General features: G+C 64.4%; 43 protein-coding genes, 1 tRNA gene and 2 pseudogenes (1 of these 46 cut by a window edge). 18 read left to right on the top strand and 28 right to left on the bottom strand.

Translation table 11 applies throughout. The features are described from left to right. From EN852_RS06130 to EN852_RS06115, 4 genes and pseudogenes are all read right to left on the bottom strand, one after another. Nucleotides 1–1,105 (bottom strand): annotated as a pseudogene (locus tag EN852_RS06130) (calcium-binding protein); its annotated part reaches 2,294 nt to the left of the window's first position; the annotation flags it as partial. Beyond that, on the bottom strand, nt 1,102–1,554 hold the full coding sequence (locus EN852_RS06125; protein WP_127875363.1) for a hypothetical protein: 453 nt from the start codon (nt 1,552–1,554) through the stop codon (nt 1,102–1,104). The pseudogene EN852_RS06130 and the gene EN852_RS06125, both read right to left, overlap by 4 nt. Nucleotides 1,555–1,751: 197 nt before the next feature. Beyond that, nucleotides 1,752–2,174, bottom strand: coding sequence for an AraC family transcriptional regulator (locus EN852_RS42175; protein ID WP_246694184.1), 423 nt, complete (start codon nt 2,172–2,174; stop codon nt 1,752–1,754). A 443-nt stretch (nt 2,175–2,617) separates the two neighbouring features. Next, nucleotides 2,618–4,141 carry a helicase HerA-like C-terminal domain-containing protein gene (locus tag EN852_RS06115; RefSeq protein WP_127867161.1) on the bottom strand — a complete coding sequence of 508 codons (1,524 nt, stop codon included), beginning with the start codon at nt 4,139–4,141 and terminating at the stop codon, nt 2,618–2,620. 273 nt (nt 4,142–4,414) lie between these two features. On the opposite strand from EN852_RS06115, the gene EN852_RS06110 reads away from it, so the two are divergent. From EN852_RS06110 to EN852_RS06100, 3 genes are read left to right on the top strand one after another with little or no spacing between them, the layout of a single operon-like run. Then, nucleotides 4,415–5,857 carry a methylmalonyl-CoA mutase subunit beta gene (locus EN852_RS06110; RefSeq protein ID WP_127875364.1) on the top strand — a complete coding sequence of 481 codons (1,443 nt, stop codon included), beginning with the start codon at nt 4,415–4,417 and terminating at the stop codon, nt 5,855–5,857. Beyond that, a complete protein-coding gene (scpA, locus tag EN852_RS06105) occupies nt 5,854–7,977 on the top strand; it encodes a methylmalonyl-CoA mutase (RefSeq protein WP_127875365.1) in 2,124 nt (707 codons plus the stop codon). Before EN852_RS06110 ends, scpA begins: the two co-directional genes overlap by 4 nt. 60 nt (nt 7,978–8,037) lie before the next feature. After that, entirely contained in the window at nt 8,038–8,280 is a 243-nt protein-coding gene (locus EN852_RS06100; RefSeq protein WP_127875366.1) for an AbrB/MazE/SpoVT family DNA-binding domain-containing protein, read from the top strand. Nucleotides 8,281–8,656: 376 nt separating this feature from the next. Here the strand turns inward: EN852_RS06100 and greA are convergent, their stop codons facing one another. Further along, a complete protein-coding gene (gene greA, locus EN852_RS06095; RefSeq protein ID WP_127875367.1) occupies nt 8,657–9,139 on the bottom strand; it encodes a transcription elongation factor GreA in 483 nt (160 codons plus the stop codon). Between the two features lie 106 nt (nt 9,140–9,245). Here greA and EN852_RS06090 point away from each other — a divergent pair, with 106 nt between their 5' ends. Continuing rightward, entirely contained in the window at nt 9,246–10,622 is a 1,377-nt protein-coding gene (locus tag EN852_RS06090) for a TIGR03808 family TAT-translocated repetitive protein (RefSeq protein WP_127875368.1), read from the top strand. On the opposite strand, the gene EN852_RS06085 is transcribed toward EN852_RS06090, so the two are convergent. From EN852_RS06085 to EN852_RS06075, 3 genes are all read right to left on the bottom strand, one after another. Then, the gene (locus EN852_RS06085; protein WP_127875369.1) at nt 10,619–11,431 is read right to left on the bottom strand and encodes a methyltransferase domain-containing protein; all 813 of its coding nucleotides are present in this window, start codon (nt 11,429–11,431) and stop codon (nt 10,619–10,621) included. The genes EN852_RS06090 and EN852_RS06085 overlap by 4 nt on opposite strands. 94 nt (nt 11,432–11,525) lie before the next feature. Further along, on the bottom strand, nt 11,526–12,527 hold the full coding sequence (locus EN852_RS06080) for an asparaginase (protein ID WP_127875370.1): 1,002 nt from the start codon (nt 12,525–12,527) through the stop codon (nt 11,526–11,528). A gap of 46 nt (nt 12,528–12,573) precedes the next feature. Next, the gene (locus EN852_RS06075) at nt 12,574–13,740 is read right to left on the bottom strand and encodes an acetyl-CoA acetyltransferase (protein ID WP_127875371.1); all 1,167 of its coding nucleotides are present in this window, start codon (nt 13,738–13,740) and stop codon (nt 12,574–12,576) included. Nucleotides 13,741–13,927: 187 nt separating this feature from the next. Between EN852_RS06075 and betI the strand changes: the two genes are divergently transcribed. The 6 genes and pseudogenes from betI (at nt 13,928) to EN852_RS06045 (ending at nt 20,990) form a co-directional block, all read left to right on the top strand. Next, nucleotides 13,928–14,518 carry a transcriptional regulator BetI gene (gene betI / locus EN852_RS06070; RefSeq protein WP_127875372.1) on the top strand — a complete coding sequence of 197 codons (591 nt, stop codon included), beginning with the start codon at nt 13,928–13,930 and terminating at the stop codon, nt 14,516–14,518. Further along, nucleotides 14,515–16,044: a choline-sulfatase gene (gene betC, locus EN852_RS06065; protein WP_127875373.1), complete on the top strand. Its 1,530-nt coding sequence runs from the start codon at nt 14,515–14,517 to the stop codon at nt 16,042–16,044. The genes betI and betC overlap by 4 nt, the downstream gene beginning before the upstream one ends. Further along, on the top strand, nt 16,041–17,045 hold the full coding sequence (locus EN852_RS06060) for a threonine/serine dehydratase (RefSeq protein ID WP_189545736.1): 1,005 nt from the start codon (nt 16,041–16,043) through the stop codon (nt 17,043–17,045). Before betC ends, EN852_RS06060 begins: the two co-directional genes overlap by 4 nt. Beyond that, nucleotides 17,038–18,690, top strand: coding sequence for a choline dehydrogenase (gene betA, locus EN852_RS06055; RefSeq protein ID WP_127875374.1), 1,653 nt, complete (start codon nt 17,038–17,040; stop codon nt 18,688–18,690). Before EN852_RS06060 ends, betA begins: the two co-directional genes overlap by 8 nt. A 49-nt stretch (nt 18,691–18,739) precedes the next feature. Further along, on the top strand, nt 18,740–20,203 hold the full coding sequence (gene betB, locus EN852_RS06050) for a betaine-aldehyde dehydrogenase (protein WP_127875375.1): 1,464 nt from the start codon (nt 18,740–18,742) through the stop codon (nt 20,201–20,203). Between the two features lie 92 nt (nt 20,204–20,295). Continuing rightward, a pseudogene (locus tag EN852_RS06045) lies at nt 20,296–20,990 on the top strand (YoaK family protein). 34 nt (nt 20,991–21,024) lie between these two features. Here EN852_RS06045 and EN852_RS06040 read toward each other — a convergent pair. After that, nucleotides 21,025–23,262, bottom strand: a complete 2,238-nt coding sequence (locus tag EN852_RS06040; protein WP_127875376.1) for an AGE family epimerase/isomerase — start codon at nt 23,260–23,262, stop codon at nt 21,025–21,027. A 202-nt stretch (nt 23,263–23,464) separates the two neighbouring features. On the opposite strand from EN852_RS06040, the gene EN852_RS06035 reads away from it, so the two are divergent. Beyond that, a tRNA-Pro gene (locus EN852_RS06035) sits at nt 23,465–23,541 on the top strand. 30 nt (nt 23,542–23,571) lie between these two features. Here the strand turns inward: EN852_RS06035 and EN852_RS06030 are convergent. Both EN852_RS06030 and EN852_RS06025 read right to left on the bottom strand, forming a co-directional pair. After that, complete coding sequence (locus EN852_RS06030; RefSeq protein ID WP_127875377.1) at nt 23,572–23,937, bottom strand: type II toxin-antitoxin system RelE/ParE family toxin; 366 nt, start codon at nt 23,935–23,937, stop codon at nt 23,572–23,574. 4 nt (nt 23,938–23,941) lie between these two features. Beyond that, nucleotides 23,942–24,235, bottom strand: a complete 294-nt coding sequence (locus tag EN852_RS06025; RefSeq protein WP_127875378.1) for a type II toxin-antitoxin system ParD family antitoxin — start codon at nt 24,233–24,235, stop codon at nt 23,942–23,944. 198 nt (nt 24,236–24,433) lie between these two features. Between EN852_RS06025 and EN852_RS06020 the strand changes: the two genes are divergently transcribed. Then, on the top strand, nt 24,434–24,769 hold the full coding sequence (locus EN852_RS06020; protein ID WP_127867147.1) for a hypothetical protein: 336 nt from the start codon (nt 24,434–24,436) through the stop codon (nt 24,767–24,769). A gap of 27 nt (nt 24,770–24,796) precedes the next feature. On the opposite strand, the gene EN852_RS06015 is transcribed toward EN852_RS06020, so the two are convergent. The 4 genes from EN852_RS06015 to EN852_RS06000 form a co-directional block, all read right to left on the bottom strand. Then, a complete protein-coding gene (locus EN852_RS06015) occupies nt 24,797–26,413 on the bottom strand; it encodes an ABC transporter ATP-binding protein (protein ID WP_127875379.1) in 1,617 nt (538 codons plus the stop codon). A 1-nt stretch (nt 26,414) separates the two neighbouring features. Next, complete coding sequence (locus tag EN852_RS06010) at nt 26,415–27,539, bottom strand: ABC transporter permease subunit (RefSeq protein ID WP_127867145.1); 1,125 nt, start codon at nt 27,537–27,539, stop codon at nt 26,415–26,417. Then, nucleotides 27,532–28,455 carry an ABC transporter permease subunit gene (locus EN852_RS06005; RefSeq protein ID WP_127867144.1) on the bottom strand — a complete coding sequence of 308 codons (924 nt, stop codon included), beginning with the start codon at nt 28,453–28,455 and terminating at the stop codon, nt 27,532–27,534. The genes EN852_RS06010 and EN852_RS06005 overlap by 8 nt, the downstream gene beginning before the upstream one ends. Nucleotides 28,456–28,633: 178 nt before the next feature. Further along, nucleotides 28,634–30,226: a peptide ABC transporter substrate-binding protein gene (locus tag EN852_RS06000; RefSeq protein WP_127867143.1), complete on the bottom strand. Its 1,593-nt coding sequence runs from the start codon at nt 30,224–30,226 to the stop codon at nt 28,634–28,636. Between the two features lie 376 nt (nt 30,227–30,602). Between EN852_RS06000 and EN852_RS05995 the strand changes: the two genes are divergently transcribed. Both EN852_RS05995 and EN852_RS05990 read left to right on the top strand, forming a co-directional pair. Next, nucleotides 30,603–30,968 (top strand): TadE/TadG family type IV pilus assembly protein, encoded by a 366-nt coding sequence (locus EN852_RS05995; protein WP_245519566.1) that lies wholly within the window; start codon nt 30,603–30,605, stop codon nt 30,966–30,968. 20 nt (nt 30,969–30,988) lie between these two features. Next, on the top strand, nt 30,989–32,731 hold the full coding sequence (locus tag EN852_RS05990) for a pilus assembly protein TadG-related protein (RefSeq protein ID WP_246694183.1): 1,743 nt from the start codon (nt 30,989–30,991) through the stop codon (nt 32,729–32,731). A gap of 7 nt (nt 32,732–32,738) precedes the next feature. Here EN852_RS05990 and EN852_RS05985 read toward each other — a convergent pair whose 3' ends face one another. From EN852_RS05985 to EN852_RS05940, 10 genes are all read right to left on the bottom strand, one after another. Beyond that, the gene (locus EN852_RS05985; RefSeq protein WP_189545735.1) at nt 32,739–34,397 is read right to left on the bottom strand and encodes an alpha-glucosidase family protein; all 1,659 of its coding nucleotides are present in this window, start codon (nt 34,395–34,397) and stop codon (nt 32,739–32,741) included. Next, nucleotides 34,394–36,394 (bottom strand): glycogen debranching protein GlgX, encoded by a 2,001-nt coding sequence (glgX, locus tag EN852_RS05980; protein WP_127875381.1) that lies wholly within the window; start codon nt 36,392–36,394, stop codon nt 34,394–34,396. Before glgX ends, EN852_RS05985 begins: the two co-directional genes overlap by 4 nt. A 367-nt stretch (nt 36,395–36,761) precedes the next feature. Beyond that, a complete protein-coding gene (locus tag EN852_RS05975) occupies nt 36,762–38,390 on the bottom strand; it encodes an alpha-D-glucose phosphate-specific phosphoglucomutase (RefSeq protein ID WP_127875382.1) in 1,629 nt (542 codons plus the stop codon). A gap of 3 nt (nt 38,391–38,393) precedes the next feature. After that, nucleotides 38,394–39,839 carry a glycogen synthase GlgA gene (gene glgA, locus EN852_RS05970; RefSeq protein ID WP_127875383.1) on the bottom strand — a complete coding sequence of 482 codons (1,446 nt, stop codon included), beginning with the start codon at nt 39,837–39,839 and terminating at the stop codon, nt 38,394–38,396. Nucleotides 39,840–39,948: 109 nt separating this feature from the next. Continuing rightward, nucleotides 39,949–41,214: a glucose-1-phosphate adenylyltransferase gene (glgC, locus tag EN852_RS05965; protein WP_112125821.1), complete on the bottom strand. Its 1,266-nt coding sequence runs from the start codon at nt 41,212–41,214 to the stop codon at nt 39,949–39,951. Between the two features lie 63 nt (nt 41,215–41,277). Continuing rightward, entirely contained in the window at nt 41,278–43,491 is a 2,214-nt protein-coding gene (gene glgB, locus EN852_RS05960) for a 1,4-alpha-glucan branching protein GlgB (protein WP_127875645.1), read from the bottom strand. Nucleotides 43,492–43,646: 155 nt separating this feature from the next. Next, complete coding sequence (locus EN852_RS05955) at nt 43,647–46,109, bottom strand: glycogen/starch/alpha-glucan phosphorylase (RefSeq protein ID WP_127875384.1); 2,463 nt, start codon at nt 46,107–46,109, stop codon at nt 43,647–43,649. Between the two features lie 138 nt (nt 46,110–46,247). After that, nucleotides 46,248–47,030, bottom strand: a complete 783-nt coding sequence (locus tag EN852_RS05950; protein WP_176480034.1) for an ATP-binding cassette domain-containing protein — start codon at nt 47,028–47,030, stop codon at nt 46,248–46,250. 2 nt (nt 47,031–47,032) lie between these two features. Then, on the bottom strand, nt 47,033–48,097 hold the full coding sequence (locus EN852_RS05945) for an ABC transporter permease (protein ID WP_127875385.1): 1,065 nt from the start codon (nt 48,095–48,097) through the stop codon (nt 47,033–47,035). A gap of 158 nt (nt 48,098–48,255) precedes the next feature. Then, nucleotides 48,256–49,233: a sugar ABC transporter substrate-binding protein gene (locus tag EN852_RS05940; RefSeq protein ID WP_189401805.1), complete on the bottom strand. Its 978-nt coding sequence runs from the start codon at nt 49,231–49,233 to the stop codon at nt 48,256–48,258. A 265-nt stretch (nt 49,234–49,498) separates the two neighbouring features. Between EN852_RS05940 and EN852_RS05935 the strand changes: the two genes are divergently transcribed. From EN852_RS05935 to EN852_RS05920, 4 genes are all read left to right on the top strand, one after another. After that, complete coding sequence (locus EN852_RS05935; RefSeq protein WP_127867135.1) at nt 49,499–50,722, top strand: ROK family transcriptional regulator; 1,224 nt, start codon at nt 49,499–49,501, stop codon at nt 50,720–50,722. 2 nt (nt 50,723–50,724) lie between these two features. Beyond that, nucleotides 50,725–51,171 carry an RbsD/FucU domain-containing protein gene (locus EN852_RS05930; RefSeq protein ID WP_127867134.1) on the top strand — a complete coding sequence of 149 codons (447 nt, stop codon included), beginning with the start codon at nt 50,725–50,727 and terminating at the stop codon, nt 51,169–51,171. Next, entirely contained in the window at nt 51,168–52,091 is a 924-nt protein-coding gene (locus tag EN852_RS05925; RefSeq protein ID WP_127875386.1) for a carbohydrate kinase, read from the top strand. The genes EN852_RS05930 and EN852_RS05925 overlap by 4 nt, the downstream gene beginning before the upstream one ends. A gap of 249 nt (nt 52,092–52,340) precedes the next feature. Then, a complete protein-coding gene (locus EN852_RS05920) occupies nt 52,341–53,483 on the top strand; it encodes a DegT/DnrJ/EryC1/StrS aminotransferase family protein (protein WP_127875387.1) in 1,143 nt (380 codons plus the stop codon). A 194-nt stretch (nt 53,484–53,677) separates the two neighbouring features. On the opposite strand, the gene cysQ is transcribed toward EN852_RS05920, so the two are convergent. Genes cysQ through cysD form a run of 3 tightly spaced genes read right to left on the bottom strand, consistent with a single transcriptional unit; the run spans nt 53,678 to nt 57,316 of the window. Next, a complete protein-coding gene (gene cysQ / locus EN852_RS05915) occupies nt 53,678–54,460 on the bottom strand; it encodes a 3'(2'),5'-bisphosphate nucleotidase CysQ (RefSeq protein WP_189545747.1) in 783 nt (260 codons plus the stop codon). Nucleotides 54,461–54,470: 10 nt separating this feature from the next. Beyond that, nucleotides 54,471–56,408, bottom strand: a complete 1,938-nt coding sequence (cysN, locus tag EN852_RS05910; RefSeq protein ID WP_145994137.1) for a sulfate adenylyltransferase subunit CysN — start codon at nt 56,406–56,408, stop codon at nt 54,471–54,473. 2 nt (nt 56,409–56,410) lie between these two features. Continuing rightward, nucleotides 56,411–57,316 carry a sulfate adenylyltransferase subunit CysD gene (gene cysD / locus EN852_RS05905; protein ID WP_246694182.1) on the bottom strand — a complete coding sequence of 302 codons (906 nt, stop codon included), beginning with the start codon at nt 57,314–57,316 and terminating at the stop codon, nt 56,411–56,413. Nucleotides 57,317–57,671 lie beyond the last annotated feature (355 nt).

Below are 57,671 nucleotides of genomic sequence, written 5' to 3'. Positions count from 1 at the left end.
AGGTCGTGCCCATGGCGATGGCGTCTTGCGCGCTCGCATTGGCTTGCTTGCCGATTGCCGTGCCGTCTACACCGTTCGCAGTGGCGCCCAGCCCCAGCGCGGTTGCGTTCGCGGCGGTCGCCGCGGCGTTGTTGCCGAGCGCAGTGGCTGACACGCCCGTGGCCTGGGATCCCGAGCCAGCCGCGACCGAACCTACTCCGCTCGATACAGCCTGGTTGCCCAGCGCCAATGCGAAATCCGCCGAAGCATTGGTGCTAGAGCCGAGCGCGGTCGAGTTTAGCCCTGTCGCGCTGGCCGATTTACCCACGGCGACGGCACTGTCCGCGCTGGCGACAGATGCCCAGCCCCCGGCAAACGAAAAGTTGCCGCTGGCCAAGGAACTGGTGCCGACGGCTGTGGAATTCCCTCCCGAAGCGACGGAGAATGTACCCAAGGCGTTGGCGCCGGCTCCGGTAGCTTTAGCGGTAACGCCGAGCGCCACCGAATTGACGCCGCTTGAGACCGTGCCTTGGCCCAGCGCCATCGCGCCGCCGGTGCCCGTGGCTTGTGCATTCAGGCCGATAGCCACCGAGTATTGGGCCGACGCAAGGGATGAACGTCCCATCGCGATGGCGTCGACCTGGGATGCCGTGACATCCGTGCCGATGGCGATGGCGCTCGTGGCAGTGGCACCTGTTCCGGGCGCTGTTCGCGAGCCAAGATAGATGGAGTTGATCTGGGAGGCGATCGTTCCAAAGCCGATCGCGACGGCATTCTGGCTGCCCGCGCTGGCATTGGTGCCCTCGGCTATCGAGTCGGCTCCGTTCTGCACGGCTCCGGATCCAAACGCGATACCGCGCACGCCGTTTGCCGTGCCGCCGCCACCGAAAACCTGTGCTGATGCCGGCGTGGCGATACCGCCCAACGCAATCGCACCCAGCGCCGCCGCCAGCGTCCCGCCGGCGCCCAGCGTGCCAAGCCCCAGACCCTTGCGGCGCATGCCGAGCACGCGGTGCGCGTTGCGCAGCGCGGCCGTCAGGCAGCGGCGCAACGCGCGGCTGTCGATGGCGCCGGAAACCCAGTTTCCAGCGAAGCGGCCAGTGGTTCGTCCTTGCCTGAAAGTCATTGCGACAATGCCTCCTGTGGTGGGTCGCGCTCGATGACGACAGGTTCCGCCGACCCTGCCGCCGAAGCGTGTCTGCTCGAAAATGGAATGACGTCAGCGCCGCGCGCGAGCAGCGCATGGCCCTGCTTCTCGCCGATCGCCTCGACGCGATCGAGCGTGTTCTCAAGCCAGGAATCGCCCTCTTCCGGAACGGCCCGGAGCGCCGCTGCGACGCGCTCCTTGGGAATTAGCCGCTCCAGATAGGACTGTACGGCCGCCAGATGGACGGCAGGCTCATCGCCGGCGTGGACCACTGCCGTGAGGCCGTAGAGATAGTGGGCGAGCAGGGCATCCTGCTTGGCCAAAGGCACGCCATTTCCATAGCGCTTTTCGAGCGTCCTTGCGGCCGACTCCAGCCAATAGCCGATCTCCTCGGAAAGGCTTCGGCGAATCGCCGCGTCGTCGCTCATGTCCCCTCGCAGCCAAATCAGAATCCGAAACAGCCGGAATTGCTTCAAGAGGTCATGTTTTTGAACTGAGGTATTCCAATAAATTGCTGTTCTGTCTAAAAATATCCAGTGAGAAGTCGGTAGTTAACAGTGAGTTACTCAAGCAATAACTTTAATTAGGAGGCATTCAACTTGCATACTGCTAATTTAGAATGATCTTATTTTTTCGATCGTGAGCCGCGCTGCCCCGTGCGCACCTGCTGAGGTGTCGCATGGCGATATTTCCTCATCATCGTGGTGAAGTGGCTCTGGCTCGAAAAGCCGGCCAGATCGGCAATGTCCGTGATCGACATGCGGCTGTCGGCAAGCAGCTTCTGGGCAAGGTCGAGGCGAAGGCCCAGAACATATTGATACGGCGACACGCCGAACGTCTTCGAAAAAGCGCGGGCGAAATGGTAAGGGGACAAGTCGCACACCGCCGCCATCTCGGCCAGCGACAGCTTGCGCGAGAAATTCTCCTTCAGGAATTGCTGGATTTGTTGGGTATGCCTTGCCGACAATCCGCCTTTCGCGTTCGGCAAGGGAGCCCTGTCGGAAGCGATCTCCGACAACAGGGCCGGTAAGTCATCGTCGCGCCGCAACCGGGCCTCCTGATGCTCAGCCTCCGCCCGTCTTGGCCCAACCTCAACACGTGTTTTCGGTTCCCCAGGCAAAACAAATCGTGATCAAGCGCATGGTTGGTAGAAGCCCTCGGATCCCGATCCGACGGCAACCATGCAACAGCCATGATTTGAGGCATCCGGTATTTCACGAAATTGCGGTTCGGCGAGGAAAAACGTCTCTCACGAAAACTTTAGATGAGGCTGATGCTATCTGCTTGTTCTCAAGTAAGATTTTTTCGTCGTGAGGTAACAAAAAGTAGCCTCTGACGGGTCAGGGCGCCATAAGCAATTCGCTTGGGAGGCGAGCGTCAGACCAATCGCCGGAATGCGGAAGCTGCCCGCCCACGACGGCGAGCATACCGCGGTAGGACGGTCGCGTGTTTGACCTGGCAGGCTGAGACGCGGACGCTCGCCGCGGCGCTCTAGCGCCCCCGCGCCAGGCTGCCGAGGATGCCGCGCACGATGGCGCGGCCGACGGAGGAGCCGACCGAGCGCACCACCGACTTGATGGCGGCTTCGGCCACCGTCTGGCGGTTGGAAGACCGCCGGTTGCCTGTTCCCAAAACATCGTCGAAGCCGGGAATGGTCCAGCGCGAGCCGCCGCTGTTCTGCTGCTGTGCCTGCGCCTCGGCGTCCTGCGCCTCCTTGGCTTTCTTCTGCAACATCTCGAAGGCCGATTCGCGATCGACAACCTGGTCGTACTGGCCGGCGACCGGGCTCTCGGCGATGATCTTGCGGCGCTCGTCGGGTGTGATCGGTCCGAGCCGCGATGACGGCGGCCGGATCAGCGTGCGCTGGACCATGGCCGGCACACCCTTGTCCTCCAGCATCGAGACCAGCGCCTCGCCGGTGGCGAGCTGGGTGATGGCCGTGGCGCAATCGAAATCGGGATTGGGCCGGAAGGTCTCGGCCGCGGTGCGCACCGCCTGCTGCTCGCGCGGGGTATAGGCGCGCAGCGCGTGCTGGACGCGGTTGCCGAGCTGGGCGAGCACCTTCTCCGGAATGTCGAGCGGATTCTGGGTGACGAAATAGACGCCGACGCCCTTGGAGCGGATGAGCCGCACCACCTGCTCGACGCGGTCGATCAGCACCTTCGGCGCGTCCTCGAACAAAAGATGCGCCTCGTCGAAGAAGAACACCAGTTTCGGCCTGTCGAGATCGCCGACCTCGGGCAGTTCCTCGAAGAGTTCCGACATCAGCCAGAGCAGGAAGGTGGCGTAAAGCCTGGGGTTCATCATCAGCTTGTCGGCGGCGAGCACGCCGATCGCGCCGCGGCCGTCGCGCGTGGTGCGCATGATGTCGGCGATACGCAGCGCCGGCTCGCCGAAGAAGTTCGCGGCACCCTGCTGCTCCAGCACCAGGAGCGTGCGCTGGATGGCGCCGACGGAGGGCTTGGTGACATTACCGTAGCGCGCGCTGAGCTCGTCGGCGCGCTCGGCGATGTTGGCGAGCAGCGCCTGCAGGTCCTTCAGATCGAGCAGCAGCAGGCCTTCCTCGTCGGCGATGCGGAAGGCGATGTTCATGATGCCTTCCTGCGCTTCGGTGAGGTTCATCAGCCGCGAGAGCAGCAACGGCCCCATCTCGGAGATGGTGGCGCGGATCGGATGGCCCTGCTCGCCGAACAGATCCCAGAAGATGACCGGGAATTCCTGGAACTGGTAGGGATCGAGCTTCACCTCGCCGGCGCGCTTGACCAGGAAATCCTTGGCCTCGCCCATCATGGATATACCGGAAAGGTCGCCCTTGATGTCGGCGCAGAAGACCGGCACGCCGGCATTCGAAAAGCCCTCGGCCAGGATTTGCAGGCTGACTGTCTTGCCTGTGCCCGTGGCGCCGGTGACGAGGCCGTGGCGGTTGCCGTAACGCAGCAGCAGCTCTTCGGCGCGCTGGTAGGAATCGTCGGGCTTGCGGCTGGCGCCGATGAAGATGCTGGTCTCGTCAGCCATATGTCCGGTCTCCGCAATCCGTTTGCGCTCAAAAGCCTTACCCGAGGTATAGTAACGCAAGCAGCAGGCGGCAATGGTCAGCATCGGGTTTGGGCCAGCATCGCGTTTGGGACCGGCCCGGAATTTGGCCATTGGCGCTTGCGGATTTTGCGCATGTTTGGCAATCGATTGGCTGGCCGCAAGAGAACCCGGGCGGATAACGCATTGTGATATCCGGTTCCCGACCTTAGATTGGCTGGACCGGCTGATGCGGCCGAGAAGCGAGGAGGAGTAATGGGCGCCGGCGCCTTGACAAGGGATGTCGACCTTCCGAACCCGGACGCCAGGCGTTGGCAGACGCTGGCGGAAAAGGCGCTTGCCGGCGGTTCCTTCGAGGAAAAGCTGGTCTCCCACACCGATGACGGCATCCGCATCGAGCCGCTCAGCCAGCGTTCGACGGCTGCAGAGCCGTTGCTGCGCACAAATCCGACCGCACCCTGGATCGTCAGCCAGCGTGTCGACGACCCGGACATTGCCCGGGCCAGCGCGCAAGCTCTGGAAGACATCGCCCAAGGCGCCACGGGCCTGTCGCTTGTGTTCGAGGGCGCGCCGAATGCCTTCGGCTACGGCCTGCCGCGCACCGCGGAAGCGTTGGAACAGGTGCTCGACGGCGTGCCGCTCAACCGCGTGCAGGTGCGCATCGACGTGCATCCCTGGAGCCGCGCGGTGGCCGACTGGCTGCTCGCCTTCCTGAGCAAACGCCGCTCCGATCCGACCAAGCTCAACCTCTCCTTCGGCATCGACCCGGCGGCGATCTTCGCAGGCACCGGGAGGCTGCGCACCTCGATCGAGGCGCTGCAGGAATCGATGCCGCAGTCGCTGGCGCATTTCTTCTCGATGGGCGTGCCGGGCGTGCTGCTGGAGGCCGACGGCCGCGTCTTCCACAATGCCGGTGCCACCGAGGCGCAGGAGCTCGGCACGATGATGGCCTCCGTCGTGTCCTATCTCAGGATGTTCGAGAAGGCGCGCCAGCCGCTGGTCTATGCAGCACCATATATTGGCTTCGCGCTCAGCGTCGATCAGGACCAGTTCGTGTCGATGGCCAAGGTGCGGGCTTTGCGCAAGCTCTGGGCGCGCATCCAGGAAGCCTGCTCGATCCCGGCCTCGACCGCCAGCATCCATGCCGAGACCTCCTACCGCATGATGACGATGGCCGACCCGGAGACCAACATCCTGCGCACGGCGATCGCGGCCTTCGCGGCGGCAACCGGCGGGGCCGATTCGATCTCGATCCTGCCGCACACGATCGCGCATGGATTGCCCACCGGCTTTGCCCGCCGCATCGCCCGCAACGCCCAGCTCATCATGGCCGAGGAGAGCCATCTCGGCCATGTCGCCGACCCCGCCAGCGGCTCGGGCGCGGTCGAGGCGCTGACGGACGATCTCTGCGCTGCTGCCTGGGAAGAATTCCAGCGCATCGAGGCCGAAGGCGGCGTGCTCGCCAGCCTGCAGCAGGGCTACATCCAGAACCGCGTGCAGACCGCCGCCGCCAAGCGCAACGGCGCCTACCGGTCGGGCGGACGCGGCATTGTCGGCACGACGCTTTACCGCGTCGGCAGGGAGCGCCCTGTCGAGACGCTGCCGCAAGAGCGGCGGCCGGCGCTGACGGAAGGCGTCGCGACCTGCGAGCCGCTGTTTCCCCTGCGCATCGACCAGTCGATCGGAGCCGGATCATGATCCCGGATTTCAGCCGGATCGGCTGGTCGGCGCCACGCCGCGCGCCGGTCGACCTCAAGGGCCAACGGATGACGCCGGAAGGCATCGCCGTAAAGCACCTCTACACGCAGGGCGACCTCAAGGGGCTCGCCAACCTCGACACCTATCCAGGCCTGCCGCCCTTCGTGCGCGGCCCCTACCCCACGATGTATGTCCAGCAGCCGTGGACGATCCGGCAATATGCCGGCTTCTCGACGGCGGAAGAATCCAACGCGTTCTACCGGCGCAATCTCGCGGCCGGCCAGAAAGGCCTGTCGGTCGCTTTCGACCTTGCCACGCATCGCGGCTATGACAGCGACCATCCGCGCGTCGCCGGCGATGTCGGCATGGCCGGCGTGGCGATCGATTCCATCCTCGACATGCGCCAGCTCTTCGACGGCATTCCGCTGGGCGAGATGACCGTGTCGATGACCATGAACGGCGCGGTGCTGCCGATCATGGCGCTGTACATCGTCGCGGCGGAGGAACAGGGCGTCGCGCAAAAGGATCTGGCCGGGACCATTCAGAACGACATTCTGAAGGAGTTCATGGTCCGCAACACCTACATCTATCCGCCGAAGCCATCGATGCGGATCGTGTCGGACATCTTCGCCTACACTTCGCATAACATGCCGAAGTTCAACTCGATCTCGATCTCCGGCTACCACATGCAGGAAGCCGGAGCGACGGCCGACCTCGAGCTTGCCTATACGATCGCAGACGGCATCGAATATGCGCGCGCCGGCGTCGCCGCAGGCCTCGAGATCGACCGCTTCGCGCCGCGGCTTTCGTTCTTCTGGGCGATCGGCATGAACTTCTTCATGGAGGTCGCCAAGCTCAGGGCCGCGCGGCTGCTCTGGTCGAGCCTGATGCAGAAGAACTTTGCGCCGAAGGACGAGCGCTCGCTGTCGCTGCGCACCCATTGCCAGACGTCGGGCTGGTCGCTGACGGCGCAGGACCCCTACAACAACATCACCCGTACGATGATCGAGGCGATGGCCGCCACGCAGGGGCACACCCAGTCGCTGCACACCAACTCCTTCGACGAGGCGATGGCGCTGCCGACCGACCATTCGGCGCGGATCGCCCGCAACACGCAGCTCATCCTACAGAAGGAATCCGGCACCACGCGCATGATCGACCCGTGGGGCGGCTCGGCCTATGTCGAGCGGCTGACGCATGATCTGGCGGCGCGCGCGCTCGCTCATATCGAGGAGGTCGAAAGCCTCGGCGGCATGGCGGCGGCGATCGAGAAAGGCATTCCGAAGCTGCGCATCGAAGAAGCCGCCGCGCGCACCCAGGCGCGTATCGATTCCGGCGAGCAAATTCTGGTCGGCGTTAACGCGCACCGGCCGCAGACGGATATCGAAGTCGATGTGTTGAAGATCGACAATGCCGAGGTCAAGGCCCGGCAATTGGCGAAGCTGCAGCGGCTGAAGGGCACGCGCGATGTGGCGGCCCTGGAAAACGCCCTGGCGGCGCTGACTCGCGCCGCCGAAAGCGGCGAGAACCTGCTCGAATTCGCGATCCGCGCGGCGCGCGCCAACGCCACGGTCGGCGAGATTTCTCTGGCGCTGGAAAAAGTGTTCGGCAGGCATACGGCTGCGGTGCAGACGATCTCCGGCGTCTACCGGGACGCGCTCGGCGACAATCCGGCGCTCGACCCGCTGCAGGAGAAGATCGAGGCGTTCGAGAAGAAATCCGGCGGCAAGCCGCGCATCCTGGTCGCCAAGATGGGCCAGGACGGCCATGACCGCGGCCAGAAGGTGATCGCCAGCGCCTTTGCCGATCTCGGCTTCGACGTCACCGTCGGGCCGATGTTCCAGACGCCGGACGAGATCGCAAAGCTTGCGGTGCAGCACGACGTCGACATCATCGGCGCGTCATCGCTCGCGGCCGGACACCTGACGCTGATCCCCGAACTCAGGGAGGCGCTTAAGAAGCTCGGCCATGGCGACGTGCTGATCGTCGCCGGCGGCGTCATCCCGCCACAGGACTATGATGCGGTGCTGGCAGCGGGCGCGGCGGAGATTTTTCCGCCGGGGACCGTCATCCCGGACGCAGCGAACCGGCTGATGGATCGGTTGCTGGCCGATCAGTGAGGGCTTGCTGATTTGGCTGAAAGGTTGTTCTATGGAAATAGATACAACCATGGCGCGATAATGTTCACGACAATCATCCACGGGCTTGAGGACGGATCTGGGACCTTGCTGCCGCCACGCGAATTGCTTGACAGCTTGGACCTTCAAGTTGGCGATGAGTTCCAGATCGTCGAAACCGACGACGGCCTCATTCTAAGGCCAATCCGCCATGACAACCATGAACGGCAAATGAACGCCGCTCGCGACGTCATGGACAAATACGAAGATGCGCTGCGCAAGCTTTCAACGTTGGCTAACGGCTAGTTCGTCGACACAGTGATTTTGAAGATTGCAGGCTTCAAGGGCAAGGCTATCAACATCCGCTGGGTAGTCAGCGCAGACGTTGGCGATGAGCTGGAGGCTTCTGAACCTCGTCATTCTAGGGCGGAGCAAGGAGCGCAGCGACGCGCGCAGACCCTAGAATCCATTCCGTTACCTGGACCGAAGTGTGCAACGGTGCAGAATTTCTGGACCGCCGCGGCGCTTCCAAGTCACGGCATGGATCCTCGGGTCTGCGCGCGTCGCTTCGCTCCTTGCTCCGCCCGTGGATGACGACCGCGATAGGCGTCTCGGCCAATCGCCAAGGCAGAGGAGCTGCAACGCACACCAACCAACCGGTCAAAACTTCTGTGTTGAGGAACTAGTTCTCAGCCTTGTCCGAGAGCTTGACGATCTCCCATTCCCTGCCGTTCACGGCGGCCACATCGCCGACCTTCTTGCCGAACAGCGCCACGGCCATCGGCGAGACATGGGAAATGCTGCCCTTCGACGGGTCGGCCTCGTCCTCGCCGACGATGCGCCAATGCACCTTCTTGCCGTCGTCGCCTTCCAGCGTGACGCCCATGCCGAAGCGGACCACGTCGCTGCCCGGCTCCGGCACCGAAAGCTCGGCGCTCTCGCGCCGCGCGGTCCAGTAGCGCAGGTCGCGTGAAACAACCGCGAGGCGCTCGCGATCGCCCTTCCTTTCGGCCTTGGCCATTATGTCGCGCAGATCAGCGAGATTCTCCTCGATCATGGCGAGACCACGCTCGGTCACAAGATTGCGATGCGTGCTGACCGGACGCTCGCCGACGCCGGCAATGGCGTTTTCGCTGTCTTCTTCGCGGGTAAAAGCTCTGCTCATACAATGAATTTAGGCTTGGCGAGGCGACTGCACAAGCGGCTTGCCGGTGAGTTCACCCTGGCACGATTCCTGCGATGGACGGGGCGAAACGCCAGGACCTGTGCCGATGTTGAACAGACGAACGCTGCTTGCCCAGGCCGCCGGCTTCGCCGTCGCCGGCGTCTGTGCCGGCAAGGCAGCGGCGAAATCGCTGCCCGGCATAGAGATGGCCGCGATGCGCGGCTCGATCGACGCCACCGAGATCGGCGTGCAGCCGGGCGCGGTCGACGACCAGAGCAAGGTTTTCGCCAAGATGCTGGCCGAGGCCAGCGACCGCGACCAGCCGGTGTTCCTGCCGCCCGGCACCTATGTCGTCTCGAACCTCAAGCTGCCTGCCCGCGTGCGCCTGTCGGGCGTGCCCGGCGCGACGCGCATCGTCTATGGCGGCAACGGCCATCTGATGATGGCCGAGCAGGCCGAGCATATCGAGCTCAGCGGCCTCGTCTTCGACGGCGCCAACCGCTGGCTGGCCGACTACACGCAAGGGCTGCTTGACCTGCGCCGCGTCGGCCATCTTGTCATCGACAATTGCCAAGTGACCGGAAGCGGCAAGAACGGGTTGGCGCTCGAACATGCCGCCGGCCGTGTCGGCCGCTCGGACATTTCGGGCGCGGCGGATGCCGGCATCTATTCGGTCGAGGCCGGCGGGCTGGAGATTTCCGGCAACAGCGTTTCCGATTGCGCCAATGGCGGCATCCTGGTGCATCGCTGGCAGGCGGCGGAGGACGGCACCATCGTCAGCGGCAACCGCGTCCAGAGGATCGGCGCGCGCAGCGGCGGCACCGGCCAGAACGGCAACGGCATCAACGCCTTCCGTGCCGGCAATGTGATCATCTCGGGCAATGTCGTCTCCGACTGCGCTTTCACCGCGATCCGCGCCAACAGCGCGAGCAATGTGCAGATCACCGGCAATACCTGCTCGCGCTCGGGCGAGACCGGGATCTATTCGGAGTTCTCCTTCGAAGGCGCGATCTTGAGCAATAACCTCGTCGACGGCGCCGCCAACGGCATCTCGATCGTCAATTTCAACGAGGGCGGCCGCATGGCGGTCTGCTCGAACAACATCGTGCGCAATCTCACGACGGTTGGTCCCTACGCGGCCGACCCGCCCGGCTTCGGCGTCGGCATCAGCGCCGAAGCCGACGCCACGGTTTCAGGCAATGTGGTCGAGAACGCGCCGCTTTACGGCATGCAGCTCGGCTGGGGGCCGTATCTGCGCAATGTCGTGGCGAGCGGCAACATCATCCGGCAGGCGGGCACCGGCATTGTCGTTTCGGTCGTCGAAGGCGCCGGGACCGCGGTCATCTCGGACAATGTCATCGACGGCGCGAGAAACGGCGCCATCATCGGTCAGCGCTGGGCCGATCCGGTGACCGGCGACCTCGCGAAGGCAAGCGACAGCGGCTATGCGCATCTGACCGTCGAGCGCAACAAGGTGAGCTAAGCAACGGCCACGATAATGTGCGCCTGGATCTTGGCGGCAACCGCGCCGCGGCCGTGCCTCTCGGCGATCGCGGCTTCCGCATAGTCGGTCGCGGATGCCAAGCTCCCGGCCCCCCTCGCCTCGATCTCGTTGCGAAGCAGCGTGCCCTGGCAATAGGCAACGGCCGGAACGCGCGGCGAGGATGCGCGGCTCTGCTCGGCCCTGGTGTCGATCGCCACATCGCAGAATCCGGCGGCAGCCAGATCGCTGCGGATGAGGTCCTTGTCGTGATAGCCGTGCGGCGTGCGCGCCAGGAAACGCGGCGGATCGTGCGAAAAGATCCTGGCCAGGGCATTCGTCACGTCGTCCGCGAATATGTTCTCCTCGATGCGATCCCAGACACTGAACAGGAAGTGCCCGCCGGGCTTCAGGACGCGCTTTGCCTCGCGATAGGCGGCGGGGCGATCGGGAAAGAACATCGCGCCGAACTGGCAGCAGACGAGGTCGAAGGTCGCATCCTCGAAAGGCAGCTTCAGGGCGTCGGCCTGGAGCCAGGTGATGCGGCTGTCGAGCCCCTGGCGCGATGCCGCATAATCGAGCATTGGCTGGTTCAGATCGGTTACGGTGTAGGTGGCATCGGCAGAGAGTTTCGGCGCCAAAGCGCGGGTGACGGCCCCGGTGCCGGCGGCGGTTTCCAGAACGGCTAAGGGTGAGAAGGACGCCACCCGTCGTGCGGTCTCGGCGGCATAAGCCTCGAAAATCAGCGGCACCATATGGCGATCGTAGTTCTCCGGGATCGACCCGGCAAACACCTTGTCCACTTCCAGCATGGCCAGCACCCGGCGCCCGTTAATAGGGAGAAAGCTAGCACATAATTTTTGTCTCGGCTTACCCGCACGGCATATCGGTGCCGGTTAAACCTCGCTAGCTGAGCGCCGCTGTCGGCCGCAACAAGCCTACCTTCGCGCCGATGCGGCTTTCGACCGGGGGACGCGCGAGTTGAGCGAGCTTTGCCGCGACCGCTTCATCGGCGCGCAGCAGCTTTGCCAGCACCGCGGCGATCATCACCTCCGCCGCCCTGCCGGCGCCGTCGTCGCATTTCATGGCAATGCCGAGGCCGAGTTCGGGCAATGCCGCGCAATAGACGCCTTCGGCGCCGGTCTTGACGAAGATGCGGCCGGGTGCTGCCTGCATCAGCGCGACATCGGCCTTGCCGGTGCCGGCGACCAGGAACGGCTCGGCCATGCAAGCCGAAAGCAGCCGCTTTGCCGCCTTGGCGCGCTCGGGCGCAAAGCCCGTGCCCGTCGCCATGCGGGCAAAGCCCTGCGCGAAGCTTTTCAGCGGCACGGCGTAGGTCGGGATCGAACAGCCGTCAGTCGCGCTATTGTCGGCGTTGTGGGCGGCTCCGGTGACGGATTGCATGGCGTCGCGCACCATTTCCTGCTGGGCGTGTCCGTCTTTGACATAGCCCTGATGGGCTATACCCGCATGCACGCATGTGCAGAGGAAGCCGGCATGCTTGCCGGAACAGTTGTTGTGCAAAGCGCTCGGCACAGCGCCGGCCCGGGCAAGCGCGATGGTGGCCTCATGGTTGGGCCAATGGGCGCCGCATTCCAGCGCCGTCTTGTCGAGTCCTGCCTTGGCGAGCATCGCCGAGGCCAGCTCGACATGGGCGGGCTCGCCCGAATGCGAGGCGCACGCCAGCGCCAGTTCGCGATTGCCGAAGCCGTAGGCATCGGCGGCACCCGATTCGACCAGCGGCAGCGCCTGGATCGCCTTCACCGCGGAGCGCGGAAAAACCGGACGGTCCGTGTCGCCGATCTCCCAGACGGGCTTGCCGTCGGCGTCGAAGACCGAAACCGCGCCGCGATGCCTGCTTTCGACCACCGCGCCGCGCGTGACTTCGACCAGAACCGGATTGGACATGTTGCCTCCCGCACGCGCCCTGGGGCGCTTTTAATGCGGGCCGCTTCTACCTGATGCGGTCGAGAATGGAAACGTAATTGGCGACGGCAGCACCCCCCATGTTGAAGATGCCGCCGAGCTTCGCACCCGGCACCTGGATGCCGCCGGCTTCACCGGTCAACTGCATGGCGGTGAGCACATGCATCGAGACCCCGGTGGCGCCGATCGGATGGCCCTTGGCCTTCAGGCCGCCCGACGGATTGACCGGAAGGCGGCCATCCTTGGCCGTCGTGCCGTCCAGCGCCAGCCTGGCGCCCTCGCCGGGTTTGGCCAGGCCCATCGCTTCGTATTCGATCAATTCGGCGATGGTGAAGCAGTCATGCGTCTCGACGAAGGACAGATCGTCGAGCGTGACGCCGGCCTTCTTCAGCGCCTGGTTCCAGGCGTGCTCGCAACCCTCGAAGGCGAGGATGTCGCGCTTCGACATCGGCAGGAAGTCCTGGACATGCTCGTTGGCGCGGAAGGTGACGGCACGGCGCATCCTCAGCGCTGTCGCGGTGTCGGTGAGCACAAGAGCGGCCGCGCCATCCGAGACCAGCGAGCAATCGGTGCGCTTCAGCGGACCGGCGACGAACGGGTTCTTCTCGCTTTCCTGGCGGCAGAACTCATAGCCGAAATCCTTGCGCATCTGGGCATAGGGATTGTCGACGCCGTTCTTGTGGTTCTTGGCGGCGATCATGGCCAGCGCATCCGACTGGTCGCCATAGCGCTGGAAGTAGGCCTGAGCGATCTTGCCGAAGACGCCGGCAAAGCCGGCCGGCGTGTCGCCGTCTTCCGGCAGGTAGGATGCCTTGAGCAGGTTCTTGCCGATCTCGGGACCGGGCGTCGTCGTCATCTGCTCGGCGCCGACCACCAGCACCACGCGGGCGGCATTGGCGTCGATGGCGCGGATGCCTTGCCGGACCGCGGCCGAGCCGGTGGCGCAGGCATTCTCGACGCGCGTCGCCGGCTTGAAGCGCAGCCGGTCGTCGGCCTGCAGCACGAGGCTCGCTGTGAAATCCTGCGGCGAGAAGCCGGCGTTGAAATGGCCAAGCACGATCTCGTCGACATCGTCCGGGCCGATTCCGGCATGGTCGAGCGCCTCGACGGCGACCTTGGTGATCAGGCCCTCGAGCGTCTCGCCTTCGAGCTTGCCGAAGCGCGAATGCGCCCAGCCGACGATGCATGCGGTCATGGCAGCCTCCATTTGTGCGCAGCGTAGCATGATCGCGCGCGGCACGTGACTCAATATTGTTCAACAGTGAACCGTTTTCCAGCCCATGCCATGGGCCAGAACGACACGATCGGTTGATCCCGGTGTCGATTTTTTATTGATTGACGCGTCAATAAAAAATAATCTCGGCTCGAACCGGACCCCAAAAATGCCGAAAATCGGAATGGAACCCGTGCGCCGCAAGGCGCTGATCGACGCGACGATCTCTGCGATCGGCGAGCGCGGATCGCTGGACGTGACGATGTCGGAGATCGCCGGCCGGGCCGGCGTGTCGTCGGCGCTGGCGCATCACTATTTCGGCGCCAAGGACGAGCTGCTGTTCGCGACGATGCGGCACATCCTGACGGAGCTCAACATCGACACCAGGCGCGCGCTTCACACCGCCGGCACAGCGCGTGAGCGCGTCTCGTTCGTGGTCGCGGTCAGCTTCTCCGACGATCAGTTCCAGGCCGAGATCATCGCCGCCTGGCTCGCCTTCTATGTCGAGGCGCAGAAATCGACCGAGCTGCGGCGGCTGCTGCGCATCTATGCGCGGCGGCTGCATTCGAACCTGATGAGCGGGCTGACCGGCATCCTGCCCCGGACAGAGGCCGACCGCGTGGCGGAAGCGACCGCGGCGCTGATCGACGGGCTCTACATCCGCCGCGCGCTGAAGGACGGCGTGCCGGACGCGCAGACTGCGATCGCGCTCGTGGAAGACTATCTCGAAACCAAGCTCAACGGACGGAGCCTGCCTTGACCTCCCGGCGACCCAATTTCCTGATCGTCATGGTCGATCAGCTAAACGGCACGCTCTTTCCCGATGGACCGGCCGACTTCCTGCACGTGCCGCATCTGAAGGCGCTGGCCGCCCACTCGGCGCGCTTCGCCAACAACTATACCGCCTCGCCTCTCTGCGCGCCTGGCCGCGCCTCCTTCATGAGCGGGCAATTGCCGTCGCGAACAGGTGTCTACGACAACGCCGCCGAGTTCGTGTCCTCGATCCCGACTTTTGCTCATCACCTGCGGTCCGCCGGCTACTACACCTGTCTGTCGGGCAAGATGCATTTCGTCGGGCCGGACCAGCTGCACGGCTTCGAGGAGCGGCTGACCACCGATATCTATCCGGCCGATTTCGGCTGGACGCCGGACTACCGCAAGCCCGGCGAGCGCATCGACTGGTGGTACCACAATCTGGGTTCGGTGACCGGCGCCGGCGTCGCCGAGACCACCAACCAGATGGAATATGACGATGAGGTCACCTTCCTAGCCTCGCAGAAGCTCTACCAGCTCTCGCGGGAGCAGGACGATCCGGGCCGCCGGCCGTGGTGCCTGACCGTCTCGCTGTCGCACCCGCATGATCCCTATGTCGCGCGCAAGCAGTACTGGGATCTCTACGAGACCTGCCAGGCGCTCGATCCGGAAACGCCGTTCATTGCGCATGACGAGCAGGATACGCATTCGCAGCGTCTCTACCGCGCCAGCGATTATCAATCCTTCGAGATCACGCCCGAGCAGGTGCGACGTTCGCGGCGTGGCTACTTCGCCAACATTTCCTATGTCGACGAGAAGCTCGGCGAGCTTCTGGACGTTCTCAAGCGCACCCGCATGCTCGACGGCACCATCATCCTGTTCTGCTCGGATCACGGCGACATGCTGGGCGAGCGTGGCCTGTGGTTCAAGATGAGCTTCTTCGAGGGTTCCGCGCGCGTGCCGCTGATGATCGCCGGCAAAGGCGTGCCGGCCGGGCTGATCAAGGCGCCGGTCTCTAACCTCGACGTCACACCGACGCTCTGCGACCTCGCCGGCATCGACATCGCGGCAATCGCACCTTGGACCGACGGCCAGTCGCTGCTGCCTCTGCTCGACGGCAAGGCGCGCACGGCGCCGGTGTTGATCGAGTATGCGGCGGAAGGCTCCTACGCGCCGCTGGTCGCCATCCGCGACGGCAAATACAAGTTCGTCCATTGCGAGTTGGATGCCCCGCAACTGTTCGATCTCGAAGCCGATCCGCTCGAGCGCGACAACCTCGCAGACGATCCGGCGAACGCCGATCTGGTCTCGGCCTTCATGGACAAGGTCCGCGCCCGCTGGGACATGGCCAGCTTCGACGCCGCCGTGCGCGAAAGCCAGGCGCGCCGCTGGGTCGTCTACCCGGCGCTGCGCAACGGCGCCTACTACCCGTGGGATTTCCAGCCGCTGCAGAAGGCGTCGGAGCGCTACATGCGCAATCACATGAACCTCGACAATCTCGAAGAGAGCAAACGGTATCCGAGAGGCGAATGATGGCAGACATTCTCGTCCCTACCCTTGATCATCTGAAGCACGCCTATGCCGTCACCTCGACGGCGACGCAGGTGACGCCGCTCTTGGAGTCGGCGGCTTTAGCCAGGGAAACCGGCGCCGCGCGCGTCTTCGTCAAGCCGGAGTCGCTGCAGTGGGCCGGCTCCTTCAAAGTGCGCGGCGCCTATTGGCGGCTGAACCGGCTTTCGCCGGATGAAGCGAAAAAGGGCGTGGTCGCCTACTCCTCCGGCAATTTCGCGCAGGGGCTGGCGGCCGCCGGACAGGCGCTGGGTATTCCGGTCACCATCGTCATGCCGATCGACGCGCCCGCCGCCAAGCGCGACGCGACGGCCGGTTATGGCGCGCGCGTGGTGCTGACCGACCATGGCGACCGCGCCCGCGAGGAGGTCGCCGCCGCCAAGGCGCGCGAGATCGCCGAGACCGAGCACCTCACCTTGCTGCATCCTTTCGACGATCCCGAGATCGTCGCCGGCCAGGCCGGCGCGGGGCTTGAAGCGCTCGAGCAGCTCGCGGCGAAGAAGGCGCACGCCGACCTGGTGTTCTGTTCGGTCGGCGGCGGCGGGCTGATCGGCGGCGTTTCGCTTGCCTTCCACTATCTGTCGCCCAAGACCGAGATCATCGCTGTCGAGCCGGAGGGTTTCAACGGCATGGGCTCATCGCTGGCGCATGGCGCGATCGAGACGATGCCGATCGGGCCGAAATCGATCTGCGACGGGCTGATGGCGCGCAAGCCCGGCGACGCGCCCTTCGCCGCGGTGAGCACCGCCGGCGTGCGCGGCGTCACCGTCGACGACGCCTCGGTGCGGCGGGCGATGAAGATCGCCTTCGAGCGGATGAAGCTGGTGCTGGAGCCTTCGGGCGCGGCGTCGCTGGCCGCCCTTCTCGGCGGCAAGGTGGATGTGGTGGGAAAAACCGTCCTCGTGGTTGCAACCGGCGGCAATGTCTCGCTCGCCGATTTTATGGCGCATATGAACAATGCTTGAAGCGGATTTCGTCATCATCGGCTCCGGCTCCGCCGGCTCGGCCATGGCCTACCGGCTGTCGGAGGACGGCAATCACTCGGTGATCGTCATCGAGTTCGGCGGCACCGATATGGGGCCGCTGATCCAGATGCCGTCGGCGCTGTCGATCCCGCTCAATATGAGCCTTTACGACTGGGGTTTTGCCAGCGAGCCGGAGCCGCATCTCGGCGGTCGCGTGCTGGCGACGCCGCGCGGCAAGGTGATCGGCGGCTCGTCCTCGATCAACGGCATGGTCTATGTGCGCGGCCATGCGCATGACTTCGACCATTGGGCGGAACAGGGCGCGGCCGGCTGGGGCTTCGCCGACGTACTTCCCTACTTCAAGCGCATGGAGGATTGCGACGGCGGCGAGGATGGCTGGCGGGGCCACGGCGGACCATTGCATGTGCAGCGCGGCACACGGAAGAATCCGCTCTACGGCGCCTTCGTCGAGGCGGGCCGCCAAGCCGGATTCGAACTCACCGACGACTATAACGGCTCCAAGCAGGAGGGCTTCGGGCCGATGGAGCAGACCATTCTTGGCGGCCGCCGCTGGTCGGCGGCGAACGCCTATCTGAAGCCGGCTCTGAAACGCAAGAATGTGAGTCTGGTCAAAGGCTTCGCCCGGCGCGTGGTGATCGAGAATCAACGCGCGGTCGGCGTCGAGATCGAAGCTAACAAAAAGATTCAGGTCGTTAAGGCGCGGCGTGAAGTGATCGTCGCGGCATCGTCGATCAACTCGCCGAAGATCCTGATGTTATCCGGCATCGGCCCAGGCGCGCATCTGCAGGAGAACGGCATAAAGGTGATCGCTGACCGGCCGGGCGTCGGCGCCAATCTGCAGGACCATCTGGAGCTCTATATCCAACAGGAATCGACCAGGCCGATCACACTGAACTCGGTGCTCAATCCTTTCTCCAAGGCATTGATCGGCGCCCAGTGGCTGTTCTTCAAGACCGGGCTGGGCGCCACCAACCACTTCGAGGCGGCCGCCTTCGTGCGTTCGCAGGCCGGCGTCGACTACCCCGATATCCAATATCACTTCATCCCCGCGGCGGTGCGCTATGACGGCAAGGCGGCGGCGAAGGCGCACGGCTTCCAGGCGCATGTCGGGCCGATGCGCTCGAAGTCGCGCGGCTCCGTGACGCTGCGCTCGCCCGACGCCCGCGCCAAGCCGGTGATCCGCTTCAACTACATGTCGCATCCGGACGACTGGAGCGAGTTCCGCCACTGCATCCGGCTGACGCGCGAGATTTTCGGGCAGAGGGCTTTCGACGGCTTTCGCGGCAAGGAGATTTCGCCGGGCTCTCATGTGCAGACCGACGACGAGCTCGACGCCTTCATCCGAGACCATGCCGAGAGCGCCTACCATCCCTGCGGCACCTGCCGGATGGGACGCGCCGACGATTTGACCGCCGTTGTCGATCCCGAATGCCGGGTGATCGGCGTCGAAGGACTGCGCGTCGCCGACTCCTCGATCTTCCCGCGTGTGACCAACGGCAATCTCAACGCGCCGTCGATCATGACCGGCGAAAAAGCGTCCGACCACATTCTCGGCCGCACGCCGCTGGCGCCATCCAACCAGGAACCCTGGATCAATCCGCGCTGGCAGGTGGCGGACCGATAGGGCATTGTCGGGCTGACCGCCCTCCCGGCGAACAGACTTGGAGAAAGCCATGCGCGCCCAGCCGACCGCATCGCACTATGTCAACGGTCGCTATATCGAGGATGTGGGCGGCACGCCGCTGCCGGTGATCTATCCGGCAACCGGCGAGACCATCGCCACCCTGCATTCGGCGACGCCGAACGTGCTGGAGCTGGCGATCGAGGCGGCCCGCTCCGCGCAGCCGGCATGGGCGCGGCTGAAGCCTGTCGAGCGCGGCCGCATCCTGCGCCGCGCCGCCGACATTTTGCGCGCGCGCAATGCCGACCTCGCCCGCATCGAAACGCTGGACACTGGCAAGGCGATCCAGGAGACGCTGGTGGCGGACGCGCCGTCGGCCGCGGATTGCCTCGAATATTTCGCCGGAGCGGTCGCCGCCTTCAACGGCGAGATGATCGATCTCGGCGGACCTTTCGCCTACACGCGCCGCGAGCCGCTCGGCGTCTGCGTCGGCATCGGCGCCTGGAACTATCCGATCCAGATCGCCGGCTGGAAATCGGCGCCGGCTTTGGCCATGGGCAACGCCATGGTGTTCAAGCCGTCTGAGAACACGCCGCTGTCGGCGCTGGCGCTGGCCGAGATCTACTCGGAAGCCGGACTGCCGGACGGGTTGTTCAATGTTGTGCAGGGCTATGGCGATGTCGGCGCCGGCCTCGTCGGCCATGATGTGGTGGCAAAGGTTTCGGTGACCGGCTCGGTGCCGACCGGCCGAAAGGTGCTGTCGCTTGCCGGCTCCAAGATGAAGCACGCGACCATGGAGCTCGGCGGCAAGTCGCCGCTGATCGTCTTCGACGACGCCGATCTCGAAAACGCCATCGGCGGCGCCATGCTCGGCAATTTTTACTCCAGCGGCCAGATCTGCTCCAACGGCACGCGCGTCTTCGTGCAGAAAGGCCTGCACGACCGCTTCGTCGAGCGGCTGGTCGAGCGCACCAAGACGATCCGCATCGGCGATCCGCTCGATCCGGAAACGCAGATGGGGCCGCTGGTCAACAGGCTGCAGCAGGAGAAGGTCGTCTCCTACATCGAAGCCGGCAAGCAGGACGGCGCGAGCCTCGCCTGCGGCGGCAATACACCGTCGCTGCAGGGGTTCGAGGGCGGTTTCTTCATCGAGCCGACCGTGTTCACCAATGTCACCGATACGATGCGCATCGCGCGCGAAGAGATCTTCGGACCGGTGATGAGCGTCTTGAAGTTCGACAGCGAGGACGAGGTGATCGAGCGCGCCAACGACACCGAATTCGGACTGGCGGCCGGCGTGTTCACCCGCGATCTGCCACGCGCGCATCGGGTGATCGCCGAGCTGCAGGCCGGCACCTGCTGGATCAACGCCTACAATCTTACGCCCGTGGAAATGCCCTTCGGCGGCGTCAAGCAGTCCGGCATCGGCCGCGAGAATTCGCTGGCCGCGCTGGCGCATTATTCGCAGCTCAAGGCGGTCTATGTCGAGACGGGTGACGTGGCGGCGCCTTATTGATGTCGCGATCCGCCCTGGCAGATCATCGCGTTGTTCTCCTTGCCCTGGTTTGCCATAAGCTTGCCGGCGCGCCGAAGGCAAAGGAGACCAAGATGGCTGGTGAAGCCAAGGACAAGCGACCAGTCGTCTTGCCGCTGCTGCTCGGCTTCAACGGCGGCTATGTCGACACGATGGGTTTCCTGGCGCTGCAGGGGCTGTTTACCGCGCATGTCACCGGCAACTTCGTGACGCTCGGCGCCTCCCTGGCGCTCGGCACGTCGGGCGCCCTGGCGAAACTGCTTGCGCTGCCGGTCTTTTGCGCAGTTGTCATCCTCAGCCGGCTGTTGTCGAACGCGCTGAGACACCGGGAGGCGCCGGTATTTGTTACCTGCTGTCGATCAAGCTCGTATTATTGATCGCGGCGGCCGTTTTGGCGGTCCGGCTCGGGCCTTTCCCGGATGGCGACCATTGGGCCGCCATCGTGACGGGAATGATACTGGTTTCGGCCATGGCGGTGCAGAACGCCGCGCATCGCGTCTATCTCCCCAGCCTGCCGCCGTCGACGTTGATGACGGGCACCACCACCCAGATCATGCTGGATCTGGCCGACCTGGTCTACGGGTCGTCCGCCGAAGACACCGCCGCGTCACGGGCACGCCTCGCGCGGATGTCGGGCGTGGTGGCCGTCTTCGCTCTCGGATGCGGAACGGCGGCGGCTCTCCATGTGCAGATCGGTGTCTGGTCATTCGCCGCGCCGCCGGTCGTCGCGATGCTGTCGCTGATCGTCCGCGGGACCGCGACGCGGTGACGACGATGCTTGGTCAGGCCGAGCCGGAAACGGCTCACCCCTTCTGCGCCGTCCCGTCCAGATACTGCGTCAGCGCATAGACCAGATGGTAGAAGATGCTGGCCGGCACCTCGGTCGCCAGTGAGCGGCCGCGCTCGTCGATGCGATCGATCCAGAGGCCGAGCGGCGCCGGATCGATATGCCAGCGGAACAGGCGACCGACGCGCGCCTCGATCTCGGGCTTGAGGTCCGGCCCGCCCGACCCGTCCAGCGCGATCGCCGCCTTGATCGCCTCGGCCTGCGGCCAGCCGCGCGAGACCGTATCCAGCGGCAGCCCCTGGCGCGAGACCGCGCCATAGGCAAGACCGGTGGAGCGGTTGAGGCCATTGGCAATGGCCGAGGCATAAAGCTTGCGGGCGAAAGCGGTGAGTTCGCTCTGGCCGCTGCGGGCGGCGAAATCGACCAGCAGGGAGGCCCATTCGAAATGATGGCCAGGCTCGGTCCAGTTCCCCTTCTCGCCCGCTGCCGGCTTCCAGCCCTTGTCGAAATACTCGCCGATCGTCCAGCTTTCGGCATCGAAGAAATGACTGCGGAAGAGGTCGATGATGCGCGCGGCGCGGCGCAGATAAGCGCGCTCGCCCGTCGCCTTGTGCCAAGCGAGGAAGGCCTCGAGCAGGTGCATATGTGGGTTGGAGCGCCGCTCCTCCGCCCCGTCGGAGGTTTCCAGAAAACCGGTCATGCGGCTGTCTTCCAGATGCGCGTCTAGGAAGGCAAACGTCTCCTCGCCGAGCCGCAACGCGTCGGGATGGCCCGAAATGTGGGCGTGCGCCAGCGCCAGAAGTACGCAGGAATGATCGTACGCATCCTCGACAGGATCGGCGACCGAGCCATCGATGTTGAGCGTGCGGACCCAGCCGCCGCGCTTCGTTCGGCCCTGCCCGGCCATGAAGTCGATGCCGTGGGCGATCAGCCTGTCCGCCGGACCGTCCCAGCCACGCTCCTTGGCCACCGCGAAGGCGTAGACCTGGCGCGCCTGCGTGCGCATTCGCTTGGGTTTCATCAACGGCGCGGCGTCGAAGCCGAGCGCTTCGTGGAAGCCGCCATGGCGCTCATCGACGCCGACCGTCGACCACAGCGGCAGCGTCTCCTCGAACAGCCAGTGGCGCACGCGCCGCCGCCAGGCGCCGCTCTCGATGACGCGATCATGCGCCGGCGTGAATCTCGTCTCCAGCCGGCCGGATTTCTCCAGCTGCTCGACGATCTTCTTGACGTGCTGGCTGTGGCTGACCGGCGCGACGAAGGTGGCGTCGGCCGTCGAAACGATAGCGACATCCTTCATGCCGATCGCCGACAGCAGGCGTCCATCGCCGCGGATATAGGAGTTTTCGCAATCGATGGCGACGACATCGCCGAGGATGACGTTGCCGTCCTTGTCGGACGGGCCGACATCGAGCAGCGACTGCCAGGAACCGAGGTCGTTCCAGCGGAAGCCGGCCGGCACCATGGCGATGTCCCTGGCGCGCTCCATGATAGCATAGTCGATCGAGGTCGACGGTATGGCCGAGTAGAGCTCCAGCGGCATGTAAAGGCCCGAAAGATCGCTGGTTGCCGCGTTGTAGGCGGCCTCAGTCGCCTGCCAGATCCCTGGCTCGAAAGCGGCGAAGGCATCGCGCATGGCCCGGGCGCGGAACAGGAAGATGCCGGTGTTCCAGTAGAAATTGCCGGCACCGAGATATGTCTGGGCCGTGCCGAGATCCGGCTTCTCGACGAAGCGCGAGACGTCGAACACGCCGGCCCTGTCCGCCCCGACCTCGATATAGCCGTAGCCGGTCTCGGGCTGAGTCGGCTTGAGGCCGAACACAACGAGCCGGCCGGCATTTGCCGCGGCCGCGCCAGCCTCTATGCTTTGCCAGAACTGGCGAGGCGTGGATATCTCATGATCCGACGGCACCACCAGCACAAGCTCGTCGCCATATTCGGAGAGCGTGCGCAGGCTGGCCAGCGCGACGACGGCGGCCGTGTTGCGGCCCGTCGGCTCGAACAGCGGCCCGCCGCCCTTGAGATCGATGCCGGCAAGGTCGGCATGGACGCGCTCGGCGTGGCGCTCCGCGGCGATCAGGAAGATCGGCGTCTCGTCGTCCGGCCGCGCCGCCAGCCGACGCAGCGTCCTGGCCAGCATCGAGCCATCGCCGGAAAAATCGTGAAACTGCTTGGGGTTGTCCTCGCGCGACAGCGGCCACAGCCGCGACCCTACGCCGCCACTCATGACGAAACTGACGATGCGCTGAGGCAAGATTCGGAACTCCAGGCGGCTGCGGGACCCGTTTTAGCGGGGTCATGGTCGGTCGCACAAGGCTGGAACTCGCCTCTCACGAACTGCCTCGACCCGCTGCCGGCCCAACCGGCGCGACGAAAGCCGACGAAATGCGACAGAAGTGCTGCCATTGCCGCTTGCAGTATCGAAAAGCGGCGGCTATAAGCCCGCCGTCTGGTCACGGAGTGTAGCGCAGTCTGGTAGCGCACCTCGTTCGGGACGAGGGGGTCGCAGGTTCAAATCCTGCCACTCCGACCAGAAAAAACAAGCACTTGGCTTTTCCCGAAATCAATCGTCACCGTAACTCTCCGGCAGATGGTGCCGTAGTTCCATCGCGTCGTGAAGAACGCGGCCAATTCCGATGACCTGAAGTGTCGTCCGGTAGAGCAAGAAACGGCGCGGTCGTAGCACGATGCCATGTTCGGTCCGCGCGCGATCCCGACTGTAGCGCAGGTGACAGCTGCGGATATTGTTTCCCAACTCCGCACGGACGGTGCTGCCCACCCGCTCTGGATCGGCGGCTATGTCGCGCAGAGCCACGATCAACAGCCGTTCGTGCCGGACACGCGCGACGTCACCGAAATTGACTTCCGTGTAGGCGAGTATCTGAACGATGTCTTCCTTCGCGGCCCCGGAAAGCCGGTATGGGGCCATGGTCTTACAGGCCGGCTTTTTTCGCGCGTGCGCTTGCCTGTTGTCCCAGGCCGCTAATGAATTCTTCGAGGTCGTCTTCGGCAATGTCCTCGAAGCGACCTTGTTCGATGTCGTGGAAGCCGATATTGGCAGCCTCCCTGAGTGCCGCGAGCTTCGCCGTCTCCCTCGCCTCGCGCTGCTCGACCAGCCGCAAGCCGTCACGCAACACCTCGCTTGCGTTCTGATAACGCCCGGTTTTCACCAGCCGATCGATCACTTCTTCGAGGTGTTCCGTCAGCACAACATTGCGTGTCGGCATCGCGATATCAGCTCCAATTCAACAGGCATGATACAGGCATATAGCATATTATGCCAACAGCAGGGTGAGCACGACGGGCTGATCTTCGGAAACAGAATCGTGCGACAATGCTCGACAATGGTCTCTCACTTTGGCCTAATGGCAACCGCTTTGCTCGGGATGCGTGGGACTACAGGACGGCGAACCAGGGTCGAGAGTATGAAGTTCACGCCGACGGGCATTCTACCCATACTCGTATTCCTCCTGTCCACGGCAGGCTGCTCGTCGACCACCGCTTCGATCAGTCCGGCGAAATACGACAAGATGAACTGCGCCGAGCTCAACAATGCGGTGGGCGACACCGCCACGGATATTTCGCGCACCGCAATCGCCCGCGGCAAGGTCGCCAGCACCAGCGTGCCGAACTGGCTGCTCGGCGGCGAACGTGTGAAGACGGTGGTTGCCAATCGCGAAAGCGCTCGGATCGAACGGCTGCAGCAACAGCAGCAGGCGATCGTCACAGCCAGAAAGCAACGGTGCCCCTCCGCGCAGTGAGCCGGCGCCCCGTCGGGCTCGCCGGCCTCAAGCGCTGACGCGGAATCGTGTCGAGTCGATCGCCGCGTTCATCAGCGTCTGCGTGTAGGCCTCGCGCGGATTGTCGAAGATCTCCTGCGTCGGGCCTTCCTCGACGATCTTTCCCTGCTTCATGACGATGATGTAATCGGCCATGGCGCGCACCACCGCGAGGTCGTGGCTGATGAACAGGTAGGACAGCTCGTGGTCGGCCTGCAGCTTACGCAGCAGTTCCACGATCTGCTTCTGCACCGAGCGGTCGAGCGCCGAGGTCGGCTCGTCCAGCACCACCACCTTTGGCTTCAGGATCATGGCGCGGGCAATGGCGATGCGCTGGCGCTGGCCGCCGGAGAATTCGTGCGGGTAGCGATTGCGAGCGTTGGGATCGAGGCCAACCTCGCGCAGCGCCTCGACAGCGCGCTGGTCGCGCTGCTTGCCGGTTAGCGAGGGCTCATGCACCAAGAGGCCTTCGGTGATCACCTGGCCGACCGTCATGCGCGGCGACAGGGAACCGAACGGATCCTGGAAGACGAGCTGCAATTCGCGCCTGAGCGGCCGCATCGCCTGGCGGTCGGCCTCTGAGATGTCGCGGTCGCCGAAGCGGATGACGCCGTCGCTGGGCAAGAGCCTGAGCAGCGCGCGGCCAAGCGTGGACTTGCCTGAACCGGACTCGCCGACGATGCCGATGGTCTGGTTGCGCTTCAGCCGGACCGAGATCTTGTCCACCGCGCGCAGCATCAGCGGCTCGCCGCCAAGGAAGCCGCCGCCGATCTTGAAGACGACCTCGACATTGCGGCCCTCGAGCAATACCGGCGAATTGGCCGGCGGCGCTGCCTTGCTGCCGGTCGGCTCGGCTGCGAGCAGCATTTTGGTGTAGGGGTGCTTCGGATTGGCAAAGAGCGCTTCCGCTGCGCCCTCCTCCACCACCTCGCCCTGGCGCATGACATAGACCCGGTCGGCGAAACGGCGCACGATGCCGAGGTCGTGGGTGATGAAGACGATCGCCATGCCGAGCTTGCGCTGCAGTTCGGCAAGCAGCATCAGGATCTGCGCCTGGATGGTGACGTCGAGCGCCGTGGTCGGCTCGTCGGCGATCAGGATGTCGGGATCGTTGGCCAAAGCCATGGCGATCATGACGCGCTGCCGCTGGCCGCCCGACATTTCGTGCGGGTAGGATTTCATGCGCCGCTCGGGATCGGGAATGTGCACCAGCCGCAAAAGCTTCAGCGCTTCGTCGCGCGCCGCCGGTCCAGAGAGCCCGCGGTGGCGGCGGATCGGCTCCATCAACTGGTTGCCGATGGTGTAGAGCGGGTCGAGCGAGGTCATCGGCTCCTGGAAGATCATGCTGATCTTGCGGCCGCGCACCTTGTTGAGCTCGCTCTTCGACATGGCCAGAAGGTTCTGGCCGCGATAGTCGACCTGGCCGCTCGCCTCACCGTTGGAGGACAAGAGGTTCATCGCCGCCATCATCGTCTGGCTCTTGCCGGAGCCGGACTCGCCGACGACGGCGACCGTCTCGCCGGCATTGACCTGGATGCTGATGCCTTTGACGGCCTCTACGGTGCCGTCGAGGGTCTGGAAGCGGACGCGCAGGTCCTTGACGCTGAGGATCGTTTCGGTTGGCATGTCAGCGGTCCTTCGGGTCAAGCGCGTCGCGCAGTCCGTCGCCGACGAAATTGAGGGCAAACAGCGTCGAGACAAGGAAGAAGGCCGGGAACAGGAGCAGCCAGTTGGCGTAGCCGATGTTCTTGGCGCCGACCGAGATCAGCACGCCCCAGCTGGTCATCGGCTCCTGCACGCCGAGGCCGAGGAAGGAGAGGAAGCTCTCCAGGATGATGACCTGCGGCACCAAGAGCGTCATGTAGATGACGACCGGGCCAAGCAGATTGGGGATCACATGGCGCAGCAGAATGCCGCGCTGGCCGACGCCCATCGCTTCCGCCGCCTGGACATATTCCTGCCTGCGGATCGACAGCGCCTGCCCGCGCACGATGCGTGCCATGTCGAGCCACAGCACGGCGCCGACCGCTAAAAACATCAGCACGAAGTTGCGGCCGAAGAACACGACCAGCATGATGACGAAGAAGATGAAGGGCAGCGAATAGAGCACGTCGACGATGCGCATCATCACCTCGTCGACCCTGCCGCCGGCAAAGCCGGCCGTCGCGCCGTAGATGACGCCGATGACGCCGGCGACGACGCCGGCAAGCAGGCCGATGGCGAGCGAAATGCGGCCGGCCATCAGCGTGCGCGAGAGCAGGTCGCGGCCGGTGTTGTCGGTGCCGAAGAAGAAATATTGCTGCTTCACGGCCGAGCTCATCGTCACTTCGCGGCCGTCGGGCGACTTGTTTTCGATCCTGGTGTCGTCAAAGGCGTCGGAACGGTCGAGATAGCGGATGTTGCGGTCGTCGATCGGCTTGGTCGAGGTGACGGTGACGATGACGCGATTGCCGTCCTGGTGCCATTCCTTGATGTCGGCGCGCATGCGCTTGATGGCATCGGTGAGCGCGCCCTGGATCATGTCGGGCTTCGGATAGGCCGACAGGCTCGGCGGCATGCGCACATAGTCGCCGTAGATGGTGGTGTATTCATGCGGCACGACCATTGGGCCGAACACGCTGATGACGGAGATGAAGGCCAGATAGTAGAGGCTGAACATGGCGGCGCGGTTGCGCTTCAGCCGCGCCCAGGCGTTGCCCCAGAGCGAGCGGCCGGCGATAGGCTCGGGCACGGCGACGGCGAGATCAGTCATAGCGCACCCTCGGATCAACGACCGCATAGAGAAGATCGACGATCAGGTTGAAGACGATGGTGAAGAGCGCGATCACCACCACGGTTCCCATGACCAGCGTGTAGTCGCGGTTAAGCGCTGCGTCGACGAAGTAGCGGCCGACCCCGGGGATGGAGAAGATGGTCTCGACAATGATCGAGCCGGTGAGCAGGGCTGCGGCTGCGGGACCGGTGAAGGAGACGATCGGCAGCACGGCGCCGCGCAGCGCGTGCTTGACCACCACCGACCAGTCGGAGAGGCCGAGCGCGCGGGCGGTGCGGATATGGTGCGAGCGCAGGCTCTCGATCATAGAGCCGCGCATCAGGCGCGCGACGATGGCGATCTGCGGCAAGGCGAGCGTCAGCACCGGGCCGACCTTGTTGATCAAGGCGCCGTCGCCCCAGCCGCCGATCGGCAAAAGCTTCCAGGACAGCCCGAAGACAAGCTGGATCACCGGCGCGATGACGAAGGTCGGGATGGTGCTGCCGGCGGTGGCCAAGGCGATCACCGAATAGTCGGCAAGCTTGTTCTGGTTGAGCGCCGCGATGGTGCCCAGAATGGAACCGAGAAGCAGCGCCAGCACCAATGCCGACGTGCCGAGCTGAACGGAGATCGGCAGGCCCTTGGCGAAAAGTTCGGTGACGGTGAAATCCGGCAGGTTGTAGCTCGGGCCGAAACTGCCGCGCAAAAGATTGCCGAGATAGTGGACATATTGCAGCCAGAGCGGATCGTTGAGGCCGAACTGGGCTTCAAGATTGGCCCTGATCTCGGGGCTCAGCCCCCGCTCCTGGTTGAACGGGCCGCCAGGCGCGACGCGGATTAGGAAGAACGCCACCGTCACGATGACGAACAGCGTCGGGATGGCGGTCAACAGCCGCCGGAAGACATAACGCAGCATCGGCGCCCCGCTTCAGCCAGGGCGACGGCTCTCCAGACGAGATCGTGGCGCGCTGGCATCTCTGATCTTCGCACCGGGGCACTCGAAAATCCAACCCGACTTTCGGCCCGGCACGACGACAGACCGTGACCGCCGCTCCCCAAAAAAGGGGGAGCGGCGGCACGGCCAAGGTTGCTTGTCAGTCCTTGGAGATGAAGCGGGACGGATGAATGTCCATCACATTGTCGTCGAAGCCATGCACCTTCGAGGACACGATGTCGTGGTAGCTGTAGTAGAGCAGCGGGATCGCGCCAACGTCGTCGATCAGGATGCGCTCGGCCTCGGCGAGGTCCTTCATGCGCTCTTCCGGCTTGCCGCCGGCGGCGGCAGCCTTGTCCATCGCGGCTTCGTAAGCCGGGCTGTTGTAGTTCGAGTAGTTGTTGCCGCTCGCCTTGCGCGAGATGCCGAGGAAGGTCTCCGGATCCTTGTAGTCGGCGATCCAGGCGGCGCGGGCGACGTCGTAATTGCCCTTCTGCTCGAGGAAGGCATAGTGGGTCTTGGTGTCGGTGTTGAGCAGCGTCACCTCGACGCCGAGCGGCTTCAGCTGTTCCTGGATGGCGACCGCCGTGTTCTTATGGTTCTCCGAGGTGTTGTAGCGGATCTCCATCTTCAGCGGATGCTCAGGCGTATAGCCGAGCTTCTCCAGGATCTTCTTGGCCTCGTCCTCGCGGTCGATCTGCGGCGTGTCGGCGTATTTGGCCAGTGCAGGCGTGTAGCCTTCGATGCCCGGAGGCACCATCGAATAGCCGGGCAGCATGGAGTTCTGCCAGACCTTCTCGGCGAGGAAGTCGCGATCGATCGCCATCGAGATGGCGTTGCGCAGCTCGACATTGTCCCAAGGCGCCTTGTCGGTCTTGATCGCAAAATAATAGGTGCCGAGATATGGCCCGACACGGACCTGATCACCGAATTTGGTCTTGAGATCGGCGAGCTGTTCGGTCGGCAGGTCGCCATAGCTATCGAGCTCGCCGGCCTCGAAGCGCTTCATCGCCGACGAGCGATCCTCGGTCGGGATGTAGTTGACCACGTCGAGCTTGACGCTCGCGGCGTCCCAGAACTTCGGGTTCTTGACCAATTTCATATGGTCGTTGGGGACCCACTCAGCCAGCGTGTAGGCGCCGTTCGAAACCAGCTTGCCCGGCTTGATCCAGTCGGCGCCAAGCTTGTCCATGGAAGCCTTGTTGACCGGATAGGTCGCCTGGTGGGTCAGCATCTCCAGGAAGTAGGGCGTCGGAGCCTTCAGCGTGACTTCAAGCGTGTTGGCGTCGATCGCCTTCACGCCCATGTCCTCGGCCTTGCCTTTCTTGGTGTTGAAGTCCTCGGCGCCCTTCACCGGATAGAGCATCGAGGCGTATTCCGCAGCGGTGGCCGGATCTTCGAGCCGGTGGAACGAATAGACGAAGTCGTCCGCCGTCACCGGGCTGCCATCCGACCAGAGGCCGTCCTTGCGCAGCTTGAAGGTGTAGACAGTGCCGTCGTCGGACACCGTCCAGCTTTCGGCGGCGCCCGGAATGAGGTTCGTCTTCTGGTCATGCATGACGAGACCCTGGAACAGGTCGCGTATGATGTCGGCCTCGTAGGTCGTCGACGTCTTGTGCGGATCGACCGTCTCCGCCTCCGCGGCGGCGCCGCGGTTGTAGACGGTTTCGGCGAAAGCATGGGTGTAGAAGGAGCCCGTGGCCAGAGCCAAGGTGGTGGCGAACGCCGTCGCCTTCAGCATGTTTTTCAGCATGAAGTCTCTCCCGGTCGGCGCAGCCCCTCAGCCGCGCCTTCTTAGGTGTTGACGCCCTGGAACCGTTGAAACAGCCCCGTTTCAGGCGTGCCGCCGGTTCCTTCCGGCGGCTGGTGGCAGGACACTAGACAGAGCGAAATCTTATTTCAACCATTTGCCTGCTTGACGCTAAGTGAGCGTCGCCTCGCTAAAACAGCGAAAACTAATACTTAGCGCTTGCTTTCAACTTGGCACACCTGCCGGTTGTTCGACGTGTTCTCTGTTTTTGCAGGCAGGGTTTGGCATTCTCCGCAACATGCTGAAAAACCGAAAATTCCTTGTCTCTTGGTCTTGTTTCCGCACAGACGCCACGGGCACGTCGGCGGTCGAATTCGCCATGCTTGCGCCGATCTTCATCCTGCTTCTGCTCGGCATGGTTGCATACGGAATCTATTTCGGCGCCAGCCACTCAGTGCAGCAGATCGCCGCCGATGCGGCGCGGACGGCGATCGCCGGCCTCAACCAGACCGAACGGCAGGCACTGGTCACCGATTTCATTGCCCACGACGTCTCGGGCTATCCGTTCGTCGATCCCAACAAGCTGACCGTCAACGCACAGGACAGTGTCGTTGATGGCAGCCAGTTCGTCGTCTCCGTCACCTATGATGCGCGTAACCTGCCGATCTGGAACCTGTTCAAGACGCTGCCCCTGCCGGGCACGACGATAAAGCGCCAGTCGACGATCCGTGTCGGAGGCATATGATGCCCGCCAAGGGGGGATTGATGTCGGCGACGCGGAGGCTGCTCGCCGACCGTAGGGCGAATTTCGCCGTCATGACGGCGCTGTGCACGCCGGTGGCGCTGGCGCTGACCGCCTTCGCGATCGACGAGGGCTCACTTTACAATGAACGCCGCGCCGCGCAGTCGATCGTCGACCTCGCGGCCATCACCGCGGCCTCGAACATCACCAATGCCCAGCAGGCGGTGCTGACGACGCTCGCCGACAACGGCATCACCTCGGTCGCGGTGCAGCAACAAGGCGCCAACGTGGCGCCAACCGCCACCAAGGCGGTCGTCCAGATCGTGCCGGGGCGCTACACAGGCGTCAGCACCATTGCCGCCGGCAGCCGATTCGAGGCGGGGAAGCTGCCCTATAATGCCGTGCAGGTGTCGCTGAAGAAGCAAGGCACGCTCTATTTCGCCGGCTCGATCATGGCGCCGCCCACGCTCGGCACGACGGCAATCGCCAGCGCGCAGCCGCAAGCGGCTTTCTCGGTCGGTTCGCGACTCGCCAGCCTCAATGGCGGCATTCTCAACGCGCTTCTTGGCGGCCTTCTCGGCGGCAACATCTCGCTCAGCGTGATGGATTACAATTCACTGGTGTCGGCCGATGTCGACGTGCTTTCGTTCAGCGATGCGCTGGCGACGCAATTGCACCTGACCGGCGTGAGCTATTCCGACGTGCTCGCCTCCAAGGCAACGATCGGCCAGATCGCCACCGCCATGGCCAATGTGCCCGGGCTCGACCACACGGCCAAGATCGCCCTGCAGACCATGGCTTCCAGCGCCACCAGCACGGTCAAGATTCCGCTCAGCACCCTGATCGACCTCGGCTCGGTCGGCGATCTCGGCATCGGGCAAAAGCCGGCTGGGCTTAACGTGACGGCCAGCGCGCTCAGCATGGTCACCGCGGCGGCCGCTCTGGCCAATGGCACCAATCAGGTTGCGGTCAATCTCGGCGCCACCACACCCGGGCTGACATCGACGACGCTTTCGATAGCCATCGGCGAGCCGATGCAGAACTCGGCCTGGCTGGCGGTGGGAGAAGCCGGCACCGTGGTGCGCACGGCGCAGACGCGCATCAAGCTCAACGCCAGCGTCACGCTTGGCAATTCCAATCTCGGCGGTGGCATCAATCTGCTTGCCGTCAACCTGCCGCTCAACATCGAGGTCGCCTATGCCGAGGCCAAGCTGACCGATATCACCTGTCCGACCGGTCCCTCCAGCATCAAGGTTTCGATCGCCGCGCAGCCGGGTGTCGTCGAGGCTCATCTTGCCAAGAGCAGCGCCAGCGGTTTCGCCGACTTCACCAAACCGCAATCCTTCTCGGACGCCGACATCGCGGATGTCAGCCTCAAATTGCTCCTGATCAACCTCAACCTGCTGCAGATCAATGGACAGTCGGCCTTTTCGATCACCAACATGGCGCCGACCAACCTGACCTACAACGCCACCGACATCGCCAACAAGGCGATCAAGACGGTGTCGACGAAGAACCTGACGCAGTCGCTGACGACATCGCTGATCAACAACCTGTCGCTGTCGGTCAATGCGCTGGGGCTCGGCCTCGACGTGACCGCCCTGCTCGGCGCAGTCAAGCCGGCGGTGACAACGCTGCTCAACGGCGTGACCGCGCCGGTCGACGACCTGGTTTACAATGTGCTTGGAGCACTTGGCGTCCATGTCGGCGAGGCCGATGTGCGCGTGACCGGCGCGACATGCGGGCGTTCGGTGCTCGTCCAGTAGGCCGCTATCAGCCAATCCTTCCGACGAAACTGCCCAGGGGCGGCAACGCCAGCGCGCTCTCCTCGACAACGCCGCCAAGAACGCCGGCGACATCAGCGGCAAGAGGCGTTATCTCGGCGTCCCCGATCTCGGCCGGCAGCACCCAGCTCGCCGGTTCCGCGGCGAAGTTGAAGACGCACAGCAATCTCTCGTCCTCCTGCTTGCGGATGAAGGCCAGCACATCGCCCTCGGCCTCGAGAAAACGGATCGAGCCGGCGATCAGCGCCGGATGACGCCTGCGCAGGGCAAGGATCGAACGGTAGGCCGCGAGCACGGAACCGCCCTCGCCATCCTGAATGTCGACCGCGCGGCCGCGATGCGCCAGCGGCACCGGCAGCCAGGGCTTGGCCGTCGAGAAGCCGGCATTTTCCGCCTCTGCCTGCCAGACCATCGGCGTGCGGCAGCCGTCCCTGCCCTTCACGCCCGGCCAGAAGCGGATGCCGACGGGATCGCGCAGATCCTCATAGGCGAGCTCGGCTTCCTCCAGCCCCAGTTCCTCGCCCTGGTAGAGGCAGATCGAGCCGCGCAGGCATGACAGCAGCGCGATCGAGAATTTGGCCATCGCGTCCGGGTTCTCGCCGGGGCGTGTCCAGCGGCTGACGTGGCGCATGACGTCATGGTTGGAGAAGGCCCAGCAGACCCAGCCGTCCGGCGCGGTTGTCTCGAACGCCTCTACGCAGCCGCGCACATGAGCGGCGGAAAATTGCGGGCTGAGCAGATCGAACGTGTAGCACATCTGCAATTTGTCGCCGCCGGAGACATAGGCGGCGAGCGTCTGCAGCGAACGCTCCTCGTCGCCCACCTCGCCGACCGCGGCGCGGTCCGGATACTCGTCGAGCAGCGCGCGGAAGCGTTTCAGGAAGTCGAGGTTCTCCGGACGCGTCTTGTCGAAAAGATGCTCCTGGAACGCGTAGGTGCTGGTGGCGCCGTTGGTGCCGGCGACGCTTGACGCCAAGGGCGGGTTGTCGCGCAGCCAGCGGTCGTGGACATAGTAGTTGACGGTGTCGAGCCGGAAGCCGTCGACGCCGCGCTCCAGCCAGAAGCGCACCGTGTCGAGCAGCGCATCCTGGACCTCCGGATTGTGAAAATTCAAGTCGGGCTGGGCGGCCAGGAAGTTGTGCATGTAGTACTGCCGGCGGGTGGCGTCCCACTCCCAGGCGGGGCCGCCGAACAGCGATTGCCAATTGTTGGGCGCGCTGCCGTCCGGCTTCGCATCGGCCCAGACGTACCAGTCGGCCTTGGCATTGTCGCGGCTGGCGCGGCTTTCGACGAACCATTCGTGCTTGTCGGAAGAGTGCGAGATCACCTGGTCGATGATGAGCTTCAGGCCGAGCCGATGCGCCTCGGCGATGAGCGCGTCGAAATCCTCCAACGTGCCGAACATCGGATCGACGTCGCGGTAGTCGGATACGTCATAACCCATGTCGGCCATCGGCGACTTGAAGAAGGGCGAGAGCCAGACCGCGTCGGCGCCGAGCGAAGCGATATGGGCGAGCCGCGCGGTGATGCCCTTGAGGTCACCGCTGCCGTCGCCGGTCGTATCCTGGAAGGAGCGCGGATAGACCTGGTAGATGACGCAGCCGCGCCACCATTCGCTCCCTTGCCCGGAATTGTCGCCAGCCATCATGAGCCTTTCCTGTTGCGCGATCCAGCGGCACGCCGCTCGATCATGAAACCGACGCTTCGACCGGGTAGCGGCCTCGCCAGATCGACCGGCTGCGTCTCGACCGCCGGGAGCCACTCGAAGCCTTCCCGCAGGGGCAAGGTGAAGACGCATTGCCGGCGATCGCCATTGATCATGACCGCCAGGCGCTCGCCCTCGCTATCGCCGAGCAGCATGACGAGGCGATGTCGGCCGGCATCGTTCCAGTCGGCCTCGCCGAGCGGCACGCCGGTCTCGGTGAGCCAGGACACATCGGGGATCTCCGACCCGCCGGCGGGCGCGCCGGTCAGCAACTGCGTATCCCCCAGCACCGGGAAGGCGCGGCGCAGCGCGGCAAGCGACGATGCGTATTGCTCCAGCGCGTGATCGCGGCCGGCCCAGTCGAGCCAGGTGATGGCGTTGTCCTGCGCATAGGCGTTGTTGTTGCCCTTCTGCGTGCGGCCGAACTCGTCGCCAGCGGTCAGCATGATGGTGCCGCGCGAGGCGAAAAGCGTGGCGAGCATCGCTCGCCGGTCGCTGGAACGGGCGTTGGCGATCGCCTCGTCGTCCGTCTCGCCCTCGGCGCCGTTGTTCCAGGACAGATTGTCGTTATGGCCATCGCGGTTCTGCTCGCCATTGGCCTCGTTGTGCTTGCGCTCATAGGCAACGATGTCCGCCAGCGTCATGCCGTCATGCGCGGCGATGAAGTTCACACTACGGCTCGTCGGCCGGCCTTCCCTGCCGAACACGTCCGACGAGCCGGCAAGACGGGTGGCCAAGGCGCCGATCGCGCCGGCATCGCCGCGCCAGAAGCGCCTGACATCGTCGCGGTAGCGGTCGTTCCATTCCAGGTAGGGCGGGCGGAAATTGCCGAGCTGGTAGCCGTTCGGGCCGATATCCCAGGGCTCGGCGATGCGCACGCGGTCGGCAAGCACGGGATCGCCGGCAATGGCCTGAAGCAGCAGCGCGTCCGGATCGAAGGCGCCGTCGACGCGGCCGAGCACCGGCGCCAGATCGAAACGGAAGCCGTCGACGCCGGCGAAGCGGACGAAGTGGCGCAGCGTGTCGAGCACCATCTCGCGCACCACCGGATGGTCGCAGGCGATGGTGTTGCCGGTGCCGGTGTCGTTGACCAGCCGGCCGTCCGGCTGATGCCGGTAATAGGCCAGCGCATCGAGCCCGCGCAGCGACAGCGTCGGCCCGAGCCGGTCGCTCTCGCCGGTATGGTTGAAGACGAGGTCGAGGATGGTGCCGATGCCTGCCTCGCGGAGCGCGGCGACGGTGTCGCGCAATTCCTTGAGACCGCCTGGCGCCAGGCGCGGGTCGAGCGCCATGAAGGTGACGGGGTTGTAGCCCCAGGCGTTGCTGAGGCCCAGCGGCGGCAGATGCCGCTCGTCGATCGACGCGGTGACCGGCATCAGCTCGACGGCCGAGACGCCGAGACGCTTCAGGTGCTCGATGATGGCGGGGTGGGCGAGCGCCGCGATAGTGCCGCGCTGCGCTTCCGGAATGTCGGGATGGAGCTTGGTGAAGGAGCGGACATTCAGTTCGTAGATCAGGCCGCCGGGCTTGAAGAGGGGTGGCAAAGGCGCCACGGCCTCGGGCGGCGCCACCACGATTGCCTTGGGCATCAGGGATGCGGTGTCTGCGCCTTCGTTGCGTTTGGCGGCGAGACGCCAGTGATATTGATATGGCCGGTCGATTTCTATGGCGTAGGGATCGGTGAGCAGCTTGTTCGGGTCGAACCACAGGCCGTGCTCCGGCGCATAGTCGCCGTCGGCGCGAAAGCCGTAACGGATGCCGTCGCCGAGGCCGGGGACAAGGAGCGCATGCACGCCCTCGCCTTCCGGCTTCAGCTCCAGCCGGTCGATCTCGCGGTTGCCGCTGCCATCGAAAAGCGAGACCCAGAGGCGCCGCGCCGATGGGGACCAGGCGGCAAAGCGGATGCCTTCGGCGGTGATGGTGGCGCCCAGATTGCTCACGCTTGCCAACCTCATGACGTGCCGTAGACGCTGGAGATTGGCTTGAGCCTCCGCGACGTCGTCATTCCAGGGCGAAGCAGGAGCGGAGATCCGTCGCGGAGGCCCTGGAATCCATGCCGTGACCTCAAGCATGGGACGCAGCGGAGCAGAATTCTGAACCGCCGCAACGCCTTGAAGTCACGGCATGGATCCTCGGGTCTGCGCCGCGTCGCTTCGCTCCTTGCTCCGCCCGTGGATGACGAAGCGATGGACATTTCGGCCAATCGCCAAAGCCGGCGATCCGGCCAACACCCCTCATCAGTCTCGGCGCTACGCGCCGATCCACCTTCCCCCACAAGGGGGGAAGGAAAGGAGCCTGCTACCCCCCTCAAGTAATCACGCTCGGCTTGTTGCGGCCGGTATGGCTCTTGATGCCGGCGATGTCGTCGGCGGCGGCGATCAAGTCGGCCAGCGCTTCCTGAGTGTCGAGATCGTGCCTGGCCTTGTCCGGTTCGTAGCGCTCGATATAGACGCGCAGCGTCGCTCCCGAGGTGCCGGTGCCGGAAAGGCGCAGCACGACGCGCGAGCCGCCTTCGAACAAAATCCGGATGCCCTGGTTCTTGCTCACCGAGCCGTCGACCGGATCGTGATAGGCAAAATCGTCGGCCTTGGCGATTTTCAGGCCGCGCACACTCGTACCGGGGAGTGAACCGAGCTTGGCGCGCAGTTCATCCACCAGCGCGTTGGCGCGGTCGCTCTCGACCTCTTCATAGTCGTGGCGCGAATAGTAGTTGCGGCCGTAGGTCGCCCAGTGCTCGGTGACGATCTGCCTGCAGCTCTCGCCGCGCGCGGCGAGGATGTTGAGCCACAGAAGCACCGCCCACAGCCCGTCCTTCTCGCGCACATGGTTGGAGCCGGTGCCGGCGCTTTCCTCGCCGCAGATCGTCGCCATGCCGGCGTCGAGCAGGTTGCCGAAGAACTTCCAGCCGGTCGGCGTCTCGTAGATGCCGATGCCAAGCTTTTCGGCGACGCGATCGGCGGCGCCGCTGGTCGGCATCGAGCGGGCAATGCCCTTCAGGCCCTGCTTGTAGCCCGGCGCCAGTTTGGCATTGGCGGCGAGCATCGCCACCGAATCCGACGGGGTGACGAAGATGCCCCTGCCGATGATCAGATTGCGGTCCCCGTCGCCGTCCGAGGCCGCGCCGAAGTCGGGCGCGTCGGGCCCCATCATCTCGTCATAGAGATGCTTGGCATGCACCAGGTTCGGATCGGGATGATGACCGCCGAAGTCCGGCAGCGGCTTGAAGTTGCGGCAGGTGCCGTCCGGCGCGCCGAGCCGGCGTTCCAGAATCTCCTTGGCATAGGGACCGGTCACCGCGTGCATGGCGTCGAAGCGCATGCGGAAACCCGACTTGAAGAGCTTCTTTAGCGCATCGAAGTCGAACAGGCTTTCCATCAATTCGGCATAATCCTTGACCGGATCGATGATTTCGACCGTCATGTCGCCGGCCTTGACCGTGCCAACCGTGTCGATGTCGATCTCGCCGATATCGGCGATCTTGAAGCTCTTGATCTCCTTCGACCTGGCGAAGATCGCGTCGGTGATCTTTTCGGGCGCCGGGCCGCCATTGCCGGCATTGTACTTGATGCCGAAATCCTCATGCGGGCCGCCGGGATTGTGGCTGGCCGACAGGATGATGCCGCCGAAGGTCTTGTATTTGCGGATGACGTTGGAGGCGGCCGGCGTCGAGAGGATGCCACCCTGGCCGACCATCACCTTGCCGAAGCCGTTGCCGGCGGCAATGGCGATGGCCTTCTGGATGACCTCGCGGTTGTAGAAGCGGCCGTCGCCGCCGATCACCAGCGTCTTGCCCTGAAAACCGTCCAGCGCGTCGAAGATCGACTGGATGAAGTTCTCGGCATAGTGCTCCTGCTGGAACACCGGCACCTTCTTGCGCAGGCCGGAGGTGCCGGGCTTCTGGTCGGTATAGGGTTTGGTGGGGACGGTTTTTATCATGCCTCAGGCAGCCCTTTTCGAAAGCAGCAAGCGATAGAGTTCTACGTATTTTTCGGCGCTCTTGTCCCAGGAGACATCGGCCTTCATGCCCTGGCGCTGGATCGAGGCCCAGGTGGCCGGCCGCGCGTGCTGCTCGACCAGCCGCTGGATGGCATGCAGCATTGCGCCGCCATTGTTGGGCGCGAATTGGAAACCGGTGGCGACGCCGGCCGACAACGCTGCTTCATTGGCGTCGATGATGGTGTCGGCCAAACCGCCAGTGCGGGCGACGACCGGCACGCAGCCATAGCGCAGGCCGTAGAGCTGGGTCAGCCCGCAGGGTTCGAAGCGCGACGGGATGATGATGGCGTCGCAGCCGCCCTGCATGACATGCGAAAGCCCCTCGTCGTAACCCACGACGACGCCGACACGGCCGCGATGGCGAGCCGCGGCGGCAAGCAGCGTGCCTTCGAGGCCGGCGTCGCCGGAGCCCAGAATGGCGAGGCGCGCGCCGGCGGCGACGATGCCGTCGACGACCGCGGCCAGGATGTCCATGCCCTTCTGCCAGGTCAGCCGGCTGACGACGCAGACGATCGGGCTGCCGTCCGCCGCCAGGCCGAAACGGTCCTCGACCGCCTTGCGGTTCTTGGCGCGGGCTTCGAGAGTCGCCGCAGAGTATTTGGCGACCAGATGCTTGTCGGTCTGAGGATTCCAGATGTCGACATCGATGCCATTGACGATGCCGTAGAGGTCGGTGGCGCGCATGTTGATCAGGCCGTCGAGGCCCATGCCGAATTCCGGCGAGCGGATTTCCTGCGCATAGGTCGGGCTCACCGTGGTGATCGCCCAGGCGGCCTGGAGGCCGGCCTTCAGATAGCCGACGCCGCCATAATATTCGACGCCGTCGAGCTGCATCGCCACGCCCGGCAGGCCGAGCTCGCCGAAGATGCCGGCGCCGAACTGGCCCTGGAAGGCAAGGTTGTGAACGGTGATCAGCGACGGCACGCCGACTGCCTTGCCGTAGCGCATATAGGCCAGCGTCATCGCCGACTGCCAGTCATGGGCGTGCACGAGGTCGGGCTGGTAGCCGGAGACGGCGCCCCCGGCAATATCGCCGCCGACCTGGCTCAGCGCCGCGAAGCGACGCCAGTTGTCCGGCCAGTCGGCCCCGGATGCCGTGCCGTAGGGGCCGCCCTGACGATCGAAGAGATGCGGCGCGTCCAACACGAAGAGGTCGAGATCGCCGATCTTGACGGCATGGACCGAGGCCTTGCCACCTTGCAGCAGCGGGTACTGATAGACGGGTTTCTTCTTGGCGAAGGCCGCCATCACCACGGGATAGCCGGGAACGAGCGTGCGCATCGCCACGCCCTTCCCGGCCAGCGCGATCGGCAAGGCGCCGGTCACGTCGGCGAGACCACCGGTCTTGATCAGCGGGAAGATTTCGGGCGTGACCGACAGAACCTGCATGCGCTCCACATTCCGATTTCAACGTGACAGGTCAAAGTGACAATCTGTTGATCAAGCCGTCAACCGGATAGGGTTGATCGGCAAGTCGTCGGCTTGCTGATCAACCTTATCAGGTCGACAACTTGTTGATCATATCCTGCGTGATCAGGCAGATGCCCTTCTCCGAAACACGGAAGCGCTTGGCGTCGAGCGCCGGATCCTCGCCGACCACCAGTCCTTCCGGGATCTGCACGCCATGGTCGATGACGACGCGCTTGAGGCGCGCGTTGCGGCCGACAGTCACGTCGGGCAGCATCACCACCTCCTCGAGCTTGGAGTAGGAATTGATGCGCGCGCCGGTGAAGATCAGGCTGCGGCGCAGCGAGGCGCCGGAGACGATGCAGTCGCCGGAGACCAGCGAGGAGATCGCCTCGCCGCGGCGGCCGTCCTCGTCATGCACGAACTTTGCCGGCGGCTTCAATTCCGCATAGGTCCAGATCGGCCAGTCGCGGTCGTAAAGGTCAAGCTCGGGCGTGACGTCGGTGAGGTCGATATTGGCTTCCCAATAGGCATCGACGGTTCCGACGTCGCGCCAGTAGGGCTCGGACTCATGCGAGGAGCGCACGCAGGACTTGGCGAAGCGATGCGCGATCGCCTTACCGTGCTGCACGATATAGGGGATGATGTCCTTGCCGAAGTCGCGGCTGGAGCCGGGTTCGGCTGCGTCGCGGCGCAGCTGCTCCATCAGGAACTTGGTCTTGAAGACATAGATGCCCATCGAGGCGAGCGCGAATTCCGGCTTGTCGGGGATGCCGGGCGGATCGGCCGGCTTTTCGACGAAAGCGATGATGTTGTCCTTGGCATCGACATGCATGACGCCGAAGCCTGTCGCTTCCATGCGCGGCACTTCCAGGCAACCGACGGTGACGTCGGCGCCGGCATCGACATGCTGGCGCAGCATCAGCTCGTAGTCCATCTTGTAGATGTGGTCGCCGGCGAGGATGACCATGTATTCCGGCCCATAGGCCTCGATGATGTCGATGTTCTGGTAGACGGCGTCGGCCGTGCCTTCGTACCACTGCGTTTCCGAAACGCGCTGCGATGCCGGCAGGATGTCGAAGCTTTCGTTTCGCTCAGGCCGCAGGAAGTTCCAGCCGCGCTGCAGATGGCGGATCAGCGAATGCGCCTTGTACTGGGTGGCGACGCCGAGGCGGCGGATGCCGGAGTTCAGCGCGTTGGAGAGCGCGAAATCGATGATGCGCGTCTTGCCGCCGAAATAGACGGCGGGTTTGGCGCGCCGGTCGGTCAGCTCCTTGAGGCGGCTGCCGCGGCCGCCGGCCAGGACATAGGCCATGGCGTCGCGCGCCAGCGGCTGGGTTCTTTTGAGTTCTGCCATTTTGTTACCCTCCCAATTAAGCTGCCCGGATCGTTGCAAGAGCAGGATGACACATCATCTGCTTCAATCCGTGACGAATTCCAGCATGATCGTCGAGAGCGGCGGCAGAAGCATCGTCGCCGATACGCCGCCCCCTTCCCCGCTCGCCTTGACCGCGCCGCCATTGCCCATGCCGGAGCCGCCATAGTCGGCGGCATCCGTATTGATGATCTCGCGCCACTTTCCCGCCCTCGGCAGCGGCACGCGATAGTTTTCGCGCGGCACCGGCGTGAAATTGGAGATGACGGCGATCGGGTTGCCGTCCGGCGCGCTGCGCAGCCATGCGAAGACCGAATTGTCGCGATCGTCGACGATCAGCCAGGAAAAGCCTTCCGGCTCGCAGTCGCGCGCGTGCAGCGCCGGGCGCGAACGGTAGAGATAGTTCAGGTCGCGCACCGTCTGCCAGACGCCGCGATGCGGCGCGAATTCGAGCAGGTTCCAGTCGAGCGCGCGTTCCTCGCTCCACTCGCGGCGCTGGGCGAATTCCTGGCCCATGAATAGGAGCTTCTTGCCGGGATAGCCCCACATGAAGGCATAATAGGCGCGCAGCGTCGCGAACTTCTGCCAGTCGTCGCCGGCCATCTTGTTGAGCAGCGTGCCTTTGCCATGCACGACCTCGTCGTGCGAGAGCGGCAGCACGAAGTTTTCCGAGAAAGCGTAAATCAGGCCGAAGGTGATGTCATTGTGGTGGTGCTTGCGGAAGATCGGCTCCTTGGAAAGGTACTCCAGCGTGTCATGCATGAAGCCCATGTTCCACTTGAAGCCGAAGCCGAGCCCGCCCTCATGCACGGGACGCGACACTTTCGGCCATGAGGTCGATTCCTCGGCGATCGTCATCACGCCGGGGTGGTGGCCGTAAAGCTCCTTGTTCATCTTCTGCAGGAAGCTGACGGCCTGCAGGTTCTCGCGCCCGCCCTTCTCATTGGGGATCCATTCGCCCGCCTTGCGCGAATAATCGAGGTAGAGCATCGAGGCGACCGCGTCGACGCGCAATCCGTCGACATGGTATTTCTCGGCCCAGAACAGCGCGTTGTTGACGAGGAACGATACCACCTCGCGGCGGCCGAAATTGTAGATCGCGGTGTTCCAGTCGGGATGGAAACCCTGGCGCGGATCGGCATGCTCGTAGAGCGCGGTGCCGTCGAACTTCACCAGCCCATGCTCGTCGACCGGGAAATGCGCCGGCACCCAGTCGAGGATGACCCCGATGCCGGCGCGGTGCGCGCCGTCGACAAAACGGGCGAAGCCGTCAGGGTCGCCGAAGCGCGCCGTCGGCGCGTAAAGGCCGGTGGTCTGGTAGCCCCAGGACGGGTCGTAAGGATGCTCCGAGATCGGCAGGAACTCGATATGGGTGAAGCCGGTGTCGACCGCATAAGGGATCAGCCGCGCGGCTAGCTCGTCCCAGGAGAGGAACGTGCCGTCGTCGCGGCGCTGCCAGGAGCCGGCATGGACCTCGTAGATCGAGATCGCTTCGCGCCGGGGATCGGCCTTGCGCCAGTAGCCGCGATGCGCCTCGTCGCCCCATTGATGCGCCATCGGCGGCGCCGTCACCGAGGCGGTCGCCGGGCGCAGTTCCGATTCGAAGGCGAACGGGTCGGCCTTAAGCGGCAGGCGCACGCCGTCGGGCGCGATGATCTCAAACTTGTAGGGCTGGCCCGCGCCGATATCGGGAATGAACAGCTCCCAGATGCCGGTGTCCTTGCGGTCGCGCATGGTATGGCGGCGGCCATCCCAGTCGTTGAAGGTCCCGACCACGGAGACCCGCCTGGCATTGGGCGCCCAGACCGCGAAATGCACGCCGGTGGCGCCTTCATGGTCGATGATGTGGGCACCGAGCTTGTCGAATAGCCGTAAGTGCGAACCCTCGGCCATGTAGTAATCGTCCATCGGTCCCAGCACCGGGCCGAAGGAATAGGGATCGGTCAGCCACCAGTCGCCGCCGGCATTCCTGGCATGATAGCGCAGCGGCTGGCGCTTGCGGATGGAGACCTTGCCCTCGAAGAAACCGGCATCGTCGCGGCGCGACAGCTCGCCGGCCTCCTTGCCGGTCAGCGTGTAGGCGGTGACGGATTCGGCGTTGGGCACGAAGCAGCGGGCGACGAAGCCCTTGCCGGCCTCATGCACGCCCAGAACCGCGAAAGGATTGCCATGCGTTCCGGCGACAATCGCCGCGACATCTCCGGCTGGCGCCAGTCCGTCCGGCCCGCTTGTCGCAGCGGTCGCGCGCGGCTTCCTCATCAAGCGGTCGCCCTCCCCGGGCATCTTGTTCTGGCGCATGCCTTGGTGCGGCATGCGCTGTTCTTTGTCTTGGTGCATGCCGTGATCCCAAAACCGCTCTGCACTTTTGGGCGGCATGCACCGGGGCCACACTTCATGTGGCTCATGCAATCATATCAGACGGGCACGTTCCAGATGTCTTTCGCATATTGGCGGATGGTGCGATCGGACGAGAACCAGCCGACGCGGGCGACGTTGCGGATGGCGCGCGCGTACCAGTCGGGGCTGTTGCGCCAGACGGCGTCGACCTCGCGCTGGCAGGCGGCGTAGGAATCGAAGTCGGCCGCCACCATGAACCAGTCGCTCTGGTAGAGGCCGTTCATCAAGTCGCGGTAGCGGCCCGGATCGTCGGGCGAGAAGACGCCGGAGGAGATGGCGGACACCGCCTGTGACAGTTCCGGCGAGGCCTCGATCACTTCGCGCGGATTGTAGCCGTTGTTGCGTCGCTCGGCGACTTCGGCCGTGGTGAGGCCGAAGATGAAGATGTTGTCGTCGCCAACGTGTTCCTTGATCTCGACATTGGCGCCGTCGAGCGTGCCAATGGTCAGCGCGCCGTTCAGCGCGAACTTCATGTTGCCGGTGCCGGACGCTTCCATGCCGGCGGTCGAGATCTGCTCCGAAAGGTCGGCGGCCGGCATCATCACCTCGGCCAGACTGACATTGTAGTTCGGCACGAAGACGACTTTCAGCAGGCCGCGCACCGACGGATCGCCGTTGATGACTTTCGCGACGTCGTTGGCCAGTTTGATGATCAGCTTCGCGTTGTGGTAGCTCGGCGCCGCCTTGCCGCCGAAGAATTTCACGCGCGGCATCCAGTCCCGCTCGGGATGCGAGCGGATCTGGTCGTAAAGCGCGATCGCTTCCAGGATATTGAGCAATTGGCGCTTGTATTCGTGGATGCGCTTGACCTGGATGTCGAACAGGGCCGACGGGTCGAGCCTGATGCCCAGCCGGTCGGCAACAAGGTTGGCGAGCCGCGCCTTGTTCTGCCGCTTCACGGCGGCGAACTTTTCGCGGAAGGCCGCGTCGTCGGCGAGCGGATCGAGGCCCTTGATCTTCTCGATGTCGTCCATGAAGCGGTCGCCGATCGCCTCGCGGGCAAGCGAGGTCAGCCCCGGATTGCACTGGATCAGCCAGCGGCGGGGCGTGATGCCGTTGGTCTTGTTGTTGATGCGGTCGGGATAGAGCTTGTGGAGATCGGCGAACACCGTCTCCTTCATCAGCTCGGTGTGCAGCGCCGAGACGCCGTTGATCGAATGCGAGCCGACAAAGGCCAGGTTGCCCATGCGCACGCGGCGGTCACCATTTTCCTGGATCAGCGAAATCCGTGCGATCTGCTCGCCCGAGAATTTTCCGGTGGCCCGCGCCTCCAGCAGAACCTGCGCATTGATGGCGTAGACGATCTGCATGTGGCGCGGCAAAAGCCGTTCGAACAGTGGCACCGGCCAGCTTTCCAGCGCCTCGGGCAACAGCGTGTGGTTGGTGTAGCCGAAGGTGCGCTTGGTGATGTCCCAGGCCAGGTCGAAATCCATGCCATGGACGTCCATCAGCAGCCGCATCAGCTCCGGCACGGCGACCGCGGGATGGGTGTCGTTGAGATGGATCGCCGCCTTGTCAGGCAAGGACTTCAGGTCGCCATACTGGCTCAAATGCCGCTGGACGATGTCCTGCAGCGAAGCGGTGGAGAAGAAATACTCCTGCCTGAGCCTCAGCTCCTGGCCGGCCATGTGGGAATCGGCCGGATAGAGCACGCGCGACAGCGCGTCGGCCTTGTTGCTCTCGGCCAGCGCGCCGATGTGGTCGCCGGCATTGAACTTGTCGAGCAGGATCGGGTCGATCGGCATGCCGGACCAGAGCCTCAGCGTGTTGACGCGCCTGGCGCGCCAGCCGGCCACCGGCGTGTCATAGGCGACGGCAAGCACGTGCTCGGTCGGCTTCCAGACATGGCGCTCGAGCCGGCCGTCCTTCGCGGTGATCGATTCCACCGAGCCGCCGAAGCCGACCTCGAAGGAGCGTTCGCGCCGCTCGAACTCCCAGGGATTGCCGTGGTCGAGCCAGGTCTCCGGCAACTCGACCTGCCAGCCACCCTGGATTTCCTGGCGGAACATGCCGTTGGCGTAGCGGATACCATAGCCATGGGCGGGGATGTCGACGGTCGCCATGCTTTCCATGAAGCAGGCGGCGAGACGGCCGAGGCCGCCATTGCCGAGCGCCGCGTCGGGCTCGAGGCCGGCGATCAGGTCAAGATCGACGCCGAGCGAGGACAGCGCCTCGCGCATGTTCTCCATCAAGTCGAGATTGGAGAAGGCGTCGCGCATCAGGCGGCCGATCAGGAATTCGAGCGAAAGGTAATAGACGCGCTTTTCCTGCTGGTCGTAGGCTTCCTTGGTCGCCTGGATCCAGTGGTCGACGATGCGGTCGCGCACCACCTTGATCGAGGCGGTCAGCCAGTCATAAGGCGTGGCAACGGTGGTGTCCTTGCCGACCCGGTATTTGAGCGACATCAAGACTTCTTCGGCGAGCGTCTTGGGATCGGGATGGTCGAGGACAGGGACTTCGATCGTCATGGCGGATGTCATTTCGCCTCTCGTTCATTTGGCCTGATCATAGGGGCTTTCGCCGTTCCTCCCAGCCCATCCTATCGCATTGCAGCATGCGTTCAATCGATTTGGTGATCGAGCCGTCAGCTGTCTGCTGCAATTGACCTATCCTGGAGATCAGGCCGCCAGTGCATCCTCCGGCGGTTTCTTGGCGCCGGTCATCAGCGCGACGGCATCCGACATCGAAATCTGCTTGGGGTCGACGACGCAGAGCCGGCGCCCGAGCCGGTGGATGTGGATGCGATCGGCCACCTCGAAGACATGCGGCATGTTGTGCGAGATGAGCACGATCGGCAGGCCGCGCTTCTTGACGTCGAGGATCAGCTCCAGCACGCGGCGGCTTTCCTTGACGCCGAGCGCAGCGGTCGGTTCGTCCATGATCACCACTTTCGAGCCGAAGGCGGCGGCGCGCGCCACCGCCACGCCCTGGCGCTGGCCGCCGGACAACGTCTCCACCGCCTGGCTGATGTTCTGGATGGTCATCAGCCCGAGCTCGGTGAGCTTGTCGCGGGCGCGCTTTTCCATCGCCGGACGATCGAGCATCCGGAACCAGCTTCCGAGTGGGCCCGGCTTGCGGATCTCGCGGCCAAGAAACATGTTGTCGGCGATCGACAGCGCCGGCGACAGCGCCAGGTTCTGGTAGACGGTCTCGATGCCGGCTTCTCGTGCCTCCATCGGCGACTTGAAGGCAACGGGCTTGCCTTCAAGCCGGATTTCACCTTCGTCGGGCACGGCGGCGCCGGAAATCGCCTTGATCAGCGATGATTTGCCGGCACCGTTGTCGCCGATCACCGCCAGGATTTCGCCCGGATAGAGGTCGAAATCGGCATTGTCGAGGGCGGTGACGCGGCCATAGCGCTTGGTAAGACCGCGCGCAGTGAGGATTGGGTCCTGGGTCATGGCTATGCCGAAACCTTTCTGATCCATTGATCTACCGCCACGGCGCCGATGATCAGCACGCCGGTGAGCAACACTTTCCATTGCGGATCGGCGCCCAGCATATTGAGGCCCATCGAGACGACGCCGACGATCATGGCGCCGAATAGCGTGCCGAGGATCGAGCCGCGGCCGCCGAAGAGCGAGATGCCGCCGATCACCGTCGCGGTGATGGCCTGAAGATTGTAGTCGGTGACCGCGGCGGACGGCGAGATCGAGCCGTTGCGGCCGATCGAGACCCAGGCCGCGAAGGCGGCGATCAGCCCGGCAAGGACGTAGACCGTCACCAGCACCCTCTTGGTCTGGATGCCGGACAGTTTCGCGGCCTCCTGATCGTCGCCGACGGCATAGACGTGGCGGCCCCAGGCTGTGTGGTTCAGCACATACCAAAGCAGCAGGACCAGCAGGACCATGGCGATAACGCCGGCCGTCAACACCGCGGAACCGACCCTGAAGCTCAGCGCGAAGAAGTGCAGCAGCGGCGCCTGGGCGTCGACATCGGCGTCGCGGATCGTCTCATTGGCCGAATAGATGAAATTCGTCGCCATGACGATGTTCCAGGTGCCGAGCGTGACGATGAAAGGCGGCAGCTTCATGTAGGCGACGAGCAGGCCGTTGAGCAGGCCGCAGGCCGCGCCGGCGGCAAGCCCGAGCAGCACGGCCAGAATGGTCGGCATGCCGTAGGTGATGGCGCAGTTGCCCATGATCACGGCCGAGATCACCATGATGACGCCGATCGAAAGGTCGATGCCGGCGGTCAGGATGACCAGCGTCTGGGCGGCGCCCAAGATGCCGACGATGGCGATCTGCTGCAGGATCAGCGTCAGCGTGTAGGACGAAAAGAAGCGCCCGCCGATAGCGATGCCGAAAATGATGATCGACAGCACCAGCACGATCAGCGGCACCGCCGCCGGCGTTGAATGCAGGAAATGCTGGGCGCGCTTCACAAACGATTTGCCGTGCTCCTCGAAGGCGGCGACGTTGGTATCGCTGCCCGAGAGAACCTTCTCGAATTCCTGGATCTGGGACATATCTCCTCCCGTCTCACGGAACTTCGTCATGGCTCCGTGCCGCGTTTACGCATTCCGGTCTGTCGCCGGGCTTATCAGCGCTTACGAAAATGCATCGTCCACCCGAAGCGGCCGGGGATCAAGCCCCCAGCCGCAAGGTTTGTGCGCTTAGGCGGGCATCAGCCCCAGCACTTGGCGAGGCCTTCCTTGGTGTCGATGGACTTCACGCCATTGGCCGGCTTGTCGGTCACGAGGTTGACGCCGGTATCGAAGAAGTTCTTGCCCTCGGTCGGCTTCGGCTTGGTGCCGTCCTTGGCGTATTTGGCGATGGCCTCGATGCCGAGCGCGGCCATCTGCAGCGGATATTGCTGCGAGGTGGCGCCGATCACGCCTTCGGTAACCGACTTCACGCCCGGGCAACCGCCGTCGACCGAAACGATCAGCACCTGCTTTTCGAGGCCAACGGCCTTGAGCGCCTGATAGGCGCCGACAGCGGCAGGCTCGTTGATGGTGTGGATGACGTTGATGGTGTTGTCCTTCTGGAGAAGGTTTTCCATAGCCTTGCGGCCGCCTTCCTCGTTGCCGTTGGTGACGTCATGGCCGACGATGCGCGGATCGTCCTCATCGCCGATCTTGTTGGGGTCCTTCACGTCGATGCCGTAGCCCATCATGAAGCCCTGGTCGCGCAGCACGTCGACTGTCGGCTGCGAGGGGGTGAGGTCGAGGAAGCCGATCTTGGCGTCCTTGGCCTTGTCGCCGAGCGTCGCGGCGGCCCAGGCGCCGATCAGCTTGCCGGCTTCGAGGTTGTCGGTGGCGAAGGTGGCGTCGGCGGCATCGATCGGATCGAGCGGCGTGTCGAGCGCGATCACCAGCAGGCCAGCGTCACGCGCCTTCTTCACCGTCGGCACGATGCCCTTGGTGTCGGACGCGGTGATCAGGATGCCCTTGGCGCCGTCGGCGATGCAGCTTTCGATCGCCGCCACCTGGCTTTCGCTGTCACCGTCGATCTTGCCGGCATAGGTCTTGAGATCGACGCCAAGCTCCTTGGCTTTGGCGGTCGCGCCTTCCTTCATCTTGACGAAGAACGGGTTGGTGTCGGTCTTGGTGATCAGGCAGGCGCCGACGCCGGCGGCCGATGCCGACGAAGCGAACGCCATCAGGCCCAAGCCGGCGGCCGCAAACACGGTAGACTTCAGCAGTGATTTCTTGGTCACGATTTCCTCCCAATGGAACTGTTGCGGACGCCGGCCACCCGGCGCCTCAAGCGCGTCCACCTTTTCTCCCAGCGTGGACACATCTCAAAAAACACCAGGACAGAACGGCTGTCAATAATTAAATCACTCTTATTTATTATTGACACTCTTGCGTCGTTCACTCATTCTGAACGAAAAGCATCGCGGGGAAACAAACGGGAGGAACAGGGTGGAGACCGGCATTGCGAGGCACGGTTCGCCCGAGGCTTTGGAGCGCCGGCTGCATCGCGGCACCAACCAAAGCGGCATGCGCGACCACAACGAGCGGTTGGTGCTGTCCCTGGTGCGCCAGCACGGCAGCCTGGCCAAATCCGATATCGCGCGCATGACCGGGCTGTCGGCCCAGACGGTGTCGGTCATCATGCGCGAGCTCGAGGAAGACAAGCTGCTGGTCCGCCAGGCGCCGCTGCGCGGCAAGATCGGCCAGCCTTCGATCCCGATGGCGCTCAACCCGGAAGGCGCCTTCTTCATCGGCCTCAAGATCGGTCGCCGCAGCGCCGAGCTGGTGCTGATCGACTTCCTCGGCAATGTGCGCGCCATGCTGCAGCACTCCTACCGCTATCCCGCGCCGCGCGAGACCGTCGAGTTCGTCACCGCCGGCATCAGGACGATGCGCGGCGAACTGACGCCGGCGCAGGACAAGCGCATTGCCGGGCTGGGCGTCGCCATGCCGTTCGAACTGTGGAACTGGGCCGACACGGCCGGCGCCCCGCGCGACGTGATGGAGGAATGGCGCCATCGCGACATACGCGCCGACATCCAGGCGCAGTGCGAGTTCCCCGTCTACCTGCAGAATGACGCGACTTCGGCCTGCGGCGCCGAGCTTGTCTTCGGCCAGGCGGGCGCGGCGCGCGACTTCGTCTATTTCTATATCGGCGCCTTTGCCGGCGGCGGCATCGTTCTCAACGGCCGTCTTTACAGCGGGCCTAAAGGCAACGCCGGCGCGTTGGGCTCGATGCCGGTGCCGGGGCCGGACGGCAAGCCGACGCAGCTCATCGACGTCGCCTCGATCGCGATGCTGGAGAAGGCGCTTTCCGCCAAGGGCATCGACGGCTCCTATCTGTGGACTTCGCCGCAGGAATGGGGCGACATCGGCGCCGAGCTCGACGAATGGATCGTCAGCGCCTCGCGCGCGCTTGCCTATGCCATCGTCGCGGCCTCGTCCGTCATCGATTTCGAAGCGGCGGTGATCGACGGCTGGATGCCGCTCGATGTGCGGCGCCGTCTGGTCGAGGCAATCCGGCAAGCCATTTCCGGCATCGACGCCGAGGGGCTGAAGCTGCCCTTCGTGCGCGAGGGGACCGTCGGCATCCATGCGCGGGCGCTGGGCGGCGCCAGCCTGCCGCTTTCGGAGCGCTTCCTGATCGGGCCGAACACATCCGGGGGCGCCTGACCATGCTGATCGGCATCCCCTCACTGCTCGGGCCGCAGTTCCTGGCGACGCTCAGGGCCATGGGCCATGGCGACGAGATCGCCATCGTCGACGGCAATTATCCGGCCGAGGAACAGGCGCGCCGGCTGATCCGCGCGGATGGCCACCCTATCATCCCGGTGCTTGACGCCGTGCTCAGCGTGTTGCCGGTGGACGAGGCGGTGCCGGAAGCGCTGTTCCGCGCCTCGGTCAACGGCGACCCGGCGCTGGCCGATCCCGTGCATCGCGAGATGGAAGCGGTTTGCGCCAGACGCGCGCCGGGCCATAAGGTGGTTGCGCTGGCCGGGCCTGACTTCTATGCACGCGTCAAGGCCGCGCACGCGATCGTGGCGACCAGCGAACCCAGGCTCTTTGCCAACATCATCATCCGCAAGGGCGTGATCCATCCGCCGGAGACCAAGACGACATGATCCTTTGCTGTGGCGAAGCCCTGATCGACATGCTGCCGCGCATCACGACGGAAGGCGAAGCCGCCTTCGCGCCCTATGTCGGCGGCGCGGTGTTCAATTCGGCGATCGCGCTTGGACGGCTGGGCGCTCCGGCGGGATTCTTCTCGGGCCTCTCCTCCGACCTGTTCGGCGGCCAGTTCCGCGAGGCGCTCGGCGCGAGCAAGGTGAGCTCCACCTATGCGCACACCTCGCCACGTCCGACGACGCTCGCCTTCGTGCGGCTCACCAACGGCCAGGCGACCTACACTTTCTATGACGAGAACACCGCCGGGCGCATGCTGACCATCGAGGACCTGCCGAAGCTCGGCGCGGAGATCGAGGCGATGCTGTTCGGCGCCATCAGCCTGATCTCGGAGCCGGCGGGCTCGGCCTATGAGGAATTCATGCGCCGCGAGCACGAAAGCCGCGTGATGATGCTCGACCCGAACATCCGGCCGAACTTCATCCCGGACAAGGCCAAGCATCTCAGACGCATCCGCGAGATGATGGCGATGGCCGACATCGTCAAACTGTCGGACGAGGACCTCAAATGGTTCGACGAGGCGGGCTCGCATGAGGATGTCGTGCGCAACTGGCTGGATCGCGGGCCGAAGCTGATCGTCGTCACCCATGGCAGCGAAGGCGCCGTCGGCTACAGCAAGGCGCACAAGGTCACGGTCATGCCGCAGAAGGTGAAGGTGGTCGACACGGTCGGCGCCGGCGACACCTTCAATGCCGGCATCCTGGCCTCGCTGCATGAGCAGGGCCTGCTCACCAAGGCGGCGATCGGCGAGCTCTCCGAAGACGCCATCCGCAAGGCGCTGGAGCTCGGCGCCAGGGCGGCGGCGGTGACGGTTTCGCGGGCCGGCGCCAACCCGCCCTGGCGGCACGAGATCGCGTAAGCGGTTGTCCGGATTGGCCGAAAGGCCTCCGCAGCCGATCACTTTATGTTTCCAAAGCTGGGAACGGCGCGATAAAAACCATTGAAAATGCTCGTTTTAGCCCGGTTTTCCGGCTTCTTCGGGCATTGCGCCGGCAAAGAGCGGTAACAGGCTGCGACACATAAGCAATTTGCCCCGGACCCGGCCGGCTTTCTCAGCCGCGCCAAGTCTGATACCAGCGGGCCGGTTTATTGGCATTTTGAGGCCGACATGCAGTTCATCGATCTTGGCGCGCAGCGCGAACGAATCCACGACCGGCTGAAGGCCGCGATCGACCGTGTGGTCGAAGACGGGCGTTACATCCTCGGGCCGCAGGTCACCGAATTCGAGAACAAGCTCGCGGCCTATATCGGCGTCAAGCATGTGGTCGCCTGCGCCAACGGCACCGATGCGCTGCTCCTGCCGCTGTTTGCCGCCGGTATCGGCCCGGGCGACGCGGTGTTCGTGCCGAGCTTCACCTTCGCCGCGACAGCCGAGGTGGTGGCGCTGGCCAAGGCCGAGCCGGTCTTCGTCGACGTCGACCCTGACAGCTACAACATCGACATCGCCAGCCTCGAAGCGGCGATCGAGATGATCAAGAAGGAAGGAAGGCTGAAGCCCAAGGCGATCATTCCCGTCGACCTGTTCGGCCTTTCGGCCGACTACGACGCGATCATGGCGATCGCCAAGCGCGAGAACCTCCTGGTGATCGAGGACGCCGCGCAGTCGATGGGTGGTTCGGCCGACGGCACCATGTGCGGCGCCTTCGGCCATGTCGGTTCGACCAGCTTTTATCCGGCCAAGCCCCTTGGCTGCTACGGCGACGGCGGCGCCATGTTCACCAATGACGGCGCGCTGGCCGACAAGCTGCGGTCCTTTGCCTTCCACGGCAAGGGCGAGACGCAATACGACAATGTCCGCATCGGCATCAACTCGCGCCTCGACACGCTGCAGGCGGCGATCCTGATCGAGAAGCTCGCCATCCTCGAGGATGAGATGGTCGCCAGACAGATTGTGGCTGACCGTTACGCCAAGGGCCTCGGCGACATCGTCAAGGCGTCGCGCAATCTGGGCCACGGCCGCTCGGCTTGGGCGCAGTACGCGATCGAGACCCCGAAGCGCGACGGGCTGAAAGCGCATCTCGGCGAAAAACGCATCCCGTCGGTGATCTACTATGTGAAGCCGCTGCATGAGCAGGTGGCCTACAAGGACTATCCGCGCACGCCCACCGGCCTTGCCGTCTCTGAAACGCTGCCGAAGCAGATCCTCTGCCTGCCGATGCACGCCTATCTCAGCGAAGCCGACCAGGACCGCATCATCGAGACGATCCGCAACTACATCGGCTCGAACTCGGCGCATGTCGCGGCGGCTTGAACGGCACCTTCGTCATCCTCGGGCTTGACCCGAGGATCCATGCCGTGACCTGAGGCGTGGAGCACAACGGTGCAGAATTCTGTAACCGCTGCAATGCTTTAGCGTAACGGCATGGATCCTAGGGTCTGCGCGCGTCGCTACGCTCCTTGCTCCGCCCTAGGATGACGACGCGACAATTGGCGGCTGCCAACGCTTTAGGCCGCGCTCTTCCCCGTCGCAATGAAATGCGGGTTCGCGAAATCGCTGTCGCTCGCTTGGTTGCGCTTGCCGTAGACGAGCGGCAGGCCGTCCAAAGTACGCGTCATGCCGCCGGCGGCGCGCAGCACCGCGTCGCCAGCCGCCGTGTCCCACTCCATGGTGCGGCCGAAGCGCGGATAGACGTCCGCCTCCGCCGCGGCGAGCAGGCAGAATTTCAGCGACGAGCCGACCGAGACGATCTCGGCGGAACCGAGGTCGCGGATGAAGGCGTCGGTTTCAGGCGTGTTGTGCGAGCGGCTGGCGACGACGGCGAGCGGCGTGCCCCCTGCCCGCACCGTGATCGGCCGGCGGCCAGCAATGCGATAATCGGCATCGACCTCCAGCGCCTCGGCCCTGCCAGGCCGTCCGCTGAAGAAGCGCCCAGTGCACGGCGCGTAGACAACGCCGACTTCCGGCACGCCATGGCGCACCAGCGCGATGTTGACGGTGAAGTCGGTGCGCCGGTTGACAAATTCCTTGGTGCCGTCGAGCGGATCGATCAGGAAGAAGGCGCCTTCGAGGTCGGGCGTAGCGATGCCGGCCGCCACCTCCTCCTCGGCCACGCATGGGATATCCGGATAGGCGGCTCGCAGGCCGGCGAGAATGATCTTCTCGCTTTCGCGATCGGCTTCCGTCACCGGCGAGGAGTCGGCCTTGCTGTCGACGGCGCAGCCTTCGTGGAAGAGGCGCATGACCTCGCGCCCCGCTTCCAGCGCCAGGCGCTCGAAAACGCCCAGCATCGCCTCGTCGTCAGATACCGCCGCCATTGTCATACTGCTCTTCGGCAATGTCGCGCTCGGTCAGCCACTGCTCCAGGGCTTCCGCCATCTCCTGCGGGCTCCGGCCGAGCGTCTTGAGGTGGATTTCGGGATTCTCCGGCGCCTCATAGGGAGAATCGACACCGGTGAAATTCTTGATCTCGCCGCTCAAGGCGCGCGCGTAAAGTCCCTTCGGATCGCGGCGGGCGCATTCCTCGAACGGCGTGTCGACGAACACCTCGACGAACTCGCCCTCGGCCATCAGCTCGCGGGCCACGCGCCGCTCCGCGGCAAAGGGCGAGATGAAGGAGACGATGACGATCAAGCCGGCATCGGCCATCAGCTTGGCCACTTCGGCGACGCGGCGGATGTTTTCGACGCGGTCCGCGTCGGTGAAGCCGAGATCGCGGTTCAGCCCGTGGCGGACATTGTCGCCGTCGAGGATGTAGGTGTGGCGGCCGGAGGCGAACAGCTTCTTCTCGAAAAGGTTGGCGATGGTCGACTTGCCCGAGCCCGAGAGCCCGGTGAACCAGAACACCGCCGGGCGCTGGTTCTTCAGGTCGGAGCGGCCGCGCTTGCCGACGTCGAGCGACTGCCAGTGGATGTTTTCGGCACGGCGCAGCGAATGCAGGATCATGCCGGCGCCGACAGTGGCGTTGGTGATGCGGTCGATCAGGATGAAAGCGCCGGTGGTGCGGTTCTCGGCAAAGGGATCGAAGGCGATCGGCGCCCGCGTCGAGAGATTGCAGACGCCGACCTCGTTGAGGTCGAGCGACTTCGCCGCCTCATGCGCGAAATCGTTGACGTTGACACGGTATTTGAGGTCGGTGACCGTGGCGCTGACCTGGTCGGTTTCGGTACGCAGGATATAGGAGCGGCCGGGCAGCAGCGCCTGCTCGTCGAACCAGACGATGTTGGCGGCGAACTGGTCGGCGACCTGCGGTCTAGCTGCCGGCGACACCAGCATGTTGCCGCGCGACACCTCGACCTCGTCCTCAAGCACCAGCGTGACCGCCTGGCCGGCGATTGCCTGGTCGAGATCGCCGCCCTGCGCGACGATGCGCTTCACCCGCGATGCCTTTCCGGATTTGGCAACGACGACCTCTTCGCCTTGCGAAACGGTGCCCGAGGCAATGGTGCCGGCAAAGCCGCGGAAATCGAGGTTCGGACGGTTCACATACTGAACGGGGAAGCGGAACGGCAGTTCGACCACCGCCTCGTCGACCGACACGGTTTCCAGATGCTCGATGAGCGACGGGCCGGAATACCAGGGTGTGCGCTCCGAGCGGCTGGTGACGTTGTCGCCGAAACGCGCCGACATAGGGATCGGCATGACGCTGACGAAGCCGAGCTCTTTTGCGAACTCGCCATAATCGGCGACGATCTGGTCGAACGCAGCCTTGTCGAAGTTGATAAGGTCGATCTTGTTGACCGCCAGCACGATGTGACGGATGCCGAGCAGCGAGGCGATGATCGAATGACGTCGGGTCTGGCGCAGCACGCCCTGGCGCGCATCGATCAGCACGATGGCGAGATCGGCGGTCGAGGCGCCGGTCGCCATATTGCGCGTGTATTGCTCATGCCCGGGCGTGTCGGCGACGATGAACTTGCGCTTCGGCGTGGCGAAGAAGCGATAGGCGACGTCGATGGTGATGCCCTGCTCGCGCTCAGCCTCCAGCCCGTCGACCAGCAGCGCGAAGTCGATGTCGTCGCCGGTAGTGCCGTGCTTGCGCGAATCCTTCTCCAGCGCGGCAAGCTGGTCCTCGAAGATCTGCTTGGTGTCGGAGAGCAGGCGGCCGATGAGCGTCGACTTGCCGTCATCGACGGAACCGCAGGTGAGGAAGCGCAGCAGCGACTTCTTCTCCTGCGCGGCCATGTAGTCGCGGATCTGATCGGTCGGGGCGAGGCTCTTGGCCATGATGTGGCGCATTATCAGAAATAACCCTCGCGCTTCTTCTTTTCCATGGAGCCGGCCTCGTCGCGGTCGATGAGGCGGCCCTGGCGCTCGGAGGTGCGGGCGGTCAGCATCTCGCCGACGATGGCCTCCAGCGTATCGGCGTCCGATTCGATGGCGCCGGTCAGCGGATAGCAGCCCAATGTTCGGAAGCGCACCAGACGGTTCTCGATGGTCTCGCCAGGGCGCAACTGCATACGGTCGTCATCCTTCAGGATCAGCATGCCGTCGCGCTCGACCACCGGCCGTTCCTTGGCGAAATAGAGCGGCACGATCGGGATGTTCTCCTGCAGGATGTATTGCCAGATGTCGAGCTCGGTCCAATTCGACAGCGGGAAGACACGGATCGATTCGCCGGGCGCGATGCGGGTGTTGAAGATCTTCCACATTTCCGGCCGCTGGTTCTTGGGGTCCCAGGAATGCTGCGCGTTGCGGAAGGAGAAGATGCGCTCCTTGGCGCGCGACTTCTCCTCGTCGCGGCGGGCGCCGCCGAAGGCCGCATCGAAGCCGTATTTGTCGAGCGCCTGACGCAGCGCCACCGTCTTCATCACATGGGTGTGGGTGTTGGATCCATGGTCGAAAGGATTGATGCCGTCGCGAACACCGTCTTCGTTGACATGGACGAGCAGGTCGAAGCCGAGCTTCTGCGCCATCTGGTCGCGAAACGCGATCATCTCGCGAAACTTCCAGGTGGTGTCGACATGCAGGAAAGGAAAAGGCGGCTTGGCGGGATAGAAGGCCTTCATCGCCAGATGCATCAGCACTGAGGAATCCTTGCCGACGGAATAGAGCATCACCGGCTTGGAGAAAGAGGCCGCGACCTCGCGGAAGATGTGGATGGACTCGGCCTCGAGCCGCTGCAGATGCGTGAGCGCGATATTCATGGACTGTCGAGCGTTCTCTCGTGCCGTCGGGCGGAAATCCTGCATTGCGGGCGCAATTCCATGCCGCCCGGGCGCAAATTTCACTTCTGACAAACTGTTTCGTGCGGGCGTTCTAACAGATCGGCGCTGTTCATAACAATGCAGGACGCGCCGGACGCGCGATGATTAGGGAACGAATTTTCCAAGTGAGGCCGGGAAAGCGGAAAATCCTGCCAAGGCGTTCAAAGCGCGAGTGGGAAAAGGACCGTAAGTTCCGAAGATGTCAGCTGTTACGAACCAAGGATTTCTGTCGGAACATCATAACTGGCCTATCGCGGAACGGCGCCAGCGGCTATACGGGCTCGGGGAACGGGCA

The organism is Mesorhizobium sp. M2E.F.Ca.ET.209.01.1.1, assembly GCF_004010375.2.
Lineage (GTDB): Bacteria > Pseudomonadota > Alphaproteobacteria > Rhizobiales > Rhizobiaceae > Mesorhizobium.
The sequence above is the reverse complement of the archived record's forward strand: the minus strand, read 5'-3'. Positions and strand labels throughout refer to the sequence as shown.

What these genes read in the sequence shown, in the direction of transcription:
- EN852_RS06005 (WP_127867144.1), bottom strand. Translation starts at nt 28,455, where the DNA reads ATGCTGCGTTATGTCTTCCGGCGGCTGTTGACCGCCATCCCGACGCTG.
- scpA (WP_127875365.1), top strand. Translation starts at nt 5,854, where the DNA reads ATGATCCCGGATTTCAGCCGGATCGGCTGGTCGGCGCCACGCCGCGCG.
- EN852_RS06085 (WP_127875369.1), bottom strand. Translation starts at nt 11,431, where the DNA reads ATGCTGGAAGTGGACAAGGTGTTTGCCGGGTCGATCCCGGAGAACTAC.
- betI (WP_127875372.1), top strand. Translation starts at nt 13,928, where the DNA reads ATGCCGAAAATCGGAATGGAACCCGTGCGCCGCAAGGCGCTGATCGAC.
- EN852_RS06090 (WP_127875368.1), top strand. Translation starts at nt 9,246, where the DNA reads ATGTTGAACAGACGAACGCTGCTTGCCCAGGCCGCCGGCTTCGCCGTC.
- glgB (WP_127875645.1), bottom strand. Translation starts at nt 43,491, where the DNA reads ATGAGGAAGCCGCGCGCGACCGCTGCGACAAGCGGGCCGGACGGACTG.
- EN852_RS05975 (WP_127875382.1), bottom strand. Translation starts at nt 38,390, where the DNA reads ATGATAAAAACCGTCCCCACCAAACCCTATACCGACCAGAAGCCCGGC.
- EN852_RS06010 (WP_127867145.1), bottom strand. Translation starts at nt 27,539, where the DNA reads ATGACTGATCTCGCCGTCGCCGTGCCCGAGCCTATCGCCGGCCGCTCG.
- EN852_RS06080 (WP_127875370.1), bottom strand. Translation starts at nt 12,527, where the DNA reads ATGTCCAATCCGGTTCTGGTCGAAGTCACGCGCGGCGCGGTGGTCGAA.
- EN852_RS05950 (WP_176480034.1), bottom strand. Translation starts at nt 47,030, where the DNA reads ATGACCCAGGACCCAATCCTCACTGCGCGCGGTCTTACCAAGCGCTAT.
- EN852_RS06000 (WP_127867143.1), bottom strand. Translation starts at nt 30,226, where the DNA reads ATGCTGAAAAACATGCTGAAGGCGACGGCGTTCGCCACCACCTTGGCT.
- EN852_RS05990 (WP_246694183.1), top strand. Translation starts at nt 30,989, where the DNA reads ATGTCGGCGACGCGGAGGCTGCTCGCCGACCGTAGGGCGAATTTCGCC.
- cysD (WP_246694182.1), bottom strand. Translation starts at nt 57,316, where the DNA reads ATGAATATCGCGCTCACGCATCTGCAGCGGCTCGAGGCCGAGTCCATC.
- EN852_RS06115 (WP_127867161.1), bottom strand. Translation starts at nt 4,141, where the DNA reads ATGGCTGACGAGACCAGCATCTTCATCGGCGCCAGCCGCAAGCCCGAC.
- EN852_RS06030 (WP_127875377.1), bottom strand. Translation starts at nt 23,937, where the DNA reads ATGGCCCCATACCGGCTTTCCGGGGCCGCGAAGGAAGACATCGTTCAG.
- glgC (WP_112125821.1), bottom strand. Translation starts at nt 41,214, where the DNA reads ATGGCAGAACTCAAAAGAACCCAGCCGCTGGCGCGCGACGCCATGGCC.
- EN852_RS05945 (WP_127875385.1), bottom strand. Translation starts at nt 48,097, where the DNA reads ATGTCCCAGATCCAGGAATTCGAGAAGGTTCTCTCGGGCAGCGATACC.
- betB (WP_127875375.1), top strand. Translation starts at nt 18,740, where the DNA reads ATGCGCGCCCAGCCGACCGCATCGCACTATGTCAACGGTCGCTATATC.
- EN852_RS06075 (WP_127875371.1), bottom strand. Translation starts at nt 13,740, where the DNA reads ATGACCGCATGCATCGTCGGCTGGGCGCATTCGCGCTTCGGCAAGCTC.
- greA (WP_127875367.1), bottom strand. Translation starts at nt 9,139, where the DNA reads ATGAGCAGAGCTTTTACCCGCGAAGAAGACAGCGAAAACGCCATTGCC.
- cysN (WP_145994137.1), bottom strand. Translation starts at nt 56,408, where the DNA reads ATGCGCCACATCATGGCCAAGAGCCTCGCCCCGACCGATCAGATCCGC.
- EN852_RS05940 (WP_189401805.1), bottom strand. Translation starts at nt 49,233, where the DNA reads ATGGCGTTCGCTTCGTCGGCATCGGCCGCCGGCGTCGGCGCCTGCCTG.
- EN852_RS06110 (WP_127875364.1), top strand. Translation starts at nt 4,415, where the DNA reads ATGGGCGCCGGCGCCTTGACAAGGGATGTCGACCTTCCGAACCCGGAC.
- EN852_RS06125 (WP_127875363.1), bottom strand. Translation starts at nt 1,554, where the DNA reads ATGAGCGACGACGCGGCGATTCGCCGAAGCCTTTCCGAGGAGATCGGC.
- EN852_RS06020 (WP_127867147.1), top strand. Translation starts at nt 24,434, where the DNA reads ATGAAGTTCACGCCGACGGGCATTCTACCCATACTCGTATTCCTCCTG.
- EN852_RS05920 (WP_127875387.1), top strand. Translation starts at nt 52,341, where the DNA reads ATGCAGTTCATCGATCTTGGCGCGCAGCGCGAACGAATCCACGACCGG.
- EN852_RS06015 (WP_127875379.1), bottom strand. Translation starts at nt 26,413, where the DNA reads ATGCCAACCGAAACGATCCTCAGCGTCAAGGACCTGCGCGTCCGCTTC.
- betA (WP_127875374.1), top strand. Translation starts at nt 17,038, where the DNA reads ATGCTTGAAGCGGATTTCGTCATCATCGGCTCCGGCTCCGCCGGCTCG.
- cysQ (WP_189545747.1), bottom strand. Translation starts at nt 54,460, where the DNA reads ATGCTGGGCGTTTTCGAGCGCCTGGCGCTGGAAGCGGGGCGCGAGGTC.
- EN852_RS05955 (WP_127875384.1), bottom strand. Translation starts at nt 46,109, where the DNA reads ATGACATCCGCCATGACGATCGAAGTCCCTGTCCTCGACCATCCCGAT.
- EN852_RS05985 (WP_189545735.1), bottom strand. Translation starts at nt 34,397, where the DNA reads ATGATGGCTGGCGACAATTCCGGGCAAGGGAGCGAATGGTGGCGCGGC.
- EN852_RS05930 (WP_127867134.1), top strand. Translation starts at nt 50,725, where the DNA reads ATGCTGATCGGCATCCCCTCACTGCTCGGGCCGCAGTTCCTGGCGACG.
- EN852_RS06100 (WP_127875366.1), top strand. Translation starts at nt 8,038, where the DNA reads ATGTTCACGACAATCATCCACGGGCTTGAGGACGGATCTGGGACCTTG.
- EN852_RS06025 (WP_127875378.1), bottom strand. Translation starts at nt 24,235, where the DNA reads ATGCCGACACGCAATGTTGTGCTGACGGAACACCTCGAAGAAGTGATC.
- glgA (WP_127875383.1), bottom strand. Translation starts at nt 39,839, where the DNA reads ATGCAGGTTCTGTCGGTCACGCCCGAAATCTTCCCGCTGATCAAGACC.
- EN852_RS06060 (WP_189545736.1), top strand. Translation starts at nt 16,041, where the DNA reads ATGATGGCAGACATTCTCGTCCCTACCCTTGATCATCTGAAGCACGCC.
- EN852_RS05995 (WP_245519566.1), top strand. Translation starts at nt 30,603, where the DNA reads ATGCTTGCGCCGATCTTCATCCTGCTTCTGCTCGGCATGGTTGCATAC.
- EN852_RS05925 (WP_127875386.1), top strand. Translation starts at nt 51,168, where the DNA reads ATGATCCTTTGCTGTGGCGAAGCCCTGATCGACATGCTGCCGCGCATC.